Below are 55,701 nucleotides of genomic sequence, written 5' to 3' on the forward strand. Positions count from 1 at the left end.
CGCGTCGAGGACCGGACGTTCATCTGCTCCGAGAAGGAGGCGGACGCCGGCCCCACGAACCACTGGATGGACCCCGCCGAGATGCGCGAGGTCTTCACCGGTGAGAAGGGCGTCTTCCGCGGCTCGATGCGCGGCCGGACCATGTACGTCGTCCCGTTCTGCATGGGCCCGCTCGGCTCCAAGCTGTCGGCGATCGGCGTGGAGATCACCGACTCGGCCTACGTCGCCGTGTCCATGCGCACCATGACCCGCATGGGCCAGGCCGTCCTCGACGAGCTCGGTGACGACGGCTTCTTCGTGAAGGCCGTGCACTCCGTCGGCGCCCCGCTGGAGGAGGGCCAGCAGGACGTCCCCTGGCCGTGCAACCAGACCAAGTACATCTCCCACTTCCCGGAGAGCCGCGAGATCTGGTCCTTCGGCTCCGGCTACGGCGGCAACGCCCTGCTGGGCAAGAAGTGCTACGCCCTGCGCATCGCCTCCGTCATGGCCCGCGACGAGGGCTGGCTCGCCGAGCACATGCTGATCCTCAAACTGACCCCGCCGCAGGGTGAGTCCAAGTACGTCGCCGCCGCCTTCCCGAGCGCCTGCGGCAAGACCAACCTCGCCATGCTGGAGCCCACGATCTCCGGCTGGACGGTCGAGACGATCGGCGACGACATCGCCTGGATGCGCTTCGGCGAGGACGGCCGTCTGTACGCCATCAACCCCGAGGCCGGCTTCTTCGGCGTCGCGCCCGGCACCGGTGAGCACACCAACGCCAACGCGATGAAGACCCTGTGGGGCAACTCCGTCTTCACCAACGTCGCCCTCACCGACGACAACGACATCTGGTGGGAGGGCATGACGGAGGAGACCCCGGCCCACCTGACGGACTGGAAGGGCAACGACTGGACGCCCGCCTCCGGCGTCCCCGCCGCCCACCCCAACGCCCGCTTCACCGTCCCCGCCTCGCAGTGCCCGATCATCGCGCCCGAGTGGGAGGACCCCAAGGGCGTGCCGATCTCGGCGATCCTGTTCGGCGGCCGCCGCGCCACCGCGGTCCCGCTGGTGACGGAGTCCTTCGACTGGAACCACGGTGTGTTCCTCGGCGCCAACGTGGCCTCCGAGAAGACCGCCGCCGCCGAGGGCAAGGTCGGCGAGCTGCGCCGCGACCCGTTCGCGATGCTGCCCTTCTGCGGCTACAACATGGGCGACTACATGGCCCACTGGGTCGACGTGGCCAAGGACAAGGACCAGTCCAATCTGCCGAAGATCTACTACGTCAACTGGTTCCGCAAGAACGACGAGGGCAAGTTCGTCTGGCCCGGCTTCGGCGAGAACAGCCGCGTCCTGAAGTGGATCGTGGAGCGCCTCGACGGCAAGGCCGAGGGCGTCGAGACCCCGATCGGCATCCTGCCGGCCAAGGGCGCGCTGGACACCGACGGTCTCGAACTGGCCGACTCCGACCTCGACTTCCTGCTCACCGTCGACAAGGAGATCTGGCGCGAGGAGGCCGCGCTCGTCCCCGACCACCTCAACACCTTCGGCGACCACACGCCGAAGGAGCTGTGGGACGAGTACGACGCGCTGGTGCGGCGCCTGGGCTGAACACAGCCCCCAAGAACGCCGCGGCCGGCTCCGATCGTGCCCTGACCAGCAGTATCGTCACGGCCGGCCGCGGTGACAGCACCACAGACCGGCGAGGTTCCGTACAACGGCGTACGGGGCTGTGGGCCTGTCGCCGCATGATCCCGTCCGCCCCGACGGGAGGACCGCGGCGGCGGGCCCTCGCCTGTTTTTCGTTCGCCTGTGCGGTCGCGCCGCCTTGATCGCATGATCTTCACGGCTGTTACATGGCCTCCACAGGAGCGTCACCGGTCCCGGTGACCGCTCAATTCAGCCTGTGGGGGGCAAAGTTGAATACTGCACACCGTCCCAGACGTCTCGCGGCCACGCTGCTCGCCGCCGCCCTTGCCGGGGCCGGCCTGACCGTCGCCGCCGCGCCCGCGGCGTACGCGGCGTCCGACGCCGTGGTCAAGCTGCCGATCTCGTCGTACTCGGCGCTGGCCGTCGACAACGTCCACCAGCGCGTCTTCGTGGCGGACAGCAACGTCGGCTACTACCAGAACTCCGGCACCATCGCCGTCTACAACTTCGACGGCGAGCGCCTGACGACGATCATCACCAACCAGGCCCATGTCTCCGGCCTGGCGGTCAGCGCCGACGGCAGCAAGCTGTACGCCGGACTGCGCGACCGCATCGAGGCCTACGACACCACGACCTACGCGCGCACCATCGTGGCGTACGCCAACACCGACTACTGCGGCCGCGAGGTCGCCCAGTCCGGCGGCCAGACCTACTTCACGACTCCGCTCGCGTCCTCCGTCTCCCAGTGCGCCACCGCCGAGACCAATCTGGACGCGATCGTCAACGGAGCACACACGCGCACCGGCTGGAACGACTACGGCGACCTGCTGCTGGAGGCCGGCGCCGGGACCAAGATGCTCATGGGCCAGCCGCTCAACACCAAGGCGGCCAACCCCTTCCTCGCGGTGTTCGACACAAGTGACGGCGCACTCGTCCGCAACGCCGCGCGCCGCTTCGCCGACGCCGAGGGCAAGGGCGCCCTGGACCTCAAGGACCTGGCCCTGTCCGCCGACGGCAGCAAGGTCGCCGTGGCCGACGCGTCCGCCGGGACCCGGCTGCTGAACACCTCCGACCTGTCCGACGCGGCCGACGGCTACCAGGCGCTGCCCGCGGGGGCGTCCGCGAGCGCGGTCGCGTTCAGCGGCGACGGCAAGTACATCGCGCGCGGCGCCTCGGCCACCGGCTCCACGCCCGACCTGCTGGTGCAGCCCGCCGACCCGGCCGACGCCACGGCACCGCTGGAGTTCGTCTTCGAGGGCAGCCTCGACGGCGACAAGGTCGTGCCGCGCGGCATGGAGTGGGCGGCCGACGGCTCCCGGCTGTTCGCGGTGACCACCAACGCGGCCGGCAGCCAGTACTGGCTGCACATCATCCAGCCGCCGGCCGTCCAGTACGACACCCGCTTCAGCGGCGGCCTCACCCACAGCCCCGCCCAGGCCGCGGCCGGCGAGGCGCTGGCCGTGCGCGGCAAGCTGGAGCAGGACGGTCCGGCGCCCGCCGAGCCGCTGAAGGTCAAGGCGACCCGCACCGACGCGAACGGCACCCACGACCTGGGCACCTTCACGGTCAAGGCCGACGGCACGTTCTCGGTCCTCGACGAGCCCGACCTCGTCGGCGACGCCACGTACAAGGTCTCCTACCTCGGCGACCTGACCCACCGCCCCGCCGAGGACATCACCACCACGGTGTCCGTCGGCAAGGCGCCCACCTCGATCGCGCTCACCGCGCCCGAGGAGGGCTCGCTGAGCACGGGTGTCGAGATCACCGGCACGTTCACCGCGCAGGGCAAGGCGCTGCCGGACCGGGCGGTCCTCAAGGTCACCCGGACCGACCGGCTCGGCACCGGAACGCTGTCGTCGGTGACGGTCGGCGCCGACGGCACCTTCACGATCAACGACCTGCCGCGCACCCGGGGCGACGCGGACTACACGGTCAGCTGGCCGGGCGACGACCTGCACAGCGCGTCGTCCGCCTCGGCCACGGTGTACGTCAGGCGGTAAGTCCGCCCGCCGGTCCACCCCGGTCCTCCAGATACCGGGTGTGCGACTCCTGGCGGCGGGCCTCCACCTCGCGCAGGCCCGCCGCCAGCTTCTCGGTGTCCTTCTTCAACAGACCGAGCTGCCGCTCCAGATGCAGCTCCGGGGAGTCGGTGCCGGGCGACATCCGCGTCCACCACCGCGTCCGTACGAAACTGTCGACGGCCTCGGGCAGATCGCGCCGCACGATCCGGGAGAGCACGTGCACGCCCTCCGGATCGTGCGCCAGCAGCTCGGCCACCCAGCCCTTGTCGAGCAGCGCGGACAGCAGCTCGGTCAGTTCACGCAGCCGGGCGGCGGCCGTCACCGACAGCTCGATGTCCGTCAGATAGCCGCGCAGCTTCTCGAAGTCGCCCCGCAACTCGTCCAGCTGGGCCGACGGGTCCGGGAAGTCGGGCGGCGCGGGCCGCTCCGGCGGGGCGATCAGCGCGCCCGCGCCGTACAGCCCCGCGACCACGACGGGCCAGTACGGACCCGCCACCCCCGTGAAGGTCAGCACCACGCCGAGCAGCCCGCACGCGCTCCCGGCGATGTTCTTGCGGGACTCCAGGTACGCCAGCGCCCTGCCCGGGGCCGTTCTACTGGTAGCCACGGATCTCCTCGAAGGCGCCGTCCAGCGAGCCCTCCTGGGCGTCGAAGAGCCGGCCGCCGGTCAGTTCGGCGATGTTCTCCAGCTCGGACCTGCTGGAGTCGCCGAAGAGGATGGGGAAGACGGGCGTCGCCCGCCGCTCGCGGTCCAGGCCGGCGTACCAGGCGTGGAAGCCGGCCGAGTCGGCGCCCGCGGTGTTCTCGCCGTCCGTCATCAGCACGATCGACGTGAACGTGTCGCGTCCGGAGCCCAGATGGTCGTAGGCCGCCTCCAGCGAGGTGTAGATAGCGGTGTCGCCCTCGGCGGACAGGGCCTCGGTGTCCTCGCGGATCCCGTCCAGCCCGGTCTTCGGATCGGACGGCTCCACGACATGGGTGCGCACGCTCTTCACGTCCGAGCCGAACGGCATCAGCGTGACCTCCTCGCGCTCGCGGAAGTCACCGGTGAGGTCGGTGAGCGCCTTCTTCAGCTGCGCCAGGCGCTCGCCCTTCATCGAGCCCGAGGTGTCGAGGACGTAGACGGTCCTGGACGGCCGGCGCAGCTCGTTCTCGTACGCCTCCAGCAGCCCGTCGGCGACCGAACGGCTGCCCGGGAAGGGCAGTTCGCGCCGCCGGCCGGTGTCGAGGCCGGGCGCCGGATCGACGGAGGCGACGACCGGGCGGCGCAGGGTGCGCTCGGTGATCATCCGCTGGACGCCGTCGGTGCGCAGGGCCTCGGTGAGGCGGCGGACGTCGTCGCGGGTCGCGGCGGACGTCGACGCGAGGGAGGACAGCGGGTAGTCGGCGGTGACGACGCCGTCCCTGGGGCGGATCACGGTCAGGCCCGGGATGCCCTTGAGGACGGACTCGTAGTTGAGCAGCGCGTCCACGTTCCCGCGCCGCTCGTACGCCGTCGCCAGCCAGCCCGACGAACCCGAGGTCAGCTTCTGCCCCTTGAAGAACTCCTTCAGGCGGGGCGTGGCCTTGTCGACGTCCGCGTCCGTCAGCGCGGACTGCGCGCCGGAGAGGGCCGACGCCACCGAGACGAGGGTGGCGAAGCCGGAGTTGGAGCGGGCCGGGTCGGTCATGCCGTAGGTCAGCCTGCCGCTCCGCACGGCCTCCTCGACCCGCGACCAGGTGACGTCTTCGGGCTTCCAGCCCAGCTCGGCGAGGCGCGTCGACCTGACGCCGACGGCGACCGGGCTCGACATGACCGGCGTCTCCGAGACCACCTTCCTCGCCGCCTCGGGCCGCAGCCGCAGATAGTCGTTGGAGGACAGCCACAGCGCGTCGTACGTCCCGTCCGCCTTCCCCTTCGCCAGCAGGTCCACCGCGTCGAGGGTGCCCATGTACGTGGGCCGCACCTCGATGCCGGTGTCGGCGGCGATCCGGTCCAGGACCGGGGCCATGTCGCGGAGCTCGCTGGAGGCGAGGACGCGCAGCGAGCCGGGCCGCGGGGCGTTGTCGGGCTTCTCGGGCGCCTTCTGCGAGGTGCAGGCGGTCAGCAGCGCCAGCGCGGCGAGCGCCGGCGCGAGGATGCGTGCTCTCATCCGAGACCCCCCTCCAGCGCGCCCCGCGAACGGCTGCGCTCCAGATAACCGCTCGCCTGCTGGAGCTCGACGGTGAGGTTCTCCACCGTCGCCGCCATCGCCTCGGTCGCCTGGACCTTGTAGGAGTCGATGGCGTCGAGCGTGCGGTAGATCTGCTGGAAGGCGCTGCGCAGGGTCTCCGCTCCCACGGCCGGGTCGGCGGCGATGCGCTGGATCTCCCCGCTCTGCGTGGCGAGCATCTCGGCGTTGCCGCGGATGAGGTCCTCGGTGGTCCCGCGCAGGGCGTTGACCTGCTCGACGACCTTCTTCTGGTGGTCGAGCGCGGAGGCCAGCATCACGGAGATGCGCAGCGCCGAGACGGTCGTGGTCGCGGCCCGGTCGACGCCCTTGATGAGCTCGTCGTTGTTGCGCCGTACGACGTCCATGGCGAGGTATCCCTGCGCGCACACCGCGATCTGGGTGAGCAGGTCCTGGTGCTTCTGCCGGACCGGGAAGAGGATGTCGGCCCGCAGACTGTCGGCCTGCTGCGGGTCGGCGACCTGGCCGATGTGCCGCTCCACGGCCGTGTCCAGGGCTTCCGTGAGCACGACGTACTCCTGGAGTTTGCCCATGGTCTCCCAGAGCCGCACCCGCTCGGTCTGCAGGGCCGCGTTGTCCCGCCGCAGCTCGTCCTGTCCGCCCCGCAGCGACCCAACGATCTTGTTCAGGGTGCCTTGCGCGGAGGCGTACTTGGCGACGTGGTCGCGCAGTTTGTTCCCGCCGGGCAGCTTGGAGAGGAACTTGCGTCCCTTGGAGGCGGGCAGATCCCGCGGATCCAGGTCCTCGACCACGCGCCGCAGTTCGACGAGCGAGCCGGCGACCTGGGACTGGGCGTCCCCGCCCTTGTCGGGCAGGCTGCGGATGGTCCGCTCCAGCATCCGGTTGGACTGGGCGGCCGCCGTGCGCATCTCACCGGCGCCGAGGCCGGTGATCTCACCGACCTTGCCGGCGAACTCGGGGGAGCGGGCGTCGAGCGCCGCGAGCCCCTCGACGTAGGCATGGGCCTTGTTCGCCATGTCGGTACGGACGCTGTCGTCGACCGGGACGAGTCCGCCGGCGTTCTCGCGCGGCACCGCGGCCACGGGCTCGGGCGGGGTGAGGACGAAGTCGCCGTCGTTGCTGCTCATGTGCTGGTGCCCCCCTTATCCGCGCGCCCGTCGGGCCAGCTCGTGCAGCACCTCGGAGGTGGGCACGGCCGCCTGGTGGACGCCGGTCAGTTCCTGCTTGAGATAGGTGGTGTCCGAGGCGAACTCAGCGGCCTCGCCCTGCGGACGGAACCCGTGCCGAGCCTCCAGCTCGCGCAACCTCGCGTCCGCGGAGAGCAGTTCGGCGACGGCCTTGCCGTCCTCGGTCAGCGGTACGACGGTGTGGTCGCTGTTGACCGTGGTGTCCGGGTAGAGGACGACCAGGTCGTCGGGCTGCTGCCCCTCCTGGAGCAGGGAGGCGACCTGGGACTCGTAGACCACGACGAGGGGGTTGCCGGCGCCGCTGACGAAGTCCCGGAAGACGGCGTCAGTGCTGGACTGCTGGGCGCCCTGCACGCTGATCAGCTGGTGCAGCAGCGGTGTGGCGCGGTCGATCTCGGCGTCGCTCGCGACGACCTTGCCGCCGTTCTCGACGTAGGAGGCGGCGGCCAGGTAGAGGGCGCCGGAGTTGGAGGTCTCGGGGTCGGTGCTGGACAGGTAGAGCGTGCCCGTCAACTCCCCGTACTTCTGCGCGCCCTTGAGCTGCTGCCAGGTGCGGTCGTCGCGGGCGGCGGCCAGATAGGCGGCCATCTCGAAGGTGCCGCGGTGCTCGGTGTCCAGGGTGGCGAGCTTGTTCGCCGCGAGCACCTCGGCGGCGTTCTTGTGCGCCACGACGACGAGGGGCGAGTAGAAGGGGCGGGGGAGGGTCCCCGTCACCTTGTACTTGGCGGCCAGCGCGGCGGCCGGCGCCTGGCTCGAGGGCAGCGCCAGGTCGTAGCCGGCGAGGTCCAGCCCCTCCATGGCCCAGGACCCGGAGGTCTCGGCCTTCACGGTGTAGCCCTTGGCGGCCAGGGCCTTCACCACGTCGGGATCGGCGAAGAACTCGGCCTTCTCCGACCCGATCACTGCCTGCACGGTCTTCGTTGCCGTGCCGTCCTCACTACTGCGGCCCGCGACGACGGCTACCACCACGCCACCGATCAGCAGCACCGCGAGGATGATTCCTGCGATACGTCTCACGCGGTGGAGAGTGCTCGCGGAATCCAACGTTCCCCGTCAACGGGGGTGAACGGGGGGTGTCATGCCGGTCCCGTTACAACACGGGCGACCTTCTCAGGGGCGCGGGGAACTGCGCGACAAGCCACGACGAACGGGCAGCCGCGCGAACAACGCGAACCCTTACGGCGAGTGCGAAAGTCAGCCAAGGCCAACGCAGTGCTGTGGCACCCGGTCCGCGCGTCGCTGCGGGTGCACGCGGACCGGGGCCGTTCAGGGGGGTTCAGCCGACGCCGCTGAGTTCCTGCGGCTCAGCCAGCGCAGCGGCGTGCGCGTCCATCCGCTCGGCCGCCAGAATCGCCGCCGCCGTATCGGCACGGGACGCGGCGACGACCAGCGCGCGCCCGGCGAGGTCATGCGCACGGCGGTGCAGTGCCGCGGACTTGGGCTGACCGCCGGAGGCCACCGCGCGGGCCGGCTTGCGCCCTTCCCGCAGCCGGGCCACCTGGCCGGCGAGCCGCTCGGCCGCGATGTCCAACTCCTCGGAGGGCGCCGTCGCGCGCAGCTCGTCGGTGACGGCGAGCAGTGCGGCGAGATGACCGGCGAGCTGGATGTCCAACTCCTCCTCGCGGGAGCGATGGGGGAAGTCGGTGGTGTTGCCGGCCATCGTGCTGTGGACCGACTTGGTTCGGATCGGTTCGTACATGGGGATGGCCTCCTGTGCGCTGACAGGAAACCATCCTAGCTTAGATTCTGTCTAAAGTTGAGCGGTTCACAAAAGCGGACCGGCTGTACACGCAGGGTCACGGCTGGCTGTACCCGTCGAGGAACCGCCCGATCCGCCCCACCGCGTCCCGCAGATCCGTGACCGTCGGCAGGGTCACCACGCGGAAGTGATCCGACTCGGGCCAGTTGAACCCGCTGCCCTGCACGACCATGATCTTCTCGCGCCGCAGCAGGTCCAGGACCATCTGCCGGTCGTCCTTGATCTTGAAGACCTTGGGGTCGAGGCGCGGGAAGAGATACAGCGCCCCCTTCGGCCGTACGCAGGTCACCCCGGGGATCTGCGTCAGCAGCTCGTAGGCGACATCCATCTGCTCCTTCAGCCGCCCGCCCGGCAGCACCAGGTCGTTGATGGTCTGCCGCCCGCTGAGTGCGGCCACGACCCCGTGCTGACCTGGCATGTTCGCGCACAGCCGCATGTTCGCGAGGATGGTGAGGCCCTCGATGTAGGAGTCGGCGTGGGCGCGCGGGCCCGAGATCGACATCCAGCCCACCCGGTAGCCGGCGACGCGGTACGCCTTCGACATGCCGTTGAAGGTGAGCGTGAGCAGGTCGGGGGCGACGGCGGCGGTCGGGGTGTGGGTGGCGTCGTCGTACAGGATCTTGTCGTAGATCTCGTCGGAGCAGACGAGGAGGTTGTGCCGCCGGGCGATGTCCGTCAGCCCGCGGAGCATGGCCTTGTCGTACACGGCCCCCGTCGGGTTGTTGGGGTTGATGATGACGATGGCCTTGGTGCGGTCGGTGACCTTGCGCTCGATGTCGGCGAGGTCGGGCATCCAGTCGGCCTGCTCGTCGCACCGGTAGTGGACGGCGGTGCCGCCGGACAGTGACACGGCGGCGGTCCACAGGGGGTAGTCCGGGGCCGGGACCAGCACCTCGTCCCCGTCGTCGAGCAGCCCCTGCATCGCCATGACGATCAGCTCGGAGACGCCGTTGCCGACGAAGACGTGCTCGACGTCGGTCTCGATGCCCAGGGTCTGGTTGTGCATGACGACGGCCCGGCGTGCGGCCAGCAGGCCCTTCGCGTCGCCGTAGCCATGGGCCGACGACACGTTGCGGAGGATGTCCTCCAGGATCTCGGGCGGACACTCGAAGCCGAACGCCGCCGGGTTGCCGGTGTTCAGCTTGAGGATCCGATGCCCCGCCGACTCGAGCCGCATCGCCTCCTCGAGCACCGGGCCCCGGATCTCGTAACAGACGTTGGCGAGCTTCGTCGACTGGATCACCTGCATGTCCAGGAGCTTACGGCCCGGTAAAGCCGCTTGGGCCGTGTTTTCCGACACGTGAGACGCGGGGGTTTGGGCTGTTATCGCCGGTAGCTGTCCCAGGGGCCCCTCCCGTCTCTACAATGCGCCCTCATGTCCAGGCCACCTGAGCAGCAGAACGGGACGCACGGCGCCGGAGAGGCGAGTGGTCCGCCCGGTGTGTACGGCACCCCCGGCGTGGCGGCGGACGGCGACCGGCAGATGCCGCCGAACGTGTACCACCCGCAGCAGGCACAGACCCCCGCGTACGACGAGTACGCCGATCCGGCGGTGGCCCACGGCTGGCAGAACGCCTACGACGAGACGGCGGAGCTGCCCCGGTTCGTGAACGCCACCGGCCGGCGCGCGCATCGCCGCAAGCGGCGCGGCGGGGACTCCCGGCGGGTGGGTGCCCTGGCGGGCGCGGTGGGGGCGGTGTCGGTGGCGGCGGTGCTGGGCGGCTGGTTCGCCCTGTCCGGCTCCTCGTCGGACGGCACCCCGCAGGGCGGGCACAGCCGCACGGCCCCGACGACCGACGACCCGGCGAATCCGACCGGCTCCAGGGAGGGCGGCTCGGGCGTGTCCGCCTCGTCCGGCGCCGCCGACTCCGCGGGCACACGGGCCCCGGAAACCCCGGACACCTCGGCTAGCCCCTCCGCGACCCGGGAAGAGGGGACCGACAGCCCCTCCCCGACCCCGAGCAGCAGTTCCGCGACGCCCTCCCCGGCCCCGACGGCGACCACGTCGACGCCGGCCGACGGTGACGACGACGACAAGCCGGGGCGGGGACAGGGGAGCACGAAGGGCCCCAAGTAGGCCCGACCGCCGGACGGGCGGGGTGGCCGTCCGGCGGAGCCGGGCGGCTCAGCCCTTGACGCGTCGGGTGAGCGCGCGCACGAGATCGGTGCGGGCGACCTGCAACGCGAATCCCTCGCCGCCCTCGGTGGCCGGCTTGGCGTACCAGGGCAGGGCCCGGCGGCGCCACTTGGCCGGCGCGAGCTTCGGGGGGAGCCCGGGCAGGGGGACCGACCAGTCGCCGAGCCGGAGCTCGCCGCGCCACACGCCGGCGGCGAGCTCGGTGACCGGGACGCGGACGACGAAGTCCGTGCCGTGGCCGGGAACCGGGGAGGGCCGGTGGACGGCGGTGCCTCCGCGCCCGTCGTGCAGCGTCACGTTGAGGGCACCCTCCGGATACCCGGCGAGGGTGCACCGGCCGGTGATCTCCAGCTCGGTGGCCGCGCCCGCGGCCCACCCGACCTTCGGCCGGAGCGTCAGCCGCGGCGCCACCGCGTGCTTGCGTTCGCCGATGTCGAGCGTGAAGTTGCCGTGCGGGTGGGTGGTGTAGAGGGTGACGGCCCGCAGGCCCTCGGCGGTGTCGACGACGTGCGTGGCCGCCTTGCCGGACACGTCGTCGGCCCGCTTGCCGCCGATCCGGACCTCGCGGGTGATCCCCTGGGCGCCGATGGCGAGGGAGATGTCCCACAGCCCGTCGCCGAGCGGGCCGCCGTCGGCGGCGGTGGTGATGTCGACGGTGGCCTCGAACCCGGCACGGTCGTACGTGAACCGTCCCTCGTCCTCCTCCGCGCCCGCCCGCGGCGTCGGCGTGTGCAGGACGGGCAGCCGGAACTCCCGCTTGCTGTCGCGCTCGCGCAGCACCAGCGAGGTGGTGACGTCCTCGGTCCCGACGCGGTGGAGATAGCCGTGCCCCGCCAGATGCAGCACGGTGCCGCGCAGGTCGGCGCGGGTGACGTGGTGGCGCACGCCGAGCTGGGCGGTGACGTCGTAGCAGTCGTCGGGGATCGCGCGCGCGGGGTCACGCAGGAAGGGATAGCGGGCGAGTGCCCGGCCGCCGTCCACGAGGACGGGTGTCGACACCTTGGTCCGCACCTGCTCCCGCTCGAACCGCACGAGGTCGAGCAGTTCGTCCAGCATGTGGTGGCGTACCAGGTGCAGCCGCAGGCGGGCCATGGCCGACAGCTGCTCGCTCAGCCCCTCGTGCCAGATCGGCGCGATGGTCTCGGCGAGGCGGGCGAGGGCCTTCTCCTGCTGGACTCGGGGTTCCAGGACCAGGTGGTCGAGGAGCTGGCGGACCTCGACGGTGAGGTGCCGGTGCGCCAGGTGGTCGCGGCCCGGACCGGGCGGCACGTTCTCGAGGATCATGTCGATCACACGCGGCAGGAAGGTCAGCCGGGGCTCGGTGCCGCCGGTGCGCAACGTGATGTTGCCCTCGTCCTCGCGGCGCACCCAGTACAGGCAGTCGTAGGAGGCCAGTACGGAGATGCCCGCGGCCTGGAGGTAGGCGGGGCCGACGAAGAGCTGGTCCTCGCCGATGGACAGATCGGTCGGGAAGCGCAGCCGGTGCCGCTCCAGCAGCTCCCGGCGGAAGAGCTTCATGGGGTTGAGCGTCCAGTACACGCGGGACGAGAAGACGTCGGTCCTCGGCTGGTCGCGCTTGAACATCGAGGTGGGCGCCCCGCGCCCGCCGACGCCGACCACCTTGCCCAGGACGACGTCGGTGCCGTTCTTCTCCGCCATCGCGACCATGCGCTCCAGGGCCTCGGGCCCGAGGTGGTCGTCGGCGTCCAGGAAGAAGACGAACCGTCCGCGGGCGTGTTCGAGACCGGCGTTGCGCGGCGCGGAGGGGCCGCCCGAATTCGCCTGCCGGAAGACGCGCAGCACACCCGGGTACTGGTCGGCCAGCCGGTCAAGTTCCTTGGCCGTGCCGTCCGTCGAGCCGTCGTCGACGACGATGATCTCCAGCTCGCTCAGCCCGATGCTCTGCTCGACGACAGAGGAAATGCAACGCGTCAGATAAGGCATCGCGTTGTACGCGGCGACAATCACCGAGACGGCAGGGGCGGCCATCCTCAAGCTCTCCAAAAGGTACGGGGCAGACCCCGTATTCGGATGGCTGGGAAATTGGCCGAAGGATTGCCGAAGGTGCCATGTGCGGGGAGCAGTTGCCGACAGAGATGTGAAGATATCACGACTTCTCGGTGCTTGAGCGGTGACCCTTTGGCGATCTCATCGCCCTGTCGTGAACGTCCTGCGCCGCCCGCCCGGCACCCCTCACTCGCCGTGATAGGGAATCCCCTACGGCTCGAACCGATCAGTAATCAAGTCCTTGTCCGCACCCCCCTCGTGCGTGACAATGCGCATGACAAAAGTGCGGGTGGCCGGAGATTTTCCGGTCACCCTCCTCGTATGAGGGGACCCCCACATGAGAAAACCGCTCGGCGCCGCCCTCCTCGCCCTGGCGATAGCCGGGGCCGGCGCCGCACCCGCGGCCGCGGCTCCCGTGGACACGGCCCGGTCCTTCGGTAAGAGCGTCGACACCACCTCGGTCACCTCGGTGGTCCAGGACACCGTCACCTCCGCCGCGGCAAGCCTCGGCCAGGTCCTGAACCCCCAGGTCAAGGCCGTCAACTTCGCGGGTACCGTCTCGCTCAGCAACTGCTCCGGCTCGGTGGTCCGGTTCCCGGCCTCCGAGGACAACGACCCGGCGCTGGTGATGTCCAACGGCCACTGTCTGGAGACCGGCATGCCGGGTCCGGGCGAGGTCGTCGTCGACCGGGCCTCCAGCCGGACCTTCGGGCTGCTCAACGCCTCCGGAAGCCGGGTCGGCACCCTGCGCGCCAACAAGATCGCGTACGGGACGATGACCGACACGGACGTGTCGATCTACCAGCTCACCACCACGTACGCGCAGATCAAGAGCTCGTACGGGATCAACGCGCTGACCGTCGCCGACACCCACCCGGTCGCCGGCACGGCCATCACGGTCGCCTCCGGTTACTGGAAGCGGCTGTACAGCTGCAACATCGACGGGTTCGCCTACCGCCTCAAGGAAGGCGACTGGACCTTCAAGGACTCGGTCCGCTACACCTCCGCCTGCAACACCATCGGCGGCACCTCCGGCTCCCCCGTCATCGACCAGGCCACCAACAAGGTCGTCGCCGTCAACAACACCGGCAACGAGGACGGCCAGCGCTGCACGGTCAACAACCCGTGCGAGGTCGACGAGAGCGGCAACGTCACCGTCCGCCAGGGCATCAACTACGCCCAGCAGACCTACCAGATCCCCGCCTGCTTCGGCGTCGACAACAAGCTCGACCTGAGCGCGAGCGGGTGCGTGCTGCCCAAGCCGTAGCGCCTCGCGGCGGGCGGTCCGAAGTCACCGAGCAGTCCGGCGGACCGCCCGCCCCGCCAGTACGTCCGTCCTGCGCCCGTCCTCGATCACGAAGCGGCCGTCGACGAGCACGTACGGAATACCGGAGGGGAGCCTCCTCGGCTCCTCGAACGTCGAACCCGCCGCCACCGTCTCCGCGTCGAACAGCACCAGGTCCGCCCGGTAGCCCTCGCGGACCAGGCCCCGGTCCGGCAGCCGCAGCCGTGCCGCCGGGCGCGAGGTCAGATGGGCGACGCACTCCTCCAGGGACAGGACTCCCAACTCCCGCACGTAGTGGCCGAGGTAGTGGGGGAACGTGCCGTACGCCCTCGGGTGCGGCTTCGTGCCCTGCAGGATGCCGTCCGAGCCGCCCGTGTGGACGCGGTGCCGCATGATCGTGCGCACGTTCTCCTCGTGGCCGACGTGCTGGAGGATCGTCGAGCCCAGCCGGTCCTGAAGGAGCAGACGCCGGGCCGTCACCCAGGGGGCCTCGCCACGCGCGTCCGCCGACTGCCGGACCGTGCGGCCGACATGGTCCCCGAGGGCCGGGTCGGTCACGCCCGAGATCTCGATCGTGTCCCACTCGATGGGCACGCCGTGGCAGCCGTCGGCGCCTGTCACCTCCATGTGGTGGCGGATCCGTTCGGCGGTGTCGTCGTCCGACAGCCGGGCCAGGACCGCCTCCGGGCCGCCCTCGCTCGCCCAGCTCGGCAGCATGGCGACGAGGGTCGTGCAGCCGGGCGTGTAGGGATAGGTGTCCAGGCTGATGTCGGCACCTTCGGCGAGCGCCTTGTCCAGCAGGGACAGCAGCTCCGGCGCCCGGCCCTCGTTCACACCGAAGTTCATGGTGGCGTGAGCGAGATGGAGCGCACAGCCCGCCTCCCGCGTCAGGGCCACCATCTCCTCGTACGCCTCCAGCGCACCGGCCCCGTAGGAGCGGTGGTGCGGGCAGTAGTAGCCGCCGTACTCCGCCACCACCCTGCACAGCTCGGTCAGTTCGGCGTCCTTGGCGTACATGCCCGGCGTGTACGTCAGCCCCGACGACAGGCCGACGGCGCCCTGCTCCAGGCCCTCCGCGACCAGCTGCCGCATCCGGTCGAGCTCGTCCGGCGTCGCCTCCCGGTCCTCCCAGCCCACCGCGAGCGCGCGGACCGTGCCCTGCGGGATGAGATACGCCGCGTTGACCGCGATGCCGCGGTCCAGGCGGTCCAGGTACTCGCCGACCGTGCGCCAGTCGAAGTCGATGTCGTCGCCGGAGCCGTTCCAGCCGGTGATCGCGCGGCGGACCTCGGCGAGCGTGCGGTCGTCGACGGGGGCGTACGAGAGGCCGTCCTGGCCGATGACCTCCAGGGTGACGCCCTGCGCGGCCTTCGCGCTGTGGTCGGGGTCCCGCAGCAGCGCCAGGTCGCTGTGGGCGTGCATGTCGATGAAGCCGGGGGAGAGGACGAGGCCCTCCGCGTCCAGCTCCCGGCGCGCCTTGGGCCGTTGGCAGCCGGCCGCGGCCGCTTCCTGCACGATCGACACGATCCGGCCGCCGTCCACGACCACGTCGGCGCGGTACGAGGGGCCGCCGCCGCCGTCGACGACCTCCGCGTCCCGGATGACCAGCTCTTCCACGACCGTCACCTTCCCTGTGCCTAGAAGAACGTGCGGATGTAGTCGACGACCGTCCCGTCCGCCTCGGCGACCGGGATCAGCTGCCACTTGTCGAACGACGTGCACGGGTGCGACAGCCCCATGCCGAGCCAGTCCCCGACCTCCAGATCCGCCTCCTCGGTCGTGCGCAGCCACGCGTGCTGGTCGGACAGTGCGGTCACGGAGATGCCGGTGGCCGGGCGCTCGGCGCCGTCGCGGCGGACCACCTGGGCGAACGGCAGATCGAGGTCGTACGCCGCGTCCCGCTTGCCCGCGTTGACGAAGGCCTGCTCGGGGGAAGGGCGGGAGACGACCTGGGCCCACAGCCGGAAGGCGGGTTCGAGGGCGCCCTCCTGCGGGACCCGGTTGAAGGGCGTCAGCTTGCGGTAGTGGCCGTCGTCGTGCGAGACGTAGGCGCCCGAGCGCAGCAACTTCAGCACCGGCACGGAGAGTTCGGGGATCTCGGCGAAGACGTCCGCGACCGCGTCGAACCAGGCGCTGCCGCCCGCGCTGACGACGATCTCCTCCAGCCCCGCGAACCGGCCCGCCTTGTCGAACTCCGCGGCCAGCGAGACCAGCCGGCGCAGCCAGGCGTGCACCCGCTCGGGGGTGGCCTGCGGCACCTCGCCCTCGTAGCCGGCGACGCCGGCCAGCCGCAGCGTGGACACGGCGGCGACGACGTCGGCGACGGCGGCGCACTCCGCCTCCGTGCGCACGCCGGTGCGCGCGCCCTCGCCGGCGGCCAGCTCGACGACGACGTCCAGCGGGCGGGTGGCCCCGGCGTCGCGAAGCGCGGCGTCCATCTGCTCCACGCCGCGCACGGAGTCGACGTAACAGATGAGGCGGAAGGCGGGATCGGCGGTGAGCTCGGCCGCGATCCAGTGCAGGGCCGCCGCGTCCACCAGCTCGTTCGCCAGGAAGACCCGCTCGGTGCCGTACGCCCGTGCCACCCGCACCTGGTGCGGCACGGCGAGCGTGATGCCCCACGCCCCGTGCTCGATCTGCCGGTGGAACAGCTGGGGCGCCATGGAGGTCTTGCCGTGTGGGGCGAAGGCGAGGCCGTGGCGGGCGGCGTAGGTCTCCATGAGGTCGAGGTTGTGCTCCAGGCGCTCGGCGGAGAGCGCGAGCACCGGGGTGGCGAACCCGCCGGTGAAGAGGTTGCGGCGCTGGGCCGCCAGCTCCGCGACGGTCAGGCCGTCGGCGTCCGGGGGGAGGCCCTTGAAGCGGTGGTCGACGCGTTCCTCGGCCAGGCGGGCGAGCGCCTCGTTGCTCATGGAACCTCCCTGATCTGCGGCGTTGCAGAAACTGCAACGTCCATTGCGTATATCGCTTACCGCTGTCTAACATCTCGGCCAACCGCGGGTCAACGGAGCCGCCGGTCCACCCGCACAAGGCCTGGAGCTACGACGATCGTGACCCTCACCGGACCCCGCAATGCCCCCGACGGCGTGGACGTCGTCGCGCTCGGCGAGTCCATGGTCACGTTCCTGCCCACCCGCCCCGGGCGGCTCGCCGACGTGCCGTCCTTCGAGCGGGGGATCGGGGGCGCGGAGTCCAACGTCGCGTGCGCACTGGCTGCCGCCGGCCACCGCACGAGGTGGGTCAGCCGAGTCGGCGCCGACGGGTTCGGCGACCACCTCGTCGAGGCGATCGGGAGGTACGGCGTCGATGTCGCGTCCGTGCGGCGGGATCCGATGCGTCCCACGGGCGTGTACTTCCGCACGGCCGGGGACAGGGGCACGGACGCGCACGAGGTGGCGTACTACCGGGCGGGGTCGGCGGCTTCGGCGATGTCCGTGGCCAACCTGGACCTTGGGGTGGTGCGGTCGGGACGGGTGCTGCATCTGTCGGGGATCACCGCGGCACTGTCGGACGGGTGCCTGGAGCTGATGCGGGAGTTGACGGCTCCGGGGAAGGGCCGTCCGCTGATCTCCTTCGACGTGAACCATCGGCCGGGATTGTGGCGTGACGCGGACGGCCCGCAGGTGCTCCTCGAGCTGGCGCGAAGGGCCGACATCGTGTTCGTGGGTCAAGACGAGGCGGAGGAGGCCTGGGGGGTCACGGGTGGGCCGACAGCGATCCGGGGAGTGCTGCCGGAGCCGGGGGTGCTGGTGGTGAAGCAGGGGGCGCGAGGGGCAACGCTGTTCCACCGAACCGCGGGCATGCGTGCCGCCCGGGGCGGCACGGGTGGGCGCGGCGGCACCCCACAGGCGCCGGACCGCGCGACCCACCCCCAAGCGACGACGCCGGGTACCTCGGGACCAACGGCGTTCGTCCCCGCCCCCCACGTCCACATCGCGGCGGCGACGGGCGCCGGCGACGCCTTCGCCGCCGGATTCCTCTCCGCCACCCTCCGCGGCCTGCCCCCGCGCGACCGGCTGCGGCACGGCCACCTCTGGGCCGCCGCCGCCCTCACCGCCCCCGGCGACCTCGCCGCACCCCCCGCCCGCGACACCGCCGACCGCCTGGCCGCCCTCGACGACGCCGGGTGGGAGAAACTTCGACTCGGCCCCGGCTGGACGCAAGCCATCGAACGGGCCGACGAGGAGGTACGTACGCCATGAGCCAGACCGTCGACCGCGCGCTCAGCATCCTGCCGCTGCTCGCCGAGGGCCCCGCCGACCTCGGCCAGGTCGCCGACCGCCTGGGCGTCCACAAGTCCACCGCGCTGCGGCTGCTGCGCACCCTGCACGAGCACGGCCTCGTCTACCGCCAGTCCGACCAGCGCTACCGCCTCGGCGCCCGGCTCATCGCCCTCGCCCAGGAGGCGATGGAGAACCTCGACATCCGCGAGATCGCCCATCCCCACCTGGCACGGCTGAACGAGCAGTGCGGGCACACCGTCCACCTCGCCGTGTACGAGGAGGACGAGGTGCTGTACATCGACAAGGTCGAGAGCCGCTACCCCGTGCGAATGTACTCGCGCATCGGCAAGCCCGTCGCCATCACCGTCGCCGCCGTCGCGAAGCTCCTCCTCGCCGACCGGCCCGAGCACGAGCGCCGCGCCCTCGCCGAGAAGCTCGACTACCCCATGTACACGGCCCGTTCGACGCCGAATCCGGATGCCTTCCTCAAGGAGCTGGCCAAGGTGCGCGAACAGGGCTGGGCCACCGACCTCGGCGGCCACGAGGAGTCCATCAACTGCGTGGCCGCACCGATCCGCGGTGCCGACGGCCGCGTCGTCGCCGCGATGTCGGTCTCCGCGCCGAACGTCGTCGTCACCGCCGACGAACTCCTCACCCTGCTCCCGCTGGTGCGCCGTACGGCGGACGCCATCAGCGGCGAGTACTCCGGCAGAACCTCAGCGAAGGGCACCGTATGACCGACAAGACCGCACTCACCCCGAAGACCCACACCACGCCGCCCGCGAAGTTCTCGCACGGCGTGAAGAAGGGGAACATCCTTCAGGTCGCGGGTCAGGTCGGCTTCCTGCCGGCCGAGGAGGGCAAGCCCCCCACGCCCGCCGGTCCCACCCTGCGCGAGCAGACCCTCCAGACCCTCGCCAACGTCAAGGCGATCCTGGAGGAGGGCGGCTCCTCCTGGGACGACGCGATGATGATCCGCGTCTATCTGACGGACGTCGCGCACTTCGCCGAGATGAACGAGATCTACAACGCCTACTTCGAGGAGCAGGGGCTGACCCAGCCGCCCGCCGCCCGCACGACCGTCTACGTCGGTCTGCCGGCGGGGCTGCTCATCGAGATCGACGCGCTGGCCGTCCTCGGCTGACGCCTCCTCAACCCCCCGCACCCGCACACGGCATGGCGGCCCGCAACCCCCTGGGCGCCATGCCGCGATCCCCCCTGCCCGAAAGCTTCATGTACTTACGCAGAGGACCCCCAAATGCCCCATCCGCTCGCCGCGGCCGCAGCCCCCGAGACCCCACCCCACACCGGCGGCCTGCTCCTCCTGATCGACGGTACGGCCGGTCTCCTCACCGTCGCCGCCCTCGGCATCGCCCTTCTGCTCTTCCTGATCATCAAGACGCGCCTCCAGCCGTTCGTGGCGCTCCTCGCGGTCTCCATAGTCGTCGGCCTGATGGCCGGTCTCTCCGTCACCGAACTCTTCGGCACCGTCCAGCGCTCGGACGCCGTGTCCACCATCGAGTCCGGCATGGGCGGCATCCTCGGCCATGTCGCGATCATCATCGGCCTGGGCACCATGCTCGGCGCGATCCTCGAAGTCAGCGGCGGCGCCGAGGTGCTGGCGTCCCGCCTGCTCCACCTCTTCGGCGAGAAGCGCGCCCCCCTCGCGATGGGCCTCACCGGCCTGATCTTCGGCATCCCGGTCTTCTTCGACGTCGGCATCTTCGTCCTCGCGCCGCTCGTGTACGCCGCCGCCAAGCGCTCCGGCAAGTCCGTCCTGCTGTACTGCCTGCCGCTGCTGGCGGGCCTGTCCATGACCCACGCCTTCCTGCCCCCGCACCCCGGACCGGTCGCGGCGGCCGGACTGCTCCATGTCGAGCTCGGCTGGGTCATCCTCATGGGCGTCGTCTGCGGTATCCCGGCGGTGCTGGCCGCGTGGGTGTTCTCGGCCTGGATCGGCAAGCGCATCTTCGTCGCCGTGCCGCAGGACATGGTCGAGGCGGCGGCCGAGGCGAAGCTCGCCGTCATCAACGAGCAGCGGGAGTCCGGAGTCGAGCCGCAGGAGAAGCCGGTGCCGCTCGGCACGGTCCTCGGCATCATCGGTACGCCGCTGGTGCTGATCCTGGCCGCGACGTTCTCCTCGATCGCCCTCGACCCCTCCACCACCCGCTCGGTGATCGAGTTCTTCGGCAACCCGTTCGTGGCCCTGACGATCGCCCTGCTGCTCGCCTACTACCTGCTCGGCATCCGCCGCGGCTGGTCCCGCAAGTCCCTTGAGACGGTGTCGACGTCCTCCCTGAAGCCCGTCGGCAACATCCTGCTGGTCGTCGGCGCGGGCGGCGTCTTCGGCGCCGTCCTCAAGGCCAGCGGCGTCGCCCAGGCGCTCTCCGACACCTTCAACGACGTCGGGCTCCCGGTGATCGTCCTGGCGTACCTGATCTCGCTGGTGCTGCGGGTCGCCCAGGGCTCCGCGACGGTCGCGATCGTCACGACGGCCGGAATCGTCGCCCCGCTGCTCACCGGGGGCGACCACTCCCAGGCCTTCGTCGCGCTGGTCATCATGGCGATCTCGGCGGGCTCGATCTTCGCCTCGCACGTCAACGACGGCGGCTTCTGGATCGTGGCGAAGTACTTCGGCATCACCGAACGGGACACGTTGAAGACGTGGACCGTGCTGGAGAGTGTCCTGTCGGTGGCCGGGTTCGTGGTGGCCGCGGTGTTGAGCCTCTTCGTATAACGATGCGGGGGCTGGTTGTGCGGGACACAGGGTTGTCGACCATACTGCTCGGCTGTGGAGCAGCGCATAGGTTCAGGCAGCCAGCCCCTGGAGGGCGCCGGGTTCGACCCGGCCTTCATCCCCGGGCTCACCTCGCCCGCGTCGAAGAAGGAGGACGCGGCCGAGGAGGGCGTCGTCGAGGAGACGGTCCTCGAGAGAGCCGAGGAGCCCGAGGCGAAGGCCGATGACGAGACCGGCGAGAAGCCCGACGCCCGGGACGACGACGGCGATGACGAGCCGTCGGCCGACGCAGGCGATGACGAGGCGCCGGCCGACGGGCCCGTCTTCGAGGCCGCCGACCGCCGGGCCCGGATCGTCGCCGACCACAAGGGCGTAAGGCTCACCCTGGACGACCAGGAGTGCGAGTTCCGCTGGGACGAGATCGGCGCGCTGGAGACCGAGTCCCCGCGCTTCGGCAAGCGCTACACCGTCACGGTGCACACTCCTGACCGCCGCTGGTACCCGATCGAGATCGAGGCGACGGCCAGGAGCCGCTTCAAGGAGTGGGACGAGCAGCTGGACGCGGTCCTCGACGCCTACTTCGAGGACGACGCCGAGTAACTACCCGCAGTACTGGGCCTCCTTGCCGATGGACCGGTACATGCAGTCGGCGTTCTCCAGCAGCTGCAGGACCGCATCCCTGTTCCGGGACGTCTCCCGCTCGATGACCTCGTCGGGCGGGTAGAAGCCCCCGCCGCCGGACCTCGGGTACATCTCGAAGGTGTACGCGAAGATCTTCTGGTTGCCCCACAGCCAGTCGTCGATCGACCCGTCGGTGATGTACAGGTCGCTGGCCTGCTCCGGCGTGTAGCCGTTGCTCGCGGCCATCTTGCCGCCGACCGCCGCGAAGGCGCCTCGGTCGTCGGCCGTCATGCCGGCCGCGGTGTCGGAGTACGTGTACCCGTACGGCCACAGCACCAGCTCGCTGTAGGTATGGAAGTCGATCCCGGCCGTGATCTGCTGCTTGCCGCCGACGACCCGGCTGCGCACGAAGTTCGCGACCACCTTGACCTCGGGCGCCGACTCGGCGGACGTGCCCCGGTAGGTGTCCGAGGACGTCGACCCCGAGGAACCGCCGCAGCAGCCCCACCGATAGGCCCAGTTCCGGTTGAGGTCGGTCCCGACGTACGACGAACCGGAGTTGGGCTGCCGGTTCTTGCGCCACGACCGGTAGGAGCCGGTGGCGATGTCGTACTCGCCGCCGTCCGGGTTGAGGTCGGGCACGATCCAGATCTCCCGGTTGTTCACCATGCCGGTGACGCGGGAGTCGCTGCCGTAGTCGGAGGTCAGCTCGCGCAGCAAGTACAGCGCCATCTCGACGGTGAGGTGCTCACGGGCGTGCTGGTGATGGGTGAACAGGACCTCGGGCTCGGCCTCGTCGGTGCCGACGTTGTCGCTGATCTTGATGGCGGTGATGTTCCGGCCCTGGTACGACGTGCCGATGACGCGCTGGCTCGCGATCGAGGAGTTGGCCGAGACGATCGAGTTGATCTCGCTCGTCATCTCCGCGTAGTTGTGGTAGCGCGAATCGCCTGACGGGAAGTCGTAGAGGCGGATGTCGTCCTCGCCGGCGGACCGGTCCGGGACCGCGCCGAGCGGGGTGACGTCGTAGCCGAGCGAGCGCAGCTTCTTGATCTGGTCCGCGCGGCCGGAGACGACGACACCGTGGTCGTCGGCCGCGTCCACGCTCACTCCGGCCTGCTGAAGTGCCGTGCGGTCCTTGGCGGTCGAGTGCGTGCGCACCTCGTACTGCCGGATGTCGTCGGTGGACGACGCCGCCTTGGCGGAGCTGTCGGCGTTGGCGGAGACGTTCGCCGAGAGGGGTGCCGCGAGGGCGAGGGCGAGCAGGGCGGCGAGGGCGGCGGTTCGTCTGCCGCTCCCGGCGCCTGAGCCGCGGATGCGAAGTCGCATGAATTCTCCTTGTGGGAGTGGGGGGTGGGGTTCAGTGCGACGTACGTGCGTGGTGCGGGCGTGGGGCTCATCGTGCGGTGGTGGCATGGACAGGTCAAGGGTGAAAGGCGTACCGGTGGCCTGAACCATCCGAAAATCAGCCGCGCAGTGTACGCGTCCGGCCTCCGCGCGGAGCGGCCTGAGGGCAAGTCCACCCGGCGGTGTGATCAGGAGGTGCGGGAGGGCGTGGGGCCGGGAAGTGTGGTGACCCGCGCAAGGGGGAGCGGTGGGAGCGGCGGCGTGGTGGGGACCGGCGCACCCGCCGCCTCCCGCCCCCTTGTCGGCTCGGCCGCTTTACGGTTTCTTGATCTGCATGGCGGACACCACAGGTAACCCCACGTCCACTGAGGCATCCTCCGGCAGTAACCCCCCACCAGGTAAGTCCCGTTGGCGGTACATCGGGCCCGGCATCGTCGTCGCCGCGACCGGCGTCGGAGCCGGCGACCTGGTCGCCACCCTCATCGCGGGCAGCAACTTCGGCTACACCCTGCTGTGGGCCGCGATCATCGGCTGCCTGGTGAAGATCTCCCTCGCCGAGGCGGCGGGGCGCTGGCATCTGTCCACCGGCCGCACCCTCTTCGACGGCTGGGCCAGCCTCGGCCGCTGGACCACGTACTTCTTCGTCGTCTACGTCGTGATCTGGGGCTTCGTCTACGGCGCGGCCGCGATGTCGTCCAGCGCGCTGCCGCTGCAGGCGCTGTTCCCGGACGTGATGGACCTCGAGTGGTGGGCCATCGCGTGCGGTCTGGTCGGCCTGGTCTTCGTCTGGTTCAACAAGTACGCCGTCTTCGAGAAGGTCATGACGGTCCTGGTCGGCGTCATGTTCGTGGTGACGGTGTACCTCGCGGTCCGCGTCACGCCGAACCTCGGCGACGCCTTCGCCGGCCTGCTGCCCGTCCTGCCCGACGAGAAGGACTCCATCCTCAACACCCTCGGCCTGATCGGCGGGGTCGGCGGCACCATCACCCTTGCCGCGTACGGCTACTGGGTCAACGCCAAGGGCTGGACGAACACCGGCTGGATGAAGGTGATGCGGCTCGACAACCGCGTCGCCTACGCCACCACCGGCGTCTTCGTGATCGCGATGCTCTTCGTCGGCGCGGAGCTGCTGCATTCGGCGAACATCGCCATCGCGAGCGGCGACAAGGGCCTGCTCCAGCTCAGCGACATCCTGGAGGCGGAGTACGGCACCGCCACGGCCAAGTTCTTCCTGATCGGCTTCTTCGCCACCTCCTTCACCTCCCTGATCGGCGTCTGGCACGGCGTCAGCCTGATGTTCGCCGACTTCGTCGCCCGCTTCCGGGGGCAGGGCGAGCGGAAGGGCGAGGAGGTCGCCTCCGGCACCCGCGAACGCTCCTGGCCGTTCCGCGCCTATCTGCTGTGGCTGACCTTCCCGCCCATCGTCCTGCTCTTCCAGGGCGAACCCTTCCGCCTGATCATTCTCTACGGCGTCCTGGGCGCGGCCTTCCTGCCGTTCCTCGCCGGCACCCTGATGTGGCTCCTGAACTCCTCGCGCACCCCGCGTCCATGGCGCAACGGGCCGGTGAGCAACGTGATGCTCGCGATCGCGGGCCTGCTGTTCCTGGTGCTGTGCGTGAAGCAGGTCTGGGACCAGCCGTGGTCGGAGTTCTTCTAGGGCAGGGAGAATGTCTCCTCGCAAGCCCGAGAAATCCCCAGCGAGCACAAGGACCCAGGACCCCACGGATGACCGAGCAGCCGCCCCCACCCGGTCCGGGCTTCGGCCCACCCCCACCGCAGTACGCGCCCGCGCCCCCGGCGCAACCGCCGTACGGCTACGCGCCCGTGCCGAACGGCTACGCCCCGGTCCCGCCCCAGCCCGCTCCGGCACCGGCAGGCCCGGAGTTCCTGGCCGTCGACAAGCGCAACGCGGTCGTCGTCGACGCCTCCGGTGTCGTCTTCGAGCTGTCCGGTCTCACGGCCGAGTTCCGCTGGCCCGAGATCCGCGGCGTCCACTACAAGGCGAGCCCCGACGGCAAGGCCCTGATGGTCGCCGTGGTCCACGTCGACGGCCGGTTCTACGAGTGCGTGGTGGAGGCCAGGCCCCGGGCGCGGCTGCAGGAGTGGTTCCCCCAGCTGGCCTGGGTGCTCGGCCACTACCGTCCGATGGGGTGAGGGAGGCCGCATTCAGGCGAGGACAGCAGCGGACGGCGAGGGGCGATCCATCGCGCCGCATCCTTCCTTCGTGCATCCAATGCGGCAATCGGACTATCTGAACATTCAAGACATGCCTGGGCTGGCAGTGATGGGAGGCGGACACCACACTCAAGGAGCACGAGATGAGCCGGACGACGGCCCCCCGGCGGACAGCCCCATCCCGGAACGCGACCCGCCTGCTTCCCCAGCCCCCGGACAGCGAGGAGAAGTACTCCTACGTGAGGCGTCACCTCTGGGTACTCACCGCCGCCTCGATCATCAGCATGATCTGTCTCGTCGTCAGCCAGTTCAGGCTGATCCACTCGACACCGTGGCTGATCGTCCTGCTGCCGTGCCTGGTCTTCACCGTCGTCTACTACGTGACCTCCCTGCGGGTGAACGCCTTCACCGCCGACTTCGATCTGGAGGCGCATCGCCGACTGGTCCAGGCCTGGAGCCCGAAGGAGTACCCGACGGTCGCGATCTTCCTGCCGGTGTGCGGGGAGCCCATCGACGTGCTGGAGAACACCTGGACACATGTGCGCCGACTTGCCGACCGATACCCCGGCAGGTCCATGCCGTACGTACTCGACGACTCCGCCGACCCGTCGCTCGCCGCCATGGCCGAGAAGTTCGGTTTCGACTACGCGAGCCGGCCCAACCGAGGCTGGTTCAAGAAGGCCGGCAACCTGCACTTCGGGCTGAGCATCTCCGACGAGGAGTATGTCCTCATCCTCGACGCCGACTTCGCCCCTCGCACGGACCTGCTGGCGGAGCTGTTGCCGTACATGGAGCGGGACCCGAGGATCGGCATCGTCCAGTCACCGCAGTATTTCCGCGTGCTCGACCGGCAGACTTGGGTCGAGCGGGGCGCGGGTGCCGTACAGGAACTGTTCTACCGGGCGGTCCAGATCTCCCGTCAGCGCTATGGCGGCGCCATCTGTGTGGGCAGCTGTGCCGTGTACCGGCGCACCGCGCTCGAGGCCAACGGCGGAACCACGTTGATCGAGCACTCGGAGGACGTGCACACAGGCTTCGACCTACGGCGTCTGGGCTGGGATCTGCACTATGTGCCGATCCCCCTCGCCACCGGCAACTGCCCTGACAACGTGAGCGCCTTCTACCACCAGCAATACCGCTGGTGTTCGGGATCCATGAGCCTGCTGGGCAGCAGGAAGTTCTGGGAAGCAAAGCTCAGGTTCACCACCCGGCTCTGCTACGTCTCCGGCTTCCTCTACTACGTCCACACGGCGCTCTTCACCTTCGTGGCACCGCTGATCCCGATCACCCTCCTGCTGGCCATGCCCCAAACGGTCAAGGTCGAGTACATGCTGCCGGTCCTGCCCAGCGTCATCTACACGGTGTTGATCTTCCCGTGGTGGCACAAGTGCCCCTATCGGCTCGAGGCCTGGGCCGTGCGCCTGATGTACGGCTGGGCGCACGCGTTCGCGATCTGGGACGCCGTATGGGGCAGGCGCCAGTCCTGGCGGCCCACCGGCTCGGCCGCCGCGGGCCGGGACACAAACCGGCGTTTCTGGAACGGTGTCCGGGTCTGGAGCGGCGGTACGGCGCTCGTGTGGGTGGGCGCCGCGATCTGGCGGACGCTCACCCTGTACCCGCCGGATTTCGGCCTGGTGCTGTGCTCCGGACTGTTCTACGCGGCCATCGTGGGCCGTGTCCTCGTCCCGCCCCGGGCCACCTGCGAAGCAGCCGTTCCGGCCGTCGCGCGGAGCAAGGGGGAGGTCCTCAGAACCGGGACCCTCGGCTGAGCTCCACGCGGAGCACACGGTCCGCGTCCTTGTCGGTTTGGAGTGCTCCCCCGACGTAGGCCGTCCGGGCCGAACTTGTAACCGGTGAGCTTGGAGCCGTCGAAGGTCAGCCGGGCGATGGGGATGCTCGCTTTCACCCCTCTTGGCACCGGATCGCGTGACCCGGAGAATCCTGCGAGAGTCCCGTTCACTGATCAGCGCCGCGGCCACGGCGCAGGCCGTGATTGAGTGAGAAAGCTGATGACGAGGCATTGCATGAGGAGCGGTCAGCTACTCAGCCCCTGATCCGCTCCCTGACCCAGACACCGGAGGGTTTGAGAACGCCGGTTCCGGAGAACTTGCCCGCGCGGCAAGCGCCCTTCTTGTAGACCGAGAGGTCGTCGGCGTTGTCGGCGAGACTCCACTTCGTCCAGCCGATTTGCCGCCTCGCCATCAGGTCGACCCATTTCTGTGCCTTGGCGAAGTCATTGCCCCAGCCTGTCCACGACGCGGTGCCCCACTCCGTGACGAAGACGGGGAGCTTGGCGGACACGCGCTCCAGGGCCGAGTAGAAGGGGTCTCCTGCCGCCGACGCGTAAAAGTGGAAGGTGTACATGACGTTGCCGACGCGCAAGGGGTCCGCGACGACGTCCCGCTCGTCGGAACCCAGCGCCACGCCGAACGTGGCCCATGCGGGAGTGGGGACAAGGATCACAGCGTCGGGAGCGCGGGACCGAATCACCGGAATGACGGCCTCCGCGTAACGCTTGACGGTCGCCCAGGGCACGTGGTGAGGCTCATTGGCGATCTCGTAGATCACATTGCGCTTGTGCTTATGACGTTCGGCGAGTTGCCTGAAGAACGCGCGGGCTTTGTCCAGGTCCTGGAAAGGGTCACCCGGATGAATCGTGTGCCAGTCGACGATGACGTACATTCCACGTGCGGTCGCCATATCGATGAGTCGGCTTGCCAGTTCGGTGAACTTCCGCGGATCCGACGCATATCCGCCCTCTCGCGCATAAGTCGAGACGCGCAGCACACTCGCCCTCCAGTCGTAGGCGAGGGCGTCGAGGGCGGGGCCGGTCAGGCAGTGGGCGTACCACTGCGTGCCGTGCGTGCTCATGCCCTTCAGTTGGACGGGCTTCCCGGATTCCGAGCACAGCCGCGTTCCGCAGACGCGGACCTTGCCGTACATCTGGACGGGAGACCTGGCTCTGACCCCTGCGCCCGCGTCATCGCCGTACGCCGTGTTCGAGGAGAGAAGACCGAGCGTCGCTGCCAGGGCCAGGGCCAGGGAGGACCGGGTGGTCCAACGTTTGCCGGACGTGTGGGCGCGCATCTCTGCCTCCAGTTTTGTGAGAGAGAATTCAGAGGCATATATGACGATAAGAGCTGTCATTCGTATGCTGCGCCCACACGCTTCGCCCGCACGCCAGGGGAGGTTCACCCCCTTGGCCCACGGTCAGCCGCCCGGCTGCGGCGCGCCGCTACGGCAGCGCGTGCACGTGCGGCCCCACCGCGTTCGACCAGGCGTTGCCCGCCGTCGCGTCCCAGTTCGTCGACCAGGTCATCGCGCCCCGCAGGTCGGGATAGGTCCGCGAGGGCTTGAAGGAGCCGCACGCCGTGCCCTTGGTCAGGCAGTCCAGGGCGCTGTTCACCACGGACGGCGCGACGTACCCGCTGCCCGCGCCCCGCGTCGAGGCCGGCAGACCGAGCCCGACCTGGGACGGGGCGAGGCCGCCCTCCAGCTGGATGCAGGCCAGGGCGGTCAGGAAGTCCACCGAGCCCTGGCTGTAGACCTTGCCGTCACAGCCCAGCATCGAACCGCTGTTGTAGTACTGCATGTTGACGACCGTGAGGATGTCCTTGATGTTCAGGGCCGTCTGGAAGTAGGAGTTCGACGTCGACTGCATGTCGATGGTCTGCGGCGCCATCGTGATGATCAGTGACGAGCCCGCCTTCGCCGACAGCGAGCGCAGCGCCTGTGTCATGTAGGTGGCGTTGAGGCCGTTCTCCAGGTCGATGTCGACGCCGTCGAAGCCGTACTCCTGCATCAGCGCGTACACCGAGTTCGCGAAGTTCGCCGCCGACGCGGAGTCGTTCACGCTCACCGTGCCGCGCTCGCCGCCCACCGAGACGATGACCTTCTTCCCGGCGGACTGCTTCGCCCTGATGTCCGCCTTGAACTGGTCGACGGTGTAGCCGCCGAGGCCGGCCGAGTCCAGGTTGAAGGTCACCGCGCCCGGCGTTCCGGTCGCGTCCGCGAAGGCGACGGCGATGATGTCGTACTGGGACTGGACGTCGGCGAGCCTCTGGACGGTGGCGCCGTTGTTGAAGTTCTGCCAGTAGCCGGTCACCGCGTGCCTGGGCAGGGCCGGCCCCACCGGGCCCGCCGTGGTCGTCCCCGTCACCGTGGCCGACTTCGGCGACTCACCGGCCGCGTTGGTCGCCGTGACCTGGAAGGAGTACGACGTCGAGGCCGCGAGCCCGGTCACGGTCGCCGAGGTGCCGGTCACCGCGGTCACCTTGGTGCCGCCCCGGTAGACGTTGTAGCCGGTCGCGCCGGAAACGGTGTTCCAGGCCAGGGAGACGGTCGAGGAGGTCGTACCCGAGACGCTGAGCCCGCCTGGGGCGCCGGGGACCGTCGGGGCCGGGTCGGTGCCACCGCCGCCGTCGGGGCCGAACACCGAAAGGTCGTCGGCGTAGTACGCCGCCTGCCCGTACCACCCGTGCGTGTACACCGTCACCGAGGTGGTGGAGGCGCCGGTGCTGAAGGTGGTCGACAGCTGCTTCCAGGCGGAGGAGTCCGGCGTCCAGGTCGAGACGTCGGTCGTGCCCGTGCCCGTCACGCCCAGGTAGGTGTAGCCGCCCTGGACCCAGGCGCTCAGCGTGTACGTCGAGTTGGGCTTCACGGCGACGGCCTGGGAGCACCGGGCGTTGTCCTGCCCGGCCGGCGTCGCCTTCAGGGCCGTCGCGCCGCCGTGCACCGGGGAGGAGACGGTCGTGCCGCTGTTCGCGGAACAGGTCCAGTTGGTCAGGCCGGCCTCGAAGCCGGCGTTCTTGGCGTTGTTGACGTCCGCGGCGGACGCGTGGCCCGCGGCGAGGAAGGTGAGGGAGAGGGCGGAGGCGAGGGCCGCCGCCCAGAGGCGTGCCGGTCGGCAGCGACGCCCCTGTCGTCTAAGTATGAACATGTCAACCAAGTTGGTCCAGACCAATCCGAGTGTCAAGAGATTCCGGTCGTGGAGAATTGGCGTGCGCAACCTGCCCCGTTTTGGCGTGAGTTGTGCGACCAGAGTTCTTTCCCGGCTACAGAAACGCTGTTCTCCGGTCATAGAGCCGTGGATACAGTGCTGAGATAGTCACGCAATGAAGTCATCCCGGTGCTCCGGAGTAACCCCGACGCACCGGACCGGGCGGGAACGGGGAGCGACGCGTGCCAACTGCCATTGCCGTGACCAGTGCCGACATGGCGCTGCCGGCGCAGGACGAGCGAACCGTGCCCGCCGTCGTGCTCCAGGACCTCGACCGGGAGCCGCTGGAGCGGTCGCTGGCGGGCGTGCAGACGCTCATCGAGCAGCACGGCCACGTGATCGTCGTCTGCTCGAGCGCCGCTCCCCTGGCCGTGCGGCAACGGCTGCACACCGTACGGTCCCTGCTGGAGAGCGACCGCATCGCCGTGTTCCGGCCCGAACTGCCCCCGCTCGCGATCGCCGTCCTCGCCCGCCAGCTGCGCCAGCTCGCCTCCTGCGACCTCAGCCCCGGCGTCCTCGCCTCGGCCGGCCGGCTGCTCACCCACTACATCCACGCCGGGGCGCTCCTCGGCTCCGTGACCAAGCTCGACCGCGTCCCCGTCGACCTCAAGTCGCACGCCAAGTCCTGGATGCCCGGCAGCCAGTTCGGCGTCCTCGCCCACCCCGTCCCGCACCTCGCCCGCATCGCTCCCGGAGTCACCCTGCCCGGACCGGAGTTCGGCACCTCGATGCTGCTCGCCCAGGGACAGCTCCAGTCCGACTGGGTCACCGCCACCGTGGCCAAGTCCTGGAACGCACAGGGACTGCGCGAGGTGGTCCTGCCCGCCGAGTCGGCCACCTGGTGGGGGACGCCCAAGCTGATCGAGTTCTGCGCCTATCTGCCCGACCTGTCGGTGCTTTACCAGCTCGTCACCTCCGTACGGCAGAACTCCTGTCACTGGTGCGGCATCGACGTCATCGGTGACCGCTGCGTCTTCTGCTCCGCCGTCCCGCCCACCCACGAGCAGCCCGCCCGCGCAGGCTGACCGGACCCGGCTTCACCGACCGCCCCCGACCGATTCCCCCAACGAGGTTGCACGGTTAATGAACTCCCGTCAGCGCCGCGGCGTGATACTCCTGCTCCTGTCGGTCGTCTGCGCCCTCGGCGCCTTCGCCGGTGTCCTGTCCGTCATCAGCGACGTGAAGTCCAAGGTCGGGCCGGAGGTCACGGCCTACCAGCTCAAGCGGAACGTCGCCCCCTACACACCGCTCAGCGCGGGCCAGTTCGAGAAGATCGAGATGCCCGAGCGGTGGCTGTCGAAGAACGCCGTCACCGACCTCAGCGAGATCCGCGGCAAGATCGCCGTCACGAACCTGCGCGAGGGCTCCCTGCTCCAGAGCGACATGATCGTCGACCAGCCCGCCCTGCAGACGGGCGAGCAGGAGATCGCCATCATGATCGACGCCGCCACCGGCGTGGCCGGCAAGATCACCCCCGGCTCCAAGGTCAACGTCTACGCCACCTTCGAGGGCCAACGCGACGGGGACCCCGACCAGGCCAAGCTCATCGTCGAGAACGCCCGGGTCATCGACGTGGGCGAACTGACCTCGCTGAAGCCCGACGAGGACGACCGGCGCCGGGAGCCCACCGAGGCCGTCCCGATCACCTTCGCGCTCGAACCGATCGACGCCCAGCGCATCACCTACGCCGAGTCGTTCGCCGACGAGGTCCGGCTCGCCCTGGTGGCCCCCGGCGCCGACTCCGACATCCCCGCGACGAACCGCACGTACGAACTCGCCAAGGACAAGTGAGAGGCCCCCATGCCCACGAGGATCCTCCCGGCCGTCGGCGACGCGGACGCGGTCCGGTCCCTCACGACGCTGCTCAGCCAGCTCCCCGACGCCGAGCCGGTCGCCCCGGTGACCGACTCCACCCAGCTCGTCGACACCCTCGCCCGCCTCGCCGCCGAGTCCATCGACGAGCTGCCCGAGGTCGTCGTCGTCCACGAGCGCATCGGCCCCGTCCCGGCCCTGGAACTCATCCGCGAGGTCGCCCTGCGCTTCCCGGCGGTCGGCGTCATCCTCGTCACCTCCGACGCGAGCCCCGGCCTCTTCCAGGCCGCCATGGACTACGGCGCCCGCGGCCTGGTGGCGCTGCCCCTGAGCTATGAGGAGCTCGCCAGCCGGGTCAACGCGGTCGCCCAGTGGTCGATGGGCGTACGCCGTCATCTGGGCGCCGGCGGCGACGTGTTCAGCGGAGTCGGCGGCACGGTGGTCACGGTGAGCGGCGCCAAGGGAGGCGTCGGGGTGACCCTCACCGCCATCCAGCTGGCCCTCGCCGCCCAGGCGTCGGGCCGCAGCGCCGCGCTGCTCGACATGGACCTCCAGACCGGCGACGTCGCCTCCTACCTCGACATCCAGTTCCGGCGCTCGGTCGTCGACCTCGCCGCCATCAACGACATCTCGCCGCGCGTGCTGGCCGACGCCGTCTTCCGGCACGACACCGGGATCGCCCTGCTCCTCGCGCCCGGCGACGGCGAACGCGGCGAGGAGGTCACCGACCGGGCCGCTCGCCACATCGTCAGCGCCCTGCGCTCCCGCTACGAGGTCGTCGTGATCGACTGCGGCGCCCAGCTCTCGGGCGCGAGCGCGGCCGCCGTGGAGATGGCCGACACCGCCCTGCTCGTCACCACCCCGGACGTGGTCGCGGTGCGCGGCGCCAAACGCACGGTGCGGATGTGGGACCGCCTGCAGATCCGCAAGGCGGAGGAGACCACGATCGTCGTCAACCGCCACACACGCGGTACGGAGATCCAGCCCGCCCTGATCCAGCGCATCACCGGCACGGGGATCGCCGCCACCGCGATCCCCGCCAACTTCAAGGAACTCCAGGGCGCGGTGGACGCCGGCCGGGTGCACGAGCTGGACCACAAGAGCACCGTGAAGCAGGCGCTTTGGGCGCTCGCGGGTGAACTGGGGCTGGTCAAGGGCACCGAGGGGACCGTCCAGCAACGCGGCAACGGCCGGGCGCGCGGCGCGGACCGCACGGCGCTGACCTTCCGCAGGCGCAAGGAGATAGGGCGGTGAGGGCCAAGGGGGACAAGGGCCAGGTCGCGGTCGAGTTCCTCGGGATGATGCCGCTCATCATCCTCACGCTGGTGCTGCTGTGGCAGTGCGTGCTGCTGGGATACACGTACACCCTCGCGGGGAATGCTGCGGACGAGGCGGTACGGGCGGGGACGGCGTCGCCGGGGCAGTCGGCCTGCCAGGAGGCGGGGCTGCAGCACCTTCCCGACGCGTGGCAGGGGGATGCCGAAGTGGACTGCGGTGCGAACGGCGGCTTCGTCACGGCGGACGTGAGGCTGCGGGTGCCCGTCCTCTTCCCCGGCGCGATCGGCTTCCCGTTCACCGTCGCGGGCCACGCCGGGGCCGTACAGGAGGAGAAGGACTGAGATGCCGTACCGACTCCGCCCCGGCCGTGCGGGCCGCGACCGCGGTCAGGTCGCCATCGAGTACCTCGGGTTCATCCCGATCCTGATCCTGGTCGCGATGGCCGGCATCCAGATCGGGCTCATCGCCTACGCCGCCCAGCAGGCCGGTACGGCGGCCAGGGCGGGGGCGCGGGCGGCCTCGCTGGACGAGAGCGCGCAGGACGGCTGTGTGAACGCGATCAGCGACTGGCTGTCCGTCACCTGCGTCCCGGCGGAAGGCGGCGACCAGGTCACCGTCACCGCCACCGTCGAGATCCCGTCGATCGTCCCCGGCTGGAACTTCGACGACGCCCAGAAGACCGCGACCATGCCGCTCGACCACTGAACGAGGACCCACATGAGCCTGAGGTCACGCATCAACTCCCCCGAGGAGCACGGCAGCCGGGGCGAGGACGGCCATCTGGTCTCCTCCTACCGGGCCAAGCTGCTGGAGGAGATCGACCTCGCGGAGATGAGCTCGCTGGCGGCGGCCGAGCGCCGGGCCCGCCTGGAGCGGGTGCTCGGGCACATCATCAGCCGCGAGGGCCCGGTGCTGTCGACGGTCGAGCGCTCGCAGCTCATCCGCCGCGTCGTCGACGAGGCGCTCGGCCTCGGCATCCTGGAGCCCCTCCTCGAGGACGCCTCGATCACCGAGATCATGGTGAACGGGCCGGACGCGATCTTCGTCGAACGCGCGGGCCGCGTCGAGCAGTTGCCGCTGCGCTTCCCCTCCCACGACCAGCTGATGCAGACCATCGAGCGGATCGTCTCGACGGTGAACCGGCGGGTGGACGAGTCCAACCCGATGGTGGACGCCCGGCTGCCCTCCGGCGAGCGCGTGAACGTGATCATCCCGCCGCTGTCCCTGACCGGCGCGACCCTGACCATCCGCCGCTTCCCGCGCTCCTTCACCCTGCACGAGATGACCGGCCTCGGCTCGCTCGACGAGCCCATGGTGTATCTGCTGGCCGGGCTGGTGCAGGCCAAGTTCAACGTCATCGTCTCGGGCGCCACGGGCACCGGGAAGACGACCCTGCTGAACGCCCTGTCCGGCCTGATCCCCGAGACCGAGCGCATCATCACCATCGAGGACTCCGCCGAACTCCAGCTCCAGCAGTCCCATGTGATCCGGCTGGAGTCCCGCCCGCCGAACGTCGAGGGCAAGGGCCAGGTCACCATCCGCGACCTGGTCCGCAACTCCCTGCGGATGCGCCCCGACCGGATCGTCGTCGGTGAGGTCCGCGGCGGCGAGTCCCTGGACATGCTCCAGGCCATGTCGACCGGCCACGACGGCTCGCTGGCCACCGTGCACGCCAACAGCGCCGAGGACGCCCTGATGCGGCTGAAGACGCTGGCGTCCATGTCCGACGTCACGGTTCCCTTCGAGGCGCTGCACGACCAGATCAACAGCGCGGTCGACGTGCTCATCCAGCTGACCCGGTTCCCGGACGGCGCCCGCCGGATCACCGAGATCGCGATCCTGGACAGCCACGGGGCGGAGCCGTACCGCCTGGCGACGGTCGCCCGCTTCAACGCCCAGCCCATGACCCCCGACGGTCGCGTCCACGGCGCCTTCGCGTACTTCCCGCTGCCCCGCCGCACCGCCGACCGCCTCTACATGGCGAGCCAGCAGATACCCCAGGCCTTCGGGGTGGCCCAGACCCCGCTCGAACTCGCGTACCGAGAAGCCAGGTAGGACCCCGACCATGGACCTCCAGACCCGTATCACGCTCACCACCGGCGTCGCGCTGCTGACCTGCGTGCTCGCCGTGCTGGGCGTGCACGCCCACGCCGCCGGACGGGCCCAGCGCCAGGCACTGGTCGAGCGTCTGTCGGCCGCCGGCCAGCTCACCGGAGCCGGCGGCCGGCGCCGTCGCTTCGCCGACCTGGACCGCCGCCTGCGCCGTACCAAACTGGGCAGACAACTCGAACTGCGGCTGGTGGCGACCGGCCTGGACGTCACGCCGGGCGAGTTCTTCGTGTACATGCTGGCGACGGTGGCGGGCCTGTGGCTGACCGGGCAGGCGGCGCTGGCCCCCTTCTTCGGGCCGATCGCGGGCCTGCTGGGGGTGTGGGCCGCCGTCCAGTTCCTCAACTGGCAGCGCCAGAAGCGCATCGAGAAGTTCATCAACCAGCTCCCCGAACTCGCCCGCATCCTCGCCAACGCCGCCCACGCGGGCCTGGCCCTGCGCACCGCGATCGGCCTCGCCGCCGAGGAGCTGGAGGCCCCGGCGGGCGAGGAACTGGCCAAGGTCTCCAACCAGCTGGCCCTCGGCGCCTCGATGGACGACGCCCTGGGCGAGCTCGCCGAACGCCTCCCGTCGCGCGAACTGGTCGTCCTGGTGACCACGCTGGTGCTGTCCAACCGGGCCGGCGGCCAGGTGGTGAGCGCGCTGCGCAACCTCACCGAGACGCTGGAGGAGCGCAAGGAGACCCGGCGCGAGGTCCGTACCCAGCTCTCCCAGGTGAGCATGACGTCGTACGCCGTGCCGGTGCTCGGCATCGGGTCGCTGTTCCTGATGAACGGGGTGAAGGACGGCGCCCTCGACCGGATGACGGGCTCCCCGCTGGGCCAGGCCGCGGTGCTCATCGCCTTCGGCCTTTACGCGGTCGGGTTCATCCTGATCCGCCGTATGTCGCGGATCGACGTCTGAGGGCCGGGGAGGAGAGATGGAACTCGGAATCGGACTCCTGCTCGCGACGGTCATGGCGCTGAGCGTCTGGGGTGTCTTCGCCGGCATCCGCATGTACCGGGCGGAGACCAAGCTGCCCAGCGACCTCGCGCTGGCCCTGGAGGTCGGCGCCACCCGCACCGGCGCCGTCGACTCGCTCGTCGACCGCATGGGCATGCGCTACGCCCCCGCCGTACTGCGCCTGATGGGACCGAAACTGGTCGCCAGGTACCGCCGACGGATCGACCTCGCGGGCAACCCCGGCGGCCTGACGATCGACCGCTACGCGGCCCGGCGCGCGGTGTACGGCTTCCTGGGCGCGGTCGGCTTCCTGGTGTTCCTGCTGCGCGGACAGTTCCTGGTGGCGTTGCTGCTGCTGGCCTTCGGCGCCTTCTGGACGGAGGTCGGCATCTGGTCGGCGATCCGCATCAGGAAGGACGAGATCGAGCGCACCCTGCCGGACTTCCTGGACGTCCTCGCGGTCGTCGTCAGCGCCGGCCTGGGTTTTCGCCAGGCACTCGACCGGGTCGCCTCCAAGTACGAGGGGCCCTGGGCGGACGAACTGCGCATCACCCTGCGCCAGATGGACCTCGGCATGAGCCGCCGCCAGGCCTTCGCGGAACTGCGCCGCCGCAACGACTCCGAGCAGGTGGCGATGTTCGTGACGGCGTTGCAGCAGGGGGAGGAACTCGGCGCGCCCATCGTCGACACGCTGGTGGCGCTGGCGAAGGACATGCGCCGCACCGACGCCCAGAACGCCCGCCGCAAGGCGGCCCGCGCCGTGCCGAGGGCCACGCTGATGATCACGACGTTCATGGTCCCGGCGACGATGATCCTGCTGGGGGCGGGGCTGCTGCTGGGGTCGGGCACGGACTTCGGTTCGCTGACGGGGGAGTAGGGGGGAGGGGCCGTGGCAGGCATGCCGTTGCGGGTGCGCTCGGGGGCCGGGGGCGCGAGGTTCGGCCTCGGGTTCCTGCGAGGCCGTCGCCCGGCCGCCGCGGACAGCTCCGGCGAGCCGGACCGCTCCGCGAGGATCCCGCTCCAGGTCAACGCCCTCCAGGCGATGTGCCGCCAGGTCTTCGGCTTCCGGCTCGCCATGATCGCCCTCGCGGCACCCGGAGCCCTGCTGGGCGCGGCCCCCGGCCTGGGCACCCGCCTGGTCGGCGCGGCGGTCGTCGTCACCTTCATGGGTTCCTACGCCCTGTTCCGCGACTGGGAGCGCTTCGGGCCCCTCCTCCTGCGCCACCCCACCCTCCTGGCGGCGGACACTCTCTTCACGTCCCTGCTGCTGGTCTCCGGGGGCCCGGACACCACCCTGGCCTACGTCAGCGTCTGCACCCCGCTCCTGGCCGGCATCGTCTACGGCTACCGGGGCGCGGCCGTCTTCGCGAGCGTGCAGTCCCTGATCCTGCTGCTGGCCTACGCGATCAACACCGACGCCCGTTCGGCGGGCCTGACGGACAAGCTCCTGCTGCCGGGCCTCTGTGTCGTCACCGGCGCGCTCGGCTCGTCCCTGCGCAACCTCATGCTCCGCTTCGGCACGGCCACCGAGGCCCTGACGACGGTCCGGGCGCGCCTCGCCGTCACGGAGGCGGTGAGCGCGGAACGGGCGCGGCTGGCCCGCGAGATGCACGACTCGGTGGCGAAGACACTGCACGGTGTGGCGCTGGCGGCCGACGGCCTCGCGCACTCGGCGGCCGCCGGCCCGCCGGACGCGGCCCGCATCCGGCAGCAGGCGGAGCTGGTCTCCCGCTCGGCCCGCAGGGCGGCGGCGGAGTCCCGTGAACTCCTGGCCGACCTGCGCCGCGAGTCAGACCCGGACCGGATGACGGACCTCACCCCCGAACTGGCCGCCCAGGTGAAGGACTTCACCGCGCGCACCGGCGTGCCCGCGACCTACGACACCACCGGCGACGCCCCCGCGCCCCCGGTCCCGCCCGCCGTGGCCCGCCAGCTCCTCACCATCACCGCCGAGGCCATGGAGAACGCCCACCGCCACTCCGCCGCCACCCGGGTCGACGTACGCGCCGGCGTCCGGGACGAGGCGCTGTGCCTGACCGTCCACGACGACGGCCGGGGCCTGCCGCCCGGCACCACCCTCGACGACCTGCGCCGAACCGGCCACTTCGGCCTGCTCGGCATGGCCGAACGCGCCGCGTCGATAGGCGCCCGCATCGACTTCGGCAAGGGCACCCACGCCCGTGGCACGGAGGTCCGCCTGGAACTGCCCCTGGCGGCCCTGACGACGACGAAGGCGACCCCATGACCCCCATGACCCCGTCGCACGAACCCGGCCTCACCACGCCGCTGCGCCTGGTGGTGGCCGACGACAACCCGGTGGTACGGGCGGGCCTGACGGCCCTGCTGTCCAGCCACGCGGACCTACGGGTCGTGGCCGAGGCGGCCAACGGCCACGAGGCCCAAGAGGCGGCCCGCCGCCACCGCCCCGACGTGATCCTCCTCGACGTACGGATGCCCGGCCTGGACGGCATCGCGGCCCTCCCGCACCTCGTGCGCATCGCCCCGGTGATGATGCTGACGTACAGCGGAGAGTCGGAGACGGTCCGCGAGGCGCTGCGGCGGGGCGCGTCCGGTTATCTGGTGCACGGCGAGTTCACGACGGACGAACTGGTGGCGGCCGTACGGGACGTCAAGCTGGGGCGGTCACCGCTCACACCCACGGCGGAGGCGGCGACAGCGCGGCCGCTCGCGCTCGCAAACGATGAACTTCCAACTGTTACAGGGAATTTAGCGGAACCGCTTTCGCAGGTGCAATCACCTGTGGGACAGTCTTCGTCGTACCGGTCGCTGTTCCGGCTGAGCAGGAGGGAGGCGGAGATCATGGACCTCATCGCGGCGGGCATGAACAACCAGCAGATCGCCGCCACCTGCTTCATCAGCGAGAAGACGGTCAAGAACCACATCAACCGGATCTTCGCCAAACTCCACAGCACCAGCCGTGCGCAGGCCGCCGCCAAGTGGCTGGGCACGGCCCCTGGTTCGCACCCGGGACGGAGCTGACCGGCGATGACGGAGCGACGGTTTTCGGCCGGGGCCCGCAATTGGGCCCAAGGACCCTCTGGTGTTCGGGGTACGCACGCTTACGTTTCTCCCGATACTTCTCACAGGACTTGCGAGCCCAGAGGGGAACACCATGAGCAACTGGATCAACACCACCGTCGAGTACCTGCGTTCCCGAGCCGTGCGGGACGACAAGGGGCAGACGGCGGTGGAGTATCTGGGCATCATCGCGGTGGTGGTGGCGATTGTGTTGGCCATTACGGGGACGGACATCGGGCAGACGATCTTCAACGCGATCACGGACAAGATCACCGAGGTCACCGGCGGTTGACGAGGCCCCGCAGGCACAACGACGCAGGGCAGGCCTTCCCCATTTACATCACGGTGGTGGCGGGTCTGCTCTTTCTCGCGTTCGCATACCTTGCGGTCGGCCAGGCCGCCGCGAACAGGAATGGTGCTCAGACCGCCGCGGACGCGGCGGCCCTGGCAGCGGCACTGGACACGCGCGACCAACTCGCGGGCAAGTGGGTGGAGGACGTACTCGACCCGGCGAAGTGGCAGGACATCTTCGAGGGCGACGTGGGCCTGGACCTGTCGTGTTGGCGAGCGGACGAGCTCGCGGCGCAGAACGACGCGGTCGTGAACGGCTGCGAACCAGGGCTCCTGAGGTACGAGGTCGAGGTCACGACGAACAAGCCCGTCGGGGACTCGATCGTCCCCGGCGTGGCGGACAAGAAGTCGCGGGCGACCGCCACCGCCGTCATCGAGTCACGTTGTACGTTCGATCTCCCCGGCGAGGACGCCGGCGACGGCGACGGCAACGACACGCTGCCACTCCCGCAACTCAAGTGCGGGGACACGAACTGGGACCCGGATCCGGACAACCCGACCACGCTTCCGGACCCCGAGGACCTCTTCGACGTCCACCTGGCCGACGGACAAGCGAACGACGAGTGACGAAGGAAGCAGAGGCATGAGCATTCGGATCACCACGAAGGCCCGTAGGGGGATGGTCGCGATGACCATCGCGGCCGGACTGGCCCTCGGTGCGGCCGGCTGCGGCAGTGGAGGTGACGACAAGAAGCCGGAGGCTTCGCCGTCCGCGTCCAGGACCGGCGGATCCGATCCGAGTGCTCAGGAGGGGCAGGCGGGTGACCTCTTGGCCGAGTTGAAGGGCCCCAACGGCCTGCTGCTCCAGATCGACTCGGCCTCCAGGGACACGGGTGGATTCATCACGGTCAGCGGCGAACTGAAGAACGAGGGCGACAAGACACTGGCCATCCCGGCGCAGTTGAGCGGCAACGAGACCGAGATCATCAGGAACGGCCGCTCGTTCGGCGGGGCCACACTCGTCGATGCCAAGGGGAAGAAGCGCTACTACGTCCTGAGGGACACGGACGGCCGCCCGCTCACCACTACGGGCATCTCGTCCATCAAGTCGGGCGAGACCATCCCGGTCTTCATGCAGTTCCCGGCACCGCCCACGGGCACGGCCGACGTGTCCCTCCAACTGCCCATGTTCGCGCCGGCCGACATCACGATCTCCGGGTGAGGCCCCAATGACCCGCACCCCCCGCCTCTCCCTCACCCTCACCGCGGCCACCCTCATGGTCGCCGCCAACCTCCTCGGGGCGACCACGGCCGACGCCGCCGACGACCCCAGCGTGCCGCCGGGTACCGAGGCGACGGCCGCCGCGCCCGTCGAGGTGGACGCCAACGACCCCGATCTGAAGCTGCCCGAGGGTGCCACCCTCGCCGAACCCAAGGTCCTGGACATCAAGCAGGTCGTGGAGGACCAGGGCGGTGAGGAACGCCGGGAGGACACCAACGCGGACGTGAAGTTCGCGCTCCAGGCGGAGGTGCTGTTCCCCAAGGACAGCGCCAAGCTGACCGGCGAGTCGAAGGCCCGTATCGCCTCGATCGCGCAGGAGATCGAGAAGCAGAACGCCACCCGGATCCGCGTCTTCGGTTTCACCGACGACCTCGGCTCCTCGGCCCACGGCGACGTCCTGTCCCGGAAGCGCGCCAACGCCGTACAGGGCGTCCTCGAGTCGGAGCTGACCGACTCCACCGTCACCTACGAGGTCCGGGGCTACGGCGAGCAGTACCCCATCTCCTCGAACGCGACGGAGGCCGGCCGCAAGAAGAACCGACGGGTGGAGGTCTCCTTCCCGCGCTCGGACGGCTGAGCGGGGCCCGGGGCCCAGGGCCCGGGCTCGGGACGTCACTGCGCGTCCACCGTCACCCGCACCCCGACCCGCACCCCCCACCCGGCCATCGTCCCGGCCTCCGCCTCCAGCACATGCCGCGAACGGAGCCGGGGCAGGCCGAGCCGGCCCGGCCGCATGGTGCGTACGGCGATGACGTTCAGCCGCCGGTCGAGGTAGGCGACGTCGATGGGCATGCGCATCCGGAAGGTGTGCACGCTGCCCGCCGGCGTGAGCAGCATCGCCCCGTCCACGGCATCCCGCCCCAGCAGCCCCTTCGTACGGGCCCGGTACGACGAGGCGACCTCCAGGGGCACCGACACGTCGCCCCGTTCCCCGTGAACGACCAGCGCCCCCCGCCCGTCGCGCAGTCGTCGCCCCATGACCGGCCACCTTCCTGGATTTCGTGTTGTCCGCCGAGTGCTACCCGGGTAGGAAAGGCCCCATGACCGGACTCGGCGCAGTATTCCGTCCCCAGCTCGCCCCTGAACGACTCCGCTCCGTCGCCCGGCTCGCCGACCAGGCGGGTCTGGAAGAGCTCTGGCTCTGGGAGGACTGCTTCCGGGAGGGAGGCATCTCCACGGCGGCGGCCGCCCTCGCCTGGACCGAGCGGGTCAAGGTCGGCATCGGGCTGCTGCCCGTGCCGTTGCGGAACGTCGCGATCACCGCCATGGAGGCCGCCTCCCTGTACCGGATGTTCCCGGGGCGGCCGATCCTCGCCCTGGGGCACGGGGTGCAGGACTGGATGGGGCAGGTCGGCGCGCGGGCCGAGTCGCCGGTGACGCTGCTGCGCGAGCACCTCCTCGCGCTGCGCGCCCTGCTCGCCGGTGAACGCGTCACCACCGAGGGGCGGTACGTCAGGCTCGACGACGTCGCCCTGGACTGGCCGCCCGCCGAACCGGTGCCGGTCATCGCCGGGGCCACCGGGCCCCGTTCGCTGCGGCTGGCCGGCGAGGCCGCCGACGGAACGCTGCTCACCGCCTCGACACCGCCGGAGGGCGTGCGCCGGGCGCGGCGGCTCATCGACGAGGGACGTCAGGCGGCGGGCCGCTCCGGCGCCGAGCCGCATCGGGTCGTCGTCTATCTCCTCGCCGCCACCGGCCCCGACGCCGCCGCCCGGCTCCAGGCCGAACTGGAGGCCGAGGGCGTCGCGTCCGTGCCCGACCTCGGTGTCGCCGGGGACGCGGGGGCCGTCGCCAAGGCCGTGCAGCGGCTCGCGGACGCCGGTGCGGACACCGTGGTGGTGCAGCCGACGGGGGACGAGCCCGACCCGGAGGGGTTCGTGCGGTTCGTGGCCGAGGAAGTGCGGCCGCTGGTCCCGTAGCGGGGGCAGTGCGCGGGCCCGGTCCGGGCCGCGTTGTCAGTGGCTCCTGCCAGACTCCGGGGCATGAGCGATGACAGTGCGGACGTACGCATCCGGGATGTTCTGGACTGCGACCTGGAGGCGTTCCTCGCCTTCGAGCACGACTCGGAGGCCGTCCGGCGGTCGAGGTTCACGCCCCGGCCGCGGGACGCCTTCCTGAAGCACTGGCGGACAAGCGTGCTCGGCGACGAGACCTGCCTCGTGCAGACCGTCCTGGCCGGCGGAGAGGTGGCCGGCAACGTCGTCTCCTGGTGGGAGGGCGAGCGCCGCTTCCTGGGCTACTGGCTCGGACGGCCGTACTGGGGCCGGGGCGTCGGCACCCGGGCCCTCGCCCTCTTCCTCGACCTGGAGCGCACCCGCCCGCTGTACGCCGACCCCTTCCACGCCAACACCGCGTCCGTACGGCTCCTCGAACGCCACGGCTTCGAGCGCGCCGGCACCGTCCGCCACGGCGAGGACGAGCACGTCCTGCTCGTGCTCTCCCCTCAGCCCGGCCGGTGAGCCCCCATCGCCCCGTCGATCAGCTCCCGCACGATGTCCATGTGGCCCGCGTGCCGTGCCGTCTCCTCGATCATGTGGACGAGCACCCAGCGCAGGGACACCTGTCCGTCCCGCCAGGCCGGCTGAGCGAGGTCCGTCAGCTCGCGCTCGGCGATCACGCGGTCGGCCGCGGCGCGCGCACGGCCGTAGAAGGCGATGATCTCCTCGGTCGTCTCGCCCTGGTCGGCCCGCATGTCCTGGTCGGTGTAGGGGTCGAACCACAGCGGCTCCACCTCGCCGCCGAAGGTCGACACGAACCAGCCGTACTCCACCGAGCCGAGGTGCTTGACCAGGCCCAGCAGGCTGGTGCCCGACGGGGTCAGCGGGCGGCGCAGCGCTTCGTCGTCCAGCCCCTCCAGCTTCCACAGCACCGCGTCCCGATGGCGGTTCAGGCTCTCCCGGAGCGTTTCCTTCTCACCGGCCGTGTACGTCGAGTTCGTCATGGCGCCGAAAATTAGCAGCGGGCACTGACAACGCCCTGGGATCATGATCCGCATGGGACAGGACAGCAGGTCGTTCGAGGCACTGGTCGCCGAAGGTGCCGCGGTCCCCACGGAGGGCTGGGACTTCTCCTGGTTCGAGGGGAGGGCCACGGAGGCGCGGCCGTCATGGGGCTACGCGACGTCGCTCGCCGAGCGGCTCTCCCGCGCCACCGCCGCCCTCGACATCCAGACCGGGGGAGGCGAGGTGCTCGGCTTCGCCCTGCGCCGCGCCGCCCCGAAAGTGCCGCCGCTCACCGTCGCCACCGAGGGCTGGCCGCCGAACGTCGCCAAGGCCACCGCCGTCCTGCGGCCGCACGGCGTCGCCGTCGTGGCCGCGCCCGAGGACGCCCCGCTGCCCTTCGCCGACGGCACCTTCGACCTGGTCGGCAGCCGGCACCCGGTCCGCCCGCACTGGGCCGAGATCGCCCGTGTCCTGGAGCCGGGCGGCACCTACTTCGCCCAGCACGTCGGGCCGCACAGCGTCTTCGAGCTCGTCGAGTACTTCCTCGGCCCCCAGCCCGAGGAGGTCCGCGGCGGCCGCCACCCCGACCGCGAAGGCGCCGACGCCGAGGCCGCCGGCCTGGAGATCGTCGACCTGCGCGCCGAGGCGCTGCGCATGGAGTTCCACGACATCGCCGCCGTCGTCCACTTCCTGCGCAAGGTCGTCTGGATGGTCCCCGGCTTCACCGTCGAGGCCTACGAGCCCCAGCTGCGCGCGCTGCACGAACGGATCGAGTCCGAGGGCCCCTTCGTCGCGCACAGCACCCGCCACCTCTTCGAGGCCCGCAGGCCCGGGGCCTGAGCCCGCGTCACCTCATGCGTGCGGGCCGACCGTCACCGGCCCGAGCACCAACTCCGCCTTCGCCTCCAGTACTTCCCCCACCCGCTCGGCCCGCGCGGCCAGCTCCCGCTCCAGCCGCGCGCCCGGCCGCCGTCCCAGCAACTCCACGGTCACCGTCGTACGACGGCCCTGGCGCCGCTGATGCCAGACCCCGGCCACCCGCCCGTCCACCAGCACCACCGGAAAGTTCCCGGCCTGTCCGCCCGCCAGCGCCCGCCGATACGCCTCCCCGGGGAACAGCGACTCCCGCGGCTGGGCGGCGATGGCGTACGCGTCGAAGTACGGCAGCAACCGCACTCCCCGCACCGGCCCGCCGGGGAACTCCGTGTCCCCGGCCACCACCCAGGCCGCCGCCCCCTCGAAATCGACCTCCTCGATCTCCCCGGCCGCCGCCAGCTCAGTGAACAGCGAGGCCGCCCAACCCGCGGGCGCCGCGAGCCACTTGGCGAAGTGCGGTGGCGTGGCGGGACCGTAGGCGAGCAAATAGCGGCGCACCAGCTCACGCAGGGCCGTCTCCCCCGGGATCGGGTCGAAGGACGGCGGGCGGGTGTAGGTCACCTTCCGGCCCCGGTTCGGGCCGAAGCACAGGGCGCCCGCCTGGCCGGCCCGGTGTAGGACCTGCCGCCAGCGGGGCCACAGATCCTGAAAGGCCGGCATGACCAGGTCGCCGGCCCACGAGCCGGTGCGGGCCACGACCTCCTCGCCCAGCTCCTCCACCGTCAGGAACACCCCGTCCAGGGCGTCCCCGATCGCCGCCACGATCTGCTCCGCCTGCTCAGGCGTCACCCGGACCTCCGGCGCGAAGGCGTTGCGGCCGGTCGGGACCGCGGTCAGCGCACCGCACCACAGGGGCAGTTCGGCGGCGGGCAGCAGATGCACGGTTCCGCGCGGGCCGAACGTCTTCACCAGCGACCGGTCCTCCCACAGCGCGGCCCGGACATCCGCCCGGGTCGCCCCCTCGGCACGTACCCCCACCGACACCTCGGCCGCGGACAGCACCTGCGCGTGCGCGCCCAGCATCGCCCCGACCACCCCGGCGACCGGGGTGCCCGCCCCGGCCGGACGGCTCAGGAACTGCCGCTCCAGCCGTCGCGCACTCGCCTCGTCCCAGGTGACCGTCCGGTTCGTCGTCGTCATACGGCGACCGTAGACGGGAAATAGGTCAAGAACTGTCCGCTGCCTCACGCGCTGCGAGCCCCTCGCTGCAAACCGTGCATCCGTGCGCGAACGCCCCCGGCCTCCTGCGCATCAAAGGAACCCCAACCTTTTCCACATTGTTACGACGGCCGACTCGCTTTCCCTTGGGCGCTCACGTAAGTTCAGACCAAGGTAATTCGCGTAAGCAAAGCTGCGCGGCGGCACCGCGCGGCGGAGGGGGCTGCGCGGTGCCGTGCCGTGAATCGGAGCCCTGCTGGACGCGCGTCGCCCCGAAACCGCTTGCGTCCCGCGAGGTCCCGCACCTCGTCAAGCGCACGTTCGCGGTCGGGGTCACCCGGGGGAGGGATGCGCGGACAAGTCGCCAGGCAGACCCCAAGAGCCGCCAAACCCTCCGGATCCGGCCCTATCTCACGCGTTTCCCCTGGGAATCCACCCCTGGCGCGCCATGAATCCGCCACGAAAGAGCCGTTTCGCGGCCACCGCCCCGTCGCCGAGCGATTTCGGAGAGTAGTTGTGGCACGCCGATGCACGCAGCATCACTTACGAAGGGTTATGGTGGAAACCCCCCCTCGGGCCGGTCCGTCTCCCCCCCACGGACCGGCCCGTTTTTTGTGCTCGCATCGATGCGTCTCCCGTGCGCCGGTGACTGTCCTCACTCCAGGGGTGCGGGGAACCGCGCGACCGGCCCCGACCGACCGGCAGCCGCCCATGCTCCCCCAGCCACCCCCCACCCGACGCGCACGGCCCAAGCCCCGCAGGGGTAGGCTGCGGCCCGCGGGGACCGCATCTGTACGGAGGGGCTGACGAACACGTGAACCTGCGCGACAAGCTGCGCGGCCTGCTGGTCAGGTTGTACGCACGCCGGGTGGAGGGCCACCTGGACCACGCTCAGGTGCCCAAGCACATCGGCGTCATCATGGACGGCAACCGGCGCTGGGCGAAGGCCGCGGGTTCCACCACCGTGCACGGTCACCGGGCGGGTGCCGAGAAGATCGAGGAGTTCCTCGGCTGGTGCACCGAGACCGACGTCGAGGTCGTCACCCTCTGGCTGCTGTCGACCGACAACTTCGACCGGCCCCAGGACGAGCTCGGCCCGCTCCTCGGGATCATCGAGGACGTCGTGCGGACCCTCGCCGCGGACGGCCGCTGGCGCGTGCACCACGTCGGCACCCCCGACCTGCTGCCCTCTCCGATGCAGACCGCGCTGAAGGAAGCCGAGGAGACCACCGCCCACATCGACGGGATACTGGTCAACGTCGCCATTGGCTACGGCGGTCGGCAGGAGATCGCCGACGCCGTGCGCTCGATGATCGTCGACGCCCACGACAAGGGCACCTCGATGGAGGATCTCGCCGACTCCGTCAGCGTCGACCTGATCGGCCGCCACCTCTACACCGGCGACCAGCCCGACCCGGACCTCGTGATCCGCACCAGCGGTGAGCAGCGGCTGTCCGGATTCATGCTGTGGCAGACGGCCCACTCGGAGTACTACTTCTGCGAGGTCTTCTGGCCGGCCTTCCGCAAGGTGGACTTCCTGCGGGCCCTGCGCGACTACGCGGCCCGGCACCGGCGCTACGGCGGCTGAGTCCTTTCCGGCGCCCTCGCCGCCGTATACGAGCGTGAGGAAACCACCCCTCTCCGGGACGGAAGTAACAAGGAGTTCACCAGCGCGCCGTCATATGCGCTGGCATGGCACCGCATGTTCGAGGGCATAAGGCAAGCAGGTCGACACCCGAACCACGGGTGTCGTATCTCAGCGGGCGGCGCCGGAGCCGTCCGCCCGGGAGGCCCTTTGCACCAGCCCCACCGTGCGGTCACGGCACGGAAGAAGACGCGGGGGGCCGGTTTTCGGCCCGTGCACAGCGGCCGACGACCGGTCCAGCCCCACTCCGTCGCTCCCCGACCTCATCCGAGGGGGTACGTCCTTCCGTGGTGACCAGCACAAAGCGCCACAAGCCCGACCGGCGCACCTACGTTCTCGACACCAGCGTCCTGCTGGCCGACCCGAACGCCCTGAACCGCTTCGACGAGCACGAGGTCGTGCTCCCCATCGTCGTGGTGACGGAACTGGAGGCCAAGCGGCACCATCCCGAACTCGGCTACTTCGCCCGGCAGGCACTGCGTCTGCTCGACGACTACCGGGTGAAGCATGGCCGTCTCGACGCCCCCATTCCGATCGGGGACCTCGGCGGCACCGTCCGTGTCGAGCTCAATCACTCGGACCCCAGCGTTCTGCCGACGGGCTACCGCCTGGGGGACAACGACTCCCGCATCCTCGCGGTCGCCCGCAACCTGCAGGCCGAGGGGCTCGACGTCACCGTCGTGTCGAAGGACCTCCCGCTCAGGATCAAGGCCTCGTCCGTCGGTCTCCTCGCCGAGGAGTACCGCGCCGAGCTCGCCATCACGGACTCCTCCGGCTGGACCGGAATGTCCGAACTGACCCTGCCGGGCGAGCAGGTGGACATCCTCTTCGAGGAGGGGCACGTCTACGTCCCCGAGGCCGCGGGCATGCCCGTGCACACCGGACTGACGATCCACTCCGAGCGCGGCAACGCGCTGGGCCGGATCACGCCCGAGGGCAACGTCCGTCTGGTGCGCGGCGATCGGGAGGCGTTCGGTATCAAGGGGCGCAGTGCCGAGCAGCGGATCGCGCTCGACCTGCTCCTCGACCCGGACGTCGGGATCGTGTCCATGGGCGGCCGGGCCGGCACCGGCAAGTCGGCGCTGGCGCTGTGCGCCGGCCTGGAAGCGGTCCTGGAGCGCCGCCAGCACCAGAAGGTGATGGTCTTCCGGCCGCTGTACGCGGTGGGCGGGCAGGAGCTCGGCTATCTGCCCGGCAGCGAGGCCGAGAAGATGAGCCCCTGGGCGCAGGCGGTCTTCGACACCCTGTCCGCGGTCACCAGCCGCGAGGTCATCGAAGAGGTCACCGCGCGCGGGATGCTCGAAGTCCTGCCCCTCACCCACATCCGCGGCCGCTCGCTGCACGACGCGTTCGTGATCGTGGACGAGGCGCAGTCGCTGGAGCGGAACGTCCTGCTGACCGTTCTGTCCCGAATCGGTGCGAATTCAAGGGTCGTTCTGACCCATGACGTGGCCCAGCGGGACAATCTGCGGGTCGGGCGCTACGACGGTGTCGTCGCCGTCGTGGAGAAGCTGAAGGGGCATCCGCTCTTCGCCCATGTCACGCTGACGCGGTCCGAGAGGTCCCAGATCGCGGCGCTTGTGACCGAAATGCTGGAGGACGGGCAGATCTGACCCAAGTGCTCAACTTGCGGTAGCTACTCGTTGGTTGGCGCCGTTCGGAAAGGCAGTGAGCCTATCCGGGCGGCGCCTTGGCGTGTGTGGCTTTCCGTAAAACCCCTGGCACAAACGAGGTGTGAGCTTTCACACGCAACACAGAATTGCCTTGCGGCGTCCGGGTGCGGCAGAGTCTCACTCCTGTCAGGCCCCGCATACGACACACCCGTACCCCCAGCGGTCCGGAACCACAGCAGCACCACACCAACTGCATAGCGCCGTCGTATGCCGCCCGAGTCACCACGCGGTGCTCCCTGTCCGGGAGTTGCCCATCGGGTCCGTGCCTCCCGTGACCCCGCAGTTGGGAGGCCAGAGCCAGGGGCACGATTGCGTCCGCCAGGGTCACCGAAGCGGACGATGCTGGAAGGAAACCGTGTGAGTCCGATTTCGGTCAGGGGATTCGCAGTGGCCTCTGCCACCGCGGTCACCGCTGTCGGAAGCGTCGTCGGCGTTGCCTCGGGCAGCACCGCGCAGAACAACGACGCCGAGGCGACGGCTGCCGATTCGACGCTCCTCGCGGACATACCCGCGGGCCAGCAGGCCCAGGTGCAGTTCGAGTCCATGTCGGCACAGGCCGATGTCCAGGCCATCGCCGCGGACGCGAGCGCCAAGAAGGACGCTGAGGAGGCGGCCCGCAAGGCTGCCGCCCAGAGCGCGATCGAGAAGAAGGAAGCCGCCGAGAAGGCCGAGAAGGCGGCGCAGGAAGCCAAGGAGCGCGAAGAGGCCGAGGCGAAGGCCTCCCGGTCCTCCGCTGCCGACTTCCCCGTGCAGAGCTCGTACACCGTCGCGCAGATCCAGGCGATGGCGCGGTCGATGGTGCCGAGCGACCAGTTCCAGTGCTTCAGCAACATCGTGGACCACGAGTCCGACTGGAACTACCAGGCGGTCAACCCCTCGTCGGGCGCCTACGGACTTTTCCAGGCCCTGCCGGGTTCCAAGATGTCGTCCGTCGGCTCGGACTGGCAGACGAACCCGGCCACCCAGATCAAGTGGGGCCTGAACTACATGAACGAGCGCTACGACAGCCCCTGCGGCGCCTGGAGCTTCTGGCAGGCGAACAACTGGTACTGAGCCCGCGCTCAACCCCGCACAGCCCCTCACCGTCCTTCGGTGAGGGGCTTTCGCGCTTCTCCGGGCGGGGCCATGTACGGTCGGACCGAACGACTCCGGGGGGAGTGGTGGGAACAGGCGGGGGAAAGGGACGGATCATGTCGCGAGTGCCAGGGTGGCTCGGCCGGCTCGGTGCCGGGCTTTCCGAGATGAGCGAGCGGTTGGACGAGCGCCGCGCCGCGGTGGAACGGGAGGGCGCCGACTACCGGCCTGAGCGGCCGTCAACCACCGCCACCGCCGTCGCGCCCGACGTCGCGCCCGCCGACACCCCGCCGCCCGCCGGCCACGTCCCGCGGCCCCCCGACTACGCCCCCACGGCCCCGCCGCCCCGCCCCGACCCGGCCCAGGTCGTGCCCTGGGGCGTACGGGTCGCGGCCGAGGCGGGCTGGCGACTGCTGGTGCTCGCCGGCACCCTCTGGGTGCTGATGCGGGTCATCAGCGCCGTCCAACTCGTGGTGCTGGCCTTCGTCATCGCCCTGCTCCTCACCGCGCTGATGCAGCCCTCGGTGGCCTGGCTGACCCGGCGCGGCGTGCCGCGCGGACCGGCCACCGCGCTGACCGCCATCCTCGGGTTCGTCGTCATCGGGCTGCTGGGCTGGTTCGTGACCTGGCAGGTCATGGAGAACATCGACAACCTCTCCGACCAGGTCCAGGACGGCATCGACGAGCTGCGCAACTGGCTGCTCAACAGCCCCTTCCACGTCACCGACAAGCAGATCAACGAGATCGCCGAGAACCTCCGGGACGCGGTCGGCGCCAACACCGACGAGATCACCTCGGCCGGCCTCGAAGGCGTCACGGTCATCGTCGAGGCGCTCACCGGCATCCTGCTCGCGGCCTTCTCGACGCTCTTCCTGCTCTACGACGGCAAGCGGATCTGGCAGTGGACCCTGAAGCTGGTCCCGGCCGCGGCCCGGCCGGGCGTGGCGGGCGCCGGCCCCCGTGCCTGGGCGACGCTGACGGCGTATGTGCGCGGCACGGTTCTCGTCGCCCTGATCGACGCCGTCTTCATCGGCATCGGCATCTACTTCCTCGATGTGCCGATGGCCGTCCCGCTGGCCGTCTTCATCTTCCTCTTCTCCTTCATCCCGCTGGTCGGTGCGGTGGCCTCCGGCGCGCTGGCCGTGGTCGTGGCGCTGGTGACGCAGGGCATCTTCACCGCGGTGATGACCCTCGCGGTCGTCCTCGCCGTCCAGCAGATCGAGGGCCACGTCCTCCAGCCGTTCATCCTGGGGCGCGCGGTCCGCGTCCACCCGCTGGCCGTCGTGCTGTCGGTGGCGGCGGGCGGCATGGTCGCGGGGATCGGCGGCGCGGTGGTGGCGGTGCCGCTGGTGGCGGTGACGAACACGATCGTGGGGTATCTGCGGTCGTATTCGCAGCAGACGTTGCTGAGCCGACCAGCCCGTCCGGCGCTTGAGGACGAGGCCGTTCAGGCCGAAGCGGGGTCCGGGGGCGCAGCCCCCGGGGACGGCGGCCACGCAAAGGACCCCGCCCACGAGCAGTGAGCGGGGTCCCTGGAGTAACCGTGTCTACTCGACGTCGGCCAGCACAGCCTCGGCTTCCAAGGCGGAGCCCACGGCCTGGATCACCGACGCGATCTTGAAGGCCTCCTGGACCACCTCACGGTCGACCCCGGCCTTGCGCAGCACCTGCTCGTGCGAGTCCAGGCACAGGCCGCAGCCGTTGATGGCGGACACCGCGAACGACCACAGCTCGAAGTCGACCTTGTCGACGCCGGGGTTGCCGATGACGTTCATCCGCAGGCCCGCGCGCAGGTTGCCGTACTCGTGGTCGGACAGCAGGTGCCGGGTGCGGTAGAAGACGTTGTTCATCGCCATCACCGCGGCCGCGGACTTCGCCGCGGTGTACGCCTCCGGCGACAGGTTCGCCTTCGCCTCCGGCGCCAGCTCGCGCAGCACGATCGGGGAGCGCGCGGCGATCGCGGTCGCGAGCACCGTCCCCCACAGCTGCTGCGCGGGGAGGTCCGAATTGCCGATGACCGAGCCCAGGTTGAGCTTCAGGTCCTTGGCGTAGTCCGGTATGCGGGACTTCAGGGAGTCGAGGGACATGGGGTCACTCTCCCGCGAGCAGCTTGACCGGGTCCAGGGTGTCCTCGCCCTTGGTCCAGTTGCACGGGCAGAGCTCGTCCGTCTGGAGGGCGTCGAGGACCCGCAGGACCTCCTTGGGGTTACGGCCGACGGAGCCGGCGGTCACCATCGAGAACTGGATCTCGTTGTTCTGGTCGACGATGAAGACGGCACGCTTGGCGAAGCCGTCCTCGCCCTCGATGCCGAGGTCGCGCATCAGCTCGTGCTTGGAGTCGGCCATCATCGGGAACGGCAGGTCGCGCAGGTCGTCGTGGTCCTTGCGCCAGGCGTGGTGGACGAACTCCGAGTCACCGGAGAAGCCGAGGACCTGGGCGTCGCGGTCGGCGAACTCCTCGTTCAGCTTGCCGAAGGCCGCGATCTCGGTCGGGCAGACGAAGGTGAAGTCCTTCGGCCAGGCGAAGACGATCTTCCACTTGCCCTCGTAGGTCTTGTGGTCGATCGTCTCGAACTCCTTGCCCTTCTCCAGCGAGACGCAGGCGGTCAGTTCGAACTCGGGGAACTTGTCACCGACAGTGAGCACACGCTCTCCTTGCAGCGAAGAGACACCCGTTCGGTACAGGTGTCTCCCTTGGGTTGGACCTTACCGATCCTGACACAGGCTGCATTGATACGGGAAATAGCTACACTCGGTCGGGTTGATCGGAAGGATCTATCAGTGACCGTGAGTAAGAGGAGGCAGCCGAGCCTCGCCCAGCTGCGGGCCTTCGCCGCCGTCGCCGAGCACCTCCATTTCCGGGACGCGGCCGCCGCGATCGGCATGAGCCAGCCCGCCCTGTCCGGTGCCGTCTCCGCCCTGGAGGAGTCACTCGGAGTGACCTTGCTGGAACGCACCACTCGCAAGGTGCTGCTCTCACCGGCCGGCGAGCGGCTGGCCGTACGGGCGAAGGCGGTGCTCGCGGAGGTCGGGGCGCTCATGGAGGAAGCCGAGGCGGTCCGGGCTCCGTTCACCGGTGCCCTGCGCCTCGGCGTCATCCCCACCGTCGCGCCCTACCTCCTGCCGACGGTCCTGCGGCTCACCCACGACCGGTATCCGCACCTCGACCTCCAGGTGCACGAGGAGCAGACCGCGAGCCTGGTCGACGGCCTCACCACGGGCCGCCTGGACCTGTTGCTGCTGGCCGTCCCGCTCGGGGTGCCCGGCATCGCCGAACTCCCGCTCTTCGACGAGGACTTCGTGCTCGTCACCCCGCTGGAGCACCGGCTCGGCGGCCGCGAGGGCATCGCGCGCGAGGCGCTGAAGGAGCTGAACCTGCTGCTCCTGGACGAGGGGCACTGCCTGCGCGACCAGGCGCTCGACATCTGCCGGGAAGCGGGTCGCGAGGACGCTCCGGTGACCACCACGGCCGCCGGGCTGTCCACGCTCGTGCAGCTCGTCGCGGGCGGACTCGGCTGCACTCTGCTGCCGCGGACCGCCCTCAAGGTGGAGACCACCCGCAGCAGCCGGCTGCTCACCGGGTACTTCGCCGAACCTGCCCCCACCCGCCGGATCGCCCTCGCGATGCGGGCGGGAGCGGCACGGGGAGCGGAGTACGAGGAGCTGGCGGCTGCCCTGCGAGAGGCGCTTCGGCCGTTGCCGGTATCGGTGTGCCAGTCGGTCAAATGAGCGCCGAACACACTTCTTTGAGTCGCGCGGAAACTCAACTTCCGTCAACTAGCGACAGGTCGGATATCCCCCTCCGGAATATGCGCGCGGACTGATACACATTCCCCCCTCAGCGCTATGCGTCAGGCGTGTGTGCGAAACGACGAGGGGTGTGATGTCGGGCTACGAACACCTGGCACGGGCCCTGGCTGCCTGCGCGCGTGACGGCTTCACCGGAGAGCTCAGGGTCAGCGGAACGCCGGGCGGCACCTTCCACCTCGGCGACGGCCGGGTGGTCGCCGCCGAGTCACCCGGCGCACCGGGACCCGAGGCGCTGCTGCTGCGCTCCGGCCGGGTCAGCGGCGAGCAGTGGGCCGAACTGATGTGGGAGTCCGGGGGCTCGCGCTGGCCGGCGACCGCCCTCATCGCACGCGGGTACGCGGGGGCCGCGCAGCTCCGGGTCGTGTGCGCGATGGCGCTGCACGACGCCGTGTTCGCCATCGCCGCAGGCCGGGTCGACGACTGCGAACGCGTCCCCACCACCGAGCCGTTCGCGCAGGTCCCCCTGGGGGAACCGCCGCTCGGTCTGCTCCAGGGGGCGGCCCGCAGACTCACCGCGCTCACCGAGCTCCCGCACCCCGTCCACCCCGACCGCGAGCGGCCCGTGCCCGCACCCGCGCCCGCCGGCACGGACACCCCGCTCACCGTCCTGCGGCGCGAGCTGCTCGCCCACGCCGACGGCCGCCGTACCGCCCGGGACCTCGCCTTCCGGATCGGGCGGGGCGTCTACGCCGTGACGGTCGAGGTCGCGCGGATGCTCGGCGACGGACTGCTGGTCTGCGCCCAGACACCCGCACCGATCCCCGTCCGCCCCTTTCCGGACGGCCACGCGCTGCGCCCGAAGGAACCGGCGCCCGTCGAGCCGTCGCCGCACCCGCCTTCGACCCCGACCGCTCTGCCCCGCCGAAAACCCGGCAGCTTCTTCCGCCTGCGGAACGGAATTACGAGATGAGTCCGAAATGAAGCAGCCGATCAGATGTGAAAGAAATAGGAGAGTCGCGTACATGGATCACAAGGCCCTGGCACTGGAAATGCGTGGCCTGCGCGAACAGGTCACCGGGATCACCGACACCGCGGTCGCCGCCGCCGACGGCCTCCTCATCGCCGCGGACACCGCCGACACCATCGACCCGGAGGGCCTCGCCGCCCTCGCCGCGGCCGGTCTCGGTCTCGCCAGGCGCACCGCCGACGCCACTGCCCGCGGTGCCCTGCGCCGGACGGTCACGTACGGCAGCCATGGCTGCGCCGCCTTCTACGCCGTCGGCGACACGGCCCTGATGGTCGTGCTCGGCGACGAGGGCATGGACGTGGACCACCTGAACCGGGCGACGCAGTCCGCTCTGCGCCGCATCGATCTGATCCTCACCGACAAGGCACCAGAGGGAGTTTGAAGGGATGGCGACGAAGCGCATGACCTCAGGTTTCTCCGACCAGGTGATGAGCCTGGTCAAGCACCTTCGCACCGACGCCCCGGACTGCGTGGCCTCCGGCGTGGTCGACATGTCCACCGGGATGCTGC

The 55,701-nt window shown here is 70.3% G+C and carries 54 protein-coding genes (2 of these 54 cut by a window edge); 37 read left to right on the top strand and 17 right to left on the bottom strand.

Annotation, left to right across the window (positions count from 1 at the left end; all coding sequences use genetic code 11):
- A protein-coding gene (locus ACIRD7_RS34675; RefSeq protein ID WP_403459782.1) for a phosphoenolpyruvate carboxykinase (GTP) crosses the window boundary here: on the top strand, positions 1 to 1,587 show its 3' portion. Its footprint begins 237 nt before the window's first position; the window shows 1,587 of its 1,824 coding nt (coding positions 238–1,824); its start codon lies beyond the left edge, outside the window; the stop codon is at positions 1,585 to 1,587.
- Positions 1,588 to 1,895: 308 nt separating this feature from the next.
- Complete coding sequence (locus tag ACIRD7_RS34680) at positions 1,896 to 3,626, top strand: Ig-like domain repeat protein (RefSeq protein ID WP_403459783.1); 1,731 nt, start codon at positions 1,896 to 1,898, stop codon at positions 3,624 to 3,626.
- On the opposite strand, the gene ACIRD7_RS34685 is transcribed toward ACIRD7_RS34680, so the two are convergent.
- From ACIRD7_RS34685 to ACIRD7_RS34710, 6 genes are all read right to left on the bottom strand, one after another.
- On the bottom strand, positions 3,616 to 4,254 hold the full coding sequence (locus tag ACIRD7_RS34685) for a hypothetical protein (protein ID WP_403459784.1): 639 nt from the start codon (positions 4,252 to 4,254) through the stop codon (positions 3,616 to 3,618). The genes ACIRD7_RS34680 and ACIRD7_RS34685 overlap by 11 nt on opposite strands.
- Positions 4,241 to 5,779 carry a substrate-binding domain-containing protein gene (locus ACIRD7_RS34690; protein ID WP_403459786.1) on the bottom strand — a complete coding sequence of 513 codons (1,539 nt, stop codon included), beginning with the start codon at positions 5,777 to 5,779 and terminating at the stop codon, positions 4,241 to 4,243. Before ACIRD7_RS34690 ends, ACIRD7_RS34685 begins: the two co-directional genes overlap by 14 nt.
- On the bottom strand, positions 5,776 to 6,945 hold the full coding sequence (locus ACIRD7_RS34695; protein WP_403459787.1) for a toxic anion resistance protein: 1,170 nt from the start codon (positions 6,943 to 6,945) through the stop codon (positions 5,776 to 5,778). Before ACIRD7_RS34695 ends, ACIRD7_RS34690 begins: the two co-directional genes overlap by 4 nt.
- A 15-nt stretch (positions 6,946 to 6,960) precedes the next feature.
- Positions 6,961 to 8,022 (bottom strand): hypothetical protein, encoded by a 1,062-nt coding sequence (locus tag ACIRD7_RS34700; RefSeq protein ID WP_403459788.1) that lies wholly within the window; start codon positions 8,020 to 8,022, stop codon positions 6,961 to 6,963.
- Between the two features lie 259 nt (positions 8,023 to 8,281).
- Entirely contained in the window at positions 8,282 to 8,704 is a 423-nt protein-coding gene (locus ACIRD7_RS34705) for a hypothetical protein (protein ID WP_403459789.1), read from the bottom strand.
- 97 nt (positions 8,705 to 8,801) lie between these two features.
- Positions 8,802 to 10,013 (bottom strand): pyridoxal phosphate-dependent aminotransferase, encoded by a 1,212-nt coding sequence (locus tag ACIRD7_RS34710; RefSeq protein WP_403459790.1) that lies wholly within the window; start codon positions 10,011 to 10,013, stop codon positions 8,802 to 8,804.
- A 126-nt stretch (positions 10,014 to 10,139) separates the two neighbouring features.
- Here ACIRD7_RS34710 and ACIRD7_RS34715 point away from each other — a divergent pair, with 126 nt between their 5' ends.
- Positions 10,140 to 10,841, top strand: coding sequence for a hypothetical protein (locus tag ACIRD7_RS34715; RefSeq protein ID WP_403459791.1), 702 nt, complete (start codon positions 10,140 to 10,142; stop codon positions 10,839 to 10,841).
- A 48-nt stretch (positions 10,842 to 10,889) separates the two neighbouring features.
- On the opposite strand, the gene ACIRD7_RS34720 is transcribed toward ACIRD7_RS34715, so the two are convergent.
- A complete protein-coding gene (locus ACIRD7_RS34720; RefSeq protein WP_403459792.1) occupies positions 10,890 to 12,890 on the bottom strand; it encodes a glycosyltransferase in 2,001 nt (666 codons plus the stop codon).
- 355 nt (positions 12,891 to 13,245) lie between these two features.
- Between ACIRD7_RS34720 and ACIRD7_RS34725 the strand changes: the two genes are divergently transcribed.
- Positions 13,246 to 14,175, top strand: a complete 930-nt coding sequence (locus tag ACIRD7_RS34725; RefSeq protein WP_403459793.1) for a serine protease — start codon at positions 13,246 to 13,248, stop codon at positions 14,173 to 14,175.
- Between the two features lie 24 nt (positions 14,176 to 14,199).
- Here ACIRD7_RS34725 and ACIRD7_RS34730 read toward each other — a convergent pair whose 3' ends face one another.
- Both ACIRD7_RS34730 and ACIRD7_RS34735 read right to left on the bottom strand, forming a co-directional pair.
- Positions 14,200 to 15,810 (bottom strand): amidohydrolase family protein, encoded by a 1,611-nt coding sequence (locus tag ACIRD7_RS34730; RefSeq protein ID WP_403459794.1) that lies wholly within the window; start codon positions 15,808 to 15,810, stop codon positions 14,200 to 14,202.
- Positions 15,811 to 15,830: 20 nt separating this feature from the next.
- Entirely contained in the window at positions 15,831 to 17,102 is a 1,272-nt protein-coding gene (locus ACIRD7_RS34735; RefSeq protein WP_403459795.1) for an amino acid deaminase, read from the bottom strand.
- Positions 17,103 to 17,240: 138 nt separating this feature from the next.
- Here ACIRD7_RS34735 and ACIRD7_RS34740 point away from each other — a divergent pair, with 138 nt between their 5' ends.
- The 5 genes from ACIRD7_RS34740 (at position 17,241) to ACIRD7_RS34760 (ending at position 21,750) form a co-directional block, all read left to right on the top strand.
- Entirely contained in the window at positions 17,241 to 18,392 is a 1,152-nt protein-coding gene (locus tag ACIRD7_RS34740; protein WP_403459796.1) for a sugar kinase, read from the top strand.
- Positions 18,389 to 19,150 carry an IclR family transcriptional regulator gene (locus ACIRD7_RS34745; RefSeq protein ID WP_403459797.1) on the top strand — a complete coding sequence of 254 codons (762 nt, stop codon included), beginning with the start codon at positions 18,389 to 18,391 and terminating at the stop codon, positions 19,148 to 19,150. Before ACIRD7_RS34740 ends, ACIRD7_RS34745 begins: the two co-directional genes overlap by 4 nt.
- Positions 19,147 to 19,557 (top strand): RidA family protein, encoded by a 411-nt coding sequence (locus tag ACIRD7_RS34750; RefSeq protein WP_403459799.1) that lies wholly within the window; start codon positions 19,147 to 19,149, stop codon positions 19,555 to 19,557. The genes ACIRD7_RS34745 and ACIRD7_RS34750 overlap by 4 nt, the downstream gene beginning before the upstream one ends.
- A 114-nt stretch (positions 19,558 to 19,671) precedes the next feature.
- Positions 19,672 to 21,150, top strand: a complete 1,479-nt coding sequence (locus ACIRD7_RS34755; RefSeq protein WP_403459801.1) for a GntP family permease — start codon at positions 19,672 to 19,674, stop codon at positions 21,148 to 21,150.
- A gap of 54 nt (positions 21,151 to 21,204) precedes the next feature.
- Positions 21,205 to 21,750, top strand: coding sequence for a hypothetical protein (locus tag ACIRD7_RS34760; RefSeq protein ID WP_403459802.1), 546 nt, complete (start codon positions 21,205 to 21,207; stop codon positions 21,748 to 21,750).
- Here ACIRD7_RS34760 and ACIRD7_RS34765 read toward each other — a convergent pair whose 3' ends face one another.
- Positions 21,751 to 23,100, bottom strand: a complete 1,350-nt coding sequence (locus ACIRD7_RS34765) for a M14 family metallopeptidase (protein ID WP_403459803.1) — start codon at positions 23,098 to 23,100, stop codon at positions 21,751 to 21,753.
- Positions 23,101 to 23,452: 352 nt separating this feature from the next.
- On the opposite strand from ACIRD7_RS34765, the gene ACIRD7_RS34770 reads away from it, so the two are divergent.
- The 3 genes from ACIRD7_RS34770 (at position 23,453) to ACIRD7_RS34780 (ending at position 27,062) form a co-directional block, all read left to right on the top strand.
- A complete protein-coding gene (locus tag ACIRD7_RS34770) occupies positions 23,453 to 24,775 on the top strand; it encodes an Nramp family divalent metal transporter (RefSeq protein ID WP_403459804.1) in 1,323 nt (440 codons plus the stop codon).
- A gap of 68 nt (positions 24,776 to 24,843) precedes the next feature.
- Entirely contained in the window at positions 24,844 to 25,272 is a 429-nt protein-coding gene (locus tag ACIRD7_RS34775; RefSeq protein WP_403459805.1) for a hypothetical protein, read from the top strand.
- 164 nt (positions 25,273 to 25,436) lie between these two features.
- Positions 25,437 to 27,062 (top strand): glycosyltransferase family 2 protein, encoded by a 1,626-nt coding sequence (locus tag ACIRD7_RS34780; RefSeq protein WP_403459806.1) that lies wholly within the window; start codon positions 25,437 to 25,439, stop codon positions 27,060 to 27,062.
- A gap of 274 nt (positions 27,063 to 27,336) precedes the next feature.
- Here ACIRD7_RS34780 and ACIRD7_RS34785 read toward each other — a convergent pair whose 3' ends face one another.
- A complete protein-coding gene (locus ACIRD7_RS34785) occupies positions 27,337 to 28,380 on the bottom strand; it encodes a glycoside hydrolase family 5 protein (protein ID WP_403459807.1) in 1,044 nt (347 codons plus the stop codon).
- Positions 28,381 to 28,528: 148 nt separating this feature from the next.
- Complete coding sequence (locus tag ACIRD7_RS34790) at positions 28,529 to 30,232, bottom strand: chitinase (RefSeq protein WP_403459808.1); 1,704 nt, start codon at positions 30,230 to 30,232, stop codon at positions 28,529 to 28,531.
- 275 nt (positions 30,233 to 30,507) lie between these two features.
- On the opposite strand from ACIRD7_RS34790, the gene ACIRD7_RS34795 reads away from it, so the two are divergent.
- The 14 genes from ACIRD7_RS34795 (at position 30,508) to ACIRD7_RS34860 (ending at position 41,623) form a co-directional block, all read left to right on the top strand.
- Entirely contained in the window at positions 30,508 to 31,317 is an 810-nt protein-coding gene (locus tag ACIRD7_RS34795; protein ID WP_403459939.1) for a hypothetical protein, read from the top strand.
- A gap of 58 nt (positions 31,318 to 31,375) precedes the next feature.
- The gene (gene cpaB, locus ACIRD7_RS34800) at positions 31,376 to 32,083 is read left to right on the top strand and encodes a Flp pilus assembly protein CpaB (RefSeq protein WP_403459809.1); all 708 of its coding nucleotides are present in this window, start codon (positions 31,376 to 31,378) and stop codon (positions 32,081 to 32,083) included.
- Positions 32,084 to 32,092: 9 nt separating this feature from the next.
- A complete protein-coding gene (locus ACIRD7_RS34805) occupies positions 32,093 to 33,358 on the top strand; it encodes a CpaE family protein (protein ID WP_403459810.1) in 1,266 nt (421 codons plus the stop codon).
- 44 nt (positions 33,359 to 33,402) lie between these two features.
- Complete coding sequence (locus tag ACIRD7_RS34810; protein ID WP_403459940.1) at positions 33,403 to 33,723, top strand: pilus assembly protein; 321 nt, start codon at positions 33,403 to 33,405, stop codon at positions 33,721 to 33,723.
- Between the two features lies 1 nt (position 33,724).
- On the top strand, positions 33,725 to 34,087 hold the full coding sequence (locus tag ACIRD7_RS34815; RefSeq protein ID WP_403459811.1) for a TadE/TadG family type IV pilus assembly protein: 363 nt from the start codon (positions 33,725 to 33,727) through the stop codon (positions 34,085 to 34,087).
- A 12-nt stretch (positions 34,088 to 34,099) separates the two neighbouring features.
- Entirely contained in the window at positions 34,100 to 35,437 is a 1,338-nt protein-coding gene (locus ACIRD7_RS34820) for a CpaF family protein (protein WP_403459812.1), read from the top strand.
- Positions 35,438 to 35,447: 10 nt separating this feature from the next.
- A complete protein-coding gene (locus ACIRD7_RS34825) occupies positions 35,448 to 36,395 on the top strand; it encodes a type II secretion system F family protein (RefSeq protein ID WP_403459813.1) in 948 nt (315 codons plus the stop codon).
- Between the two features lie 16 nt (positions 36,396 to 36,411).
- Positions 36,412 to 37,311, top strand: a complete 900-nt coding sequence (locus tag ACIRD7_RS34830) for a DUF5936 domain-containing protein (RefSeq protein WP_403459814.1) — start codon at positions 36,412 to 36,414, stop codon at positions 37,309 to 37,311.
- Positions 37,312 to 37,332: 21 nt separating this feature from the next.
- Complete coding sequence (locus ACIRD7_RS34835) at positions 37,333 to 38,679, top strand: sensor histidine kinase (RefSeq protein WP_403459941.1); 1,347 nt, start codon at positions 37,333 to 37,335, stop codon at positions 38,677 to 38,679.
- The gene (locus ACIRD7_RS34840) at positions 38,676 to 39,434 is read left to right on the top strand and encodes a response regulator (RefSeq protein ID WP_403459815.1); all 759 of its coding nucleotides are present in this window, start codon (positions 38,676 to 38,678) and stop codon (positions 39,432 to 39,434) included. The genes ACIRD7_RS34835 and ACIRD7_RS34840 overlap by 4 nt, the downstream gene beginning before the upstream one ends.
- 133 nt (positions 39,435 to 39,567) lie before the next feature.
- Positions 39,568 to 39,765 carry a Flp family type IVb pilin gene (locus ACIRD7_RS34845; protein ID WP_147993430.1) on the top strand — a complete coding sequence of 66 codons (198 nt, stop codon included), beginning with the start codon at positions 39,568 to 39,570 and terminating at the stop codon, positions 39,763 to 39,765.
- Positions 39,762 to 40,391: a pilus assembly protein TadG-related protein gene (locus tag ACIRD7_RS34850; protein ID WP_403459816.1), complete on the top strand. Its 630-nt coding sequence runs from the start codon at positions 39,762 to 39,764 to the stop codon at positions 40,389 to 40,391. Before ACIRD7_RS34845 ends, ACIRD7_RS34850 begins: the two co-directional genes overlap by 4 nt.
- Before the next feature lie 16 nt (positions 40,392 to 40,407).
- Positions 40,408 to 40,986 (top strand): hypothetical protein, encoded by a 579-nt coding sequence (locus ACIRD7_RS34855; protein ID WP_403459817.1) that lies wholly within the window; start codon positions 40,408 to 40,410, stop codon positions 40,984 to 40,986.
- Between the two features lie 7 nt (positions 40,987 to 40,993).
- Positions 40,994 to 41,623 carry an OmpA family protein gene (locus ACIRD7_RS34860; RefSeq protein ID WP_403459818.1) on the top strand — a complete coding sequence of 210 codons (630 nt, stop codon included), beginning with the start codon at positions 40,994 to 40,996 and terminating at the stop codon, positions 41,621 to 41,623.
- 35 nt (positions 41,624 to 41,658) lie between these two features.
- Here ACIRD7_RS34860 and ACIRD7_RS34865 read toward each other — a convergent pair whose 3' ends face one another.
- Positions 41,659 to 42,024 carry a DUF192 domain-containing protein gene (locus ACIRD7_RS34865; RefSeq protein WP_403459819.1) on the bottom strand — a complete coding sequence of 122 codons (366 nt, stop codon included), beginning with the start codon at positions 42,022 to 42,024 and terminating at the stop codon, positions 41,659 to 41,661.
- Positions 42,025 to 42,086: 62 nt separating this feature from the next.
- On the opposite strand from ACIRD7_RS34865, the gene ACIRD7_RS34870 reads away from it, so the two are divergent.
- Both ACIRD7_RS34870 and ACIRD7_RS34875 read left to right on the top strand, forming a co-directional pair.
- Positions 42,087 to 42,965, top strand: coding sequence for an LLM class flavin-dependent oxidoreductase (locus tag ACIRD7_RS34870; RefSeq protein ID WP_403459820.1), 879 nt, complete (start codon positions 42,087 to 42,089; stop codon positions 42,963 to 42,965).
- Positions 42,966 to 43,028: 63 nt separating this feature from the next.
- Complete coding sequence (locus ACIRD7_RS34875; RefSeq protein WP_403459821.1) at positions 43,029 to 43,505, top strand: GNAT family N-acetyltransferase; 477 nt, start codon at positions 43,029 to 43,031, stop codon at positions 43,503 to 43,505.
- On the opposite strand, the gene ACIRD7_RS34880 is transcribed toward ACIRD7_RS34875, so the two are convergent.
- Positions 43,490 to 43,987, bottom strand: coding sequence for a DinB family protein (locus ACIRD7_RS34880; RefSeq protein ID WP_403459822.1), 498 nt, complete (start codon positions 43,985 to 43,987; stop codon positions 43,490 to 43,492). The genes ACIRD7_RS34875 and ACIRD7_RS34880 overlap by 16 nt on opposite strands.
- 52 nt (positions 43,988 to 44,039) lie before the next feature.
- Between ACIRD7_RS34880 and ACIRD7_RS34885 the strand changes: the two genes are divergently transcribed.
- A complete protein-coding gene (locus ACIRD7_RS34885) occupies positions 44,040 to 44,828 on the top strand; it encodes a methyltransferase domain-containing protein (RefSeq protein ID WP_403459823.1) in 789 nt (262 codons plus the stop codon).
- Positions 44,829 to 44,840: 12 nt separating this feature from the next.
- Here the strand turns inward: ACIRD7_RS34885 and ACIRD7_RS34890 are convergent, their stop codons facing one another.
- Entirely contained in the window at positions 44,841 to 46,004 is a 1,164-nt protein-coding gene (locus ACIRD7_RS34890) for a winged helix DNA-binding domain-containing protein (protein ID WP_403459824.1), read from the bottom strand.
- An 832-nt stretch (positions 46,005 to 46,836) separates the two neighbouring features.
- On the opposite strand from ACIRD7_RS34890, the gene ACIRD7_RS34895 reads away from it, so the two are divergent.
- The 4 genes from ACIRD7_RS34895 (at position 46,837) to ACIRD7_RS34910 (ending at position 51,937) form a co-directional block, all read left to right on the top strand.
- The gene (locus ACIRD7_RS34895) at positions 46,837 to 47,610 is read left to right on the top strand and encodes an isoprenyl transferase (protein ID WP_403459825.1); all 774 of its coding nucleotides are present in this window, start codon (positions 46,837 to 46,839) and stop codon (positions 47,608 to 47,610) included.
- A 344-nt stretch (positions 47,611 to 47,954) separates the two neighbouring features.
- The gene (locus tag ACIRD7_RS34900) at positions 47,955 to 49,280 is read left to right on the top strand and encodes a PhoH family protein (protein ID WP_403459826.1); all 1,326 of its coding nucleotides are present in this window, start codon (positions 47,955 to 47,957) and stop codon (positions 49,278 to 49,280) included.
- A 399-nt stretch (positions 49,281 to 49,679) separates the two neighbouring features.
- Entirely contained in the window at positions 49,680 to 50,393 is a 714-nt protein-coding gene (locus ACIRD7_RS34905) for a transglycosylase SLT domain-containing protein (protein ID WP_403459828.1), read from the top strand.
- 137 nt (positions 50,394 to 50,530) lie between these two features.
- Entirely contained in the window at positions 50,531 to 51,937 is a 1,407-nt protein-coding gene (locus ACIRD7_RS34910) for an AI-2E family transporter (protein WP_403459829.1), read from the top strand.
- A gap of 24 nt (positions 51,938 to 51,961) precedes the next feature.
- Here the strand turns inward: ACIRD7_RS34910 and ACIRD7_RS34915 are convergent, their stop codons facing one another.
- Both ACIRD7_RS34915 and ACIRD7_RS34920 read right to left on the bottom strand, forming a co-directional pair.
- Entirely contained in the window at positions 51,962 to 52,501 is a 540-nt protein-coding gene (locus ACIRD7_RS34915; RefSeq protein WP_403459830.1) for an alkyl hydroperoxide reductase, read from the bottom strand.
- Positions 52,502 to 52,505: 4 nt separating this feature from the next.
- Complete coding sequence (locus ACIRD7_RS34920; RefSeq protein ID WP_403459832.1) at positions 52,506 to 53,060, bottom strand: peroxiredoxin; 555 nt, start codon at positions 53,058 to 53,060, stop codon at positions 52,506 to 52,508.
- Positions 53,061 to 53,195: 135 nt separating this feature from the next.
- Here ACIRD7_RS34920 and ACIRD7_RS34925 point away from each other — a divergent pair, with 135 nt between their 5' ends.
- The 4 genes from ACIRD7_RS34925 to ACIRD7_RS34940 all read left to right on the top strand — a co-directional run.
- Positions 53,196 to 54,143, top strand: coding sequence for a LysR substrate-binding domain-containing protein (locus tag ACIRD7_RS34925; protein ID WP_403459833.1), 948 nt, complete (start codon positions 53,196 to 53,198; stop codon positions 54,141 to 54,143).
- 154 nt (positions 54,144 to 54,297) lie between these two features.
- The gene (locus ACIRD7_RS34930) at positions 54,298 to 55,134 is read left to right on the top strand and encodes a MarR family transcriptional regulator (RefSeq protein WP_403459835.1); all 837 of its coding nucleotides are present in this window, start codon (positions 54,298 to 54,300) and stop codon (positions 55,132 to 55,134) included.
- A 52-nt stretch (positions 55,135 to 55,186) separates the two neighbouring features.
- Entirely contained in the window at positions 55,187 to 55,573 is a 387-nt protein-coding gene (locus ACIRD7_RS34935) for a roadblock/LC7 domain-containing protein (protein ID WP_403459836.1), read from the top strand.
- Positions 55,574 to 55,577: 4 nt separating this feature from the next.
- On the top strand, positions 55,578 to 55,701 hold the 5' portion of the coding sequence (locus ACIRD7_RS34940) for a hypothetical protein (protein WP_126901583.1). Its footprint extends 305 nt past the window's final position; only the first 124 of its 429 coding nucleotides appear in the window; the start codon lies at positions 55,578 to 55,580; its stop codon lies off the right edge, out of view.

This window comes from Streptomyces sp. NPDC093568, from assembly GCF_044764945.1.
In the GTDB taxonomy this organism is placed as follows: domain Bacteria; phylum Actinomycetota; class Actinomycetes; order Streptomycetales; family Streptomycetaceae; genus Streptomyces.

Coding starts and splice junctions, on each gene's coding strand:
- ACIRD7_RS34690 (WP_403459786.1), bottom strand. CDS start 5,779: ATGAGAGCACGCATCCTCGCGCCGGCGCTCGCCGCGCTGGCGCTGCTG.
- ACIRD7_RS34695 (WP_403459787.1), bottom strand. CDS start 6,945: ATGAGCAGCAACGACGGCGACTTCGTCCTCACCCCGCCCGAGCCCGTG.
- ACIRD7_RS34705 (WP_403459789.1), bottom strand. CDS start 8,704: ATGTACGAACCGATCCGAACCAAGTCGGTCCACAGCACGATGGCCGGC.
- ACIRD7_RS34710 (WP_403459790.1), bottom strand. CDS start 10,013: ATGCAGGTGATCCAGTCGACGAAGCTCGCCAACGTCTGTTACGAGATC.
- ACIRD7_RS34715 (WP_403459791.1), top strand. CDS start 10,140: ATGTCCAGGCCACCTGAGCAGCAGAACGGGACGCACGGCGCCGGAGAG.
- ACIRD7_RS34720 (WP_403459792.1), bottom strand. CDS start 12,890: ATGGCCGCCCCTGCCGTCTCGGTGATTGTCGCCGCGTACAACGCGATG.
- ACIRD7_RS34725 (WP_403459793.1), top strand. CDS start 13,246: ATGAGAAAACCGCTCGGCGCCGCCCTCCTCGCCCTGGCGATAGCCGGG.
- ACIRD7_RS34735 (WP_403459795.1), bottom strand. CDS start 17,102: ATGAGCAACGAGGCGCTCGCCCGCCTGGCCGAGGAACGCGTCGACCAC.
- ACIRD7_RS34745 (WP_403459797.1), top strand. CDS start 18,389: ATGAGCCAGACCGTCGACCGCGCGCTCAGCATCCTGCCGCTGCTCGCC.
- ACIRD7_RS34750 (WP_403459799.1), top strand. CDS start 19,147: ATGACCGACAAGACCGCACTCACCCCGAAGACCCACACCACGCCGCCC.
- ACIRD7_RS34755 (WP_403459801.1), top strand. CDS start 19,672: ATGCCCCATCCGCTCGCCGCGGCCGCAGCCCCCGAGACCCCACCCCAC.
- ACIRD7_RS34765 (WP_403459803.1), bottom strand. CDS start 23,100: ATGCGACTTCGCATCCGCGGCTCAGGCGCCGGGAGCGGCAGACGAACC.
- ACIRD7_RS34770 (WP_403459804.1), top strand. CDS start 23,453: ATGGCGGACACCACAGGTAACCCCACGTCCACTGAGGCATCCTCCGGC.
- ACIRD7_RS34775 (WP_403459805.1), top strand. CDS start 24,844: ATGACCGAGCAGCCGCCCCCACCCGGTCCGGGCTTCGGCCCACCCCCA.
- ACIRD7_RS34780 (WP_403459806.1), top strand. CDS start 25,437: ATGAGCCGGACGACGGCCCCCCGGCGGACAGCCCCATCCCGGAACGCG.
- ACIRD7_RS34785 (WP_403459807.1), bottom strand. CDS start 28,380: ATGCGCGCCCACACGTCCGGCAAACGTTGGACCACCCGGTCCTCCCTG.
- ACIRD7_RS34790 (WP_403459808.1), bottom strand. CDS start 30,232: ATGTTCATACTTAGACGACAGGGGCGTCGCTGCCGACCGGCACGCCTC.
- ACIRD7_RS34795 (WP_403459939.1), top strand. CDS start 30,508: ATGGCGCTGCCGGCGCAGGACGAGCGAACCGTGCCCGCCGTCGTGCTC.
- cpaB (WP_403459809.1), top strand. CDS start 31,376: ATGAACTCCCGTCAGCGCCGCGGCGTGATACTCCTGCTCCTGTCGGTC.
- ACIRD7_RS34805 (WP_403459810.1), top strand. CDS start 32,093: ATGCCCACGAGGATCCTCCCGGCCGTCGGCGACGCGGACGCGGTCCGG.
- ACIRD7_RS34810 (WP_403459940.1), top strand. CDS start 33,403: ATGATGCCGCTCATCATCCTCACGCTGGTGCTGCTGTGGCAGTGCGTG.
- ACIRD7_RS34815 (WP_403459811.1), top strand. CDS start 33,725: ATGCCGTACCGACTCCGCCCCGGCCGTGCGGGCCGCGACCGCGGTCAG.
- ACIRD7_RS34820 (WP_403459812.1), top strand. CDS start 34,100: ATGAGCCTGAGGTCACGCATCAACTCCCCCGAGGAGCACGGCAGCCGG.
- ACIRD7_RS34825 (WP_403459813.1), top strand. CDS start 35,448: ATGGACCTCCAGACCCGTATCACGCTCACCACCGGCGTCGCGCTGCTG.
- ACIRD7_RS34830 (WP_403459814.1), top strand. CDS start 36,412: ATGGAACTCGGAATCGGACTCCTGCTCGCGACGGTCATGGCGCTGAGC.
- ACIRD7_RS34835 (WP_403459941.1), top strand. CDS start 37,333: ATGCCGTTGCGGGTGCGCTCGGGGGCCGGGGGCGCGAGGTTCGGCCTC.
- ACIRD7_RS34840 (WP_403459815.1), top strand. CDS start 38,676: ATGACCCCCATGACCCCGTCGCACGAACCCGGCCTCACCACGCCGCTG.
- ACIRD7_RS34845 (WP_147993430.1), top strand. CDS start 39,568: ATGAGCAACTGGATCAACACCACCGTCGAGTACCTGCGTTCCCGAGCC.
- ACIRD7_RS34855 (WP_403459817.1), top strand. CDS start 40,408: ATGAGCATTCGGATCACCACGAAGGCCCGTAGGGGGATGGTCGCGATG.
- ACIRD7_RS34860 (WP_403459818.1), top strand. CDS start 40,994: ATGACCCGCACCCCCCGCCTCTCCCTCACCCTCACCGCGGCCACCCTC.
- ACIRD7_RS34865 (WP_403459819.1), bottom strand. CDS start 42,024: ATGGGGCGACGACTGCGCGACGGGCGGGGGGCGCTGGTCGTTCACGGG.
- ACIRD7_RS34870 (WP_403459820.1), top strand. CDS start 42,087: ATGACCGGACTCGGCGCAGTATTCCGTCCCCAGCTCGCCCCTGAACGA.
- ACIRD7_RS34875 (WP_403459821.1), top strand. CDS start 43,029: ATGAGCGATGACAGTGCGGACGTACGCATCCGGGATGTTCTGGACTGC.
- ACIRD7_RS34880 (WP_403459822.1), bottom strand. CDS start 43,987: ATGACGAACTCGACGTACACGGCCGGTGAGAAGGAAACGCTCCGGGAG.
- ACIRD7_RS34885 (WP_403459823.1), top strand. CDS start 44,040: ATGGGACAGGACAGCAGGTCGTTCGAGGCACTGGTCGCCGAAGGTGCC.
- ACIRD7_RS34890 (WP_403459824.1), bottom strand. CDS start 46,004: ATGACGACGACGAACCGGACGGTCACCTGGGACGAGGCGAGTGCGCGA.
- ACIRD7_RS34905 (WP_403459828.1), top strand. CDS start 49,680: ATGCTGGAAGGAAACCGTGTGAGTCCGATTTCGGTCAGGGGATTCGCA.
- ACIRD7_RS34910 (WP_403459829.1), top strand. CDS start 50,531: ATGTCGCGAGTGCCAGGGTGGCTCGGCCGGCTCGGTGCCGGGCTTTCC.
- ACIRD7_RS34915 (WP_403459830.1), bottom strand. CDS start 52,501: ATGTCCCTCGACTCCCTGAAGTCCCGCATACCGGACTACGCCAAGGAC.
- ACIRD7_RS34930 (WP_403459835.1), top strand. CDS start 54,298: ATGTCGGGCTACGAACACCTGGCACGGGCCCTGGCTGCCTGCGCGCGT.
- ACIRD7_RS34935 (WP_403459836.1), top strand. CDS start 55,187: ATGGATCACAAGGCCCTGGCACTGGAAATGCGTGGCCTGCGCGAACAG.